Origin of the sequence: Aureibacillus halotolerans, assembly GCF_004363045.1 — a bacterium.
GTDB classification, from domain to species: Bacteria; Bacillota; Bacilli; order Bacillales; family DSM-28697; genus Aureibacillus; species Aureibacillus halotolerans.
On the sequence record NZ_SNYJ01000002.1, the window covers coordinates 399,691 to 457,361 of the forward strand.

Genomic DNA, 57,671 nt, shown 5'->3' on the forward strand with positions numbered 1-57,671 from the left:
TCACAGAAGGTGTCTAGAACAATGATGGCCGATGAGACAATAACCCAACGCTTCGTTCTTGAAGGAGGTGTGTGAAGTGGGCTTTAAAGACAAATGGAAGCAGTTCATCGGGCTAGATGATGAAGAATATGAAGTGTATGAAAACGAAGGATACGCGCAAGAAGAAGAGCATACGGCAACAAAAGGCAAATCAAAACAAAATGTGGTCTCGTTGCAAAGTGTGCAGCAAAGCTCAAAAATGGTTCTCGTGGAGCCACGAATGTACGATGAGGCGCAGGACATTGCCGATCATCTGAAAAATCGACGTACGGTTGTTATCAACCTGCAACGTATTTCTTCAGACCAGGCAAAACGAATCGTAGACTTTCTGAGCGGGACAGTTTATGCCCTTGGCGGCGATATACAAAAGCTCGGTCCAAATACGTTTTTGTGCACACCAGATAATGTCGATGTGTCAGGGGCCATTACTGAAATGCTTCAAACGGATACAGATCGAAGAAATAACGGATGGTGACGAAAGATGATGACAAATATTGTTTTAGTAATATCTCAACTATTAGAAATCTATTCCTTAGTGGTCATTGTTTACGTGCTCATGTCCTGGTTCCCTAATGCACGGGAGTCATCTTTTGGCCGTATTATCGGGAGCATTGTCCGACCGTACCTTGAACCATTTCAAAAATTCATTCCTTCGCTAGGCATGATTGACATTTCGCCGATTGTTGCTCTTCTTGTACTGCGATTTGCATCGGAAGGCGCTTATAGACTTGCGTTTATGCTGTAACGATGACTGATATTTACCAGCACTACCGACCGGAAGAACGCGCGTTTGTTGACCAGGTGCACGATTGGGTTTCGCAGGTGGAGAGGCAATACGCGCCCAAACTGACGGACTTTCTTGATCCAAGACAACAAGCGATAGCGAAAGAACTCGTCGGGACAAATGGCGACGTAAAATGGCATCTTAGTGGAGGTACTGATGAAGCGGAGCGACAACGCCTTTTGCTCGCACCTGATTATTTGACGCCTTCTGAAGAGGACTATCAGCTTGTGCTGCTTGAGATTGTCTATCCAGAGAAGTTTGTGTCGCTCGAGCACTCACATGTCCTCGGGGCGTTAATGAACATCGGCCTTGAACGAGCAAAATTTGGTGATATTTTAATTCGTGATCGTGTGTTTCAACTCATTGTCTCAAAAGATGTGGCTTTGTATGTGCAGTCTGAGCTAACCTCGGTTGGACGAGCTACGGTCACTCTTGAGGAAAGACCGCTATCAAGTGCGCTTCAGATGGAGGATGACGCTGAACATCGACTACTGCTCGTCCCTTCCTTACGCCTTGATACGCTGTTGGCACAAAGCTTCAAGCTGCCAAGAACAAAGGCAACAGAGCTTATTAAAGCAAAAAAAGCTAAGGTCAATTTCCAGGTCATTGAGCAGGCGTCCTATCCCGTACGGCCAAGCGACGTTGTATCGTTAAGAGGCGCAGGGCGTATGAAGGTAGAGTCAATTGAAGGAACGACTAAAAAAGACAAGCTGCGGGTTAGCGTGAAAATAAAAAAAAGCTAGCCGCCTACAGCAGGAAAAAACGAGAACGCTGTCGAATAAATAGCTACTTCTGTTATTTGGTTCATGTAGTAGCAATACCTTTTATAAGCCCTTATTTTATGTATATAGTACTAGCGATCCTAAAAATACCGACAATTCGAAGGGAGTGTTTTTCTTGTCCTTAACCCCATTAGACATTCACAACAAAGTCTTCAGCCGACGCATGCGCGGTTTTCATGAGGATGAAGTCAATGAATACTTAGACCAAATCATTAAAGATTTTGAGCTTGTCATCCGAGAAAAGAAAACGCTAGAACAAAAGGTAGATGAGCTCACTGAACGCTTAAAGCACTTTTCCAACATTGAAGAGACGTTAAACAAATCAATTCTCATTGCCCAAGAAACGGCCGAAGAAGTGAAGCGCAATGCTGATAAAGAAAGCCGTCTGATCATTAAAGAGGCAGAAAAGAACGCAGATCGCATCATTAATGAAAGCCTTGCAAAGTCACGGAAGATCACAATTGACATTGAAGAGCTCAAAAAACAAGCAATGGTTTACCGCACCCGCTTCCGTATGCTGCTCGAGGCCCAAATGGATCTCATAAGCAATGAGGATTGGGATCGTCTTATGGAAACGACTGAGGAAGAGGAAGAATTGATTGCTCGTCGTTCCTAACGCCTTGCTTTTTCTCAAGGAATTACATATAATGACGACACAAGTTGATATATGAATCGTTGATAAGGACGCACTCCATTGGAAAAGTCGATTTACAGAGAGCTGGTCATTTCGCTGAGAGACTAGCATCGAATCGGATGGAGACATCACCTTTGAGGATTTTCTTTGATCATAGACACGACAGAGCCTATGCTAGAAGAAAACGTAGCGTCTGCGATAAGGGCATAGAGTGCTTTTGATGCGTTTGATCAAGGGTAACAGGGTGGTACCGCGGGAGTCTTCTCGTCCCTTTTAGGGATGAGGAGGCTTTTTTGTATGTCAAAGAAAACAGATCCAAACACCAGCAGATAAAACGAAAGGGCGCGATGGAATGAACTATAAAAAAACGTTATTGATGCCGAAAACCGATTTCGCGATGAAAGCCAATTTGCCAAATAAAGAACCAAATATCCAGAAGGATTGGGAAGAAAAGGCGATGTACGAGAAGGTGATGGAGCGGACAAAGGACCGTCCATTATTTGTCCTACACGATGGACCGCCTTATGCCAATGGCGATTTGCACCTTGGTCATGCCCTGAACAAAACATTAAAGGACTTTATCGTTCGCTACAAATCAATGACGGGTTATCATGCCCCCTATGTACCAGGATGGGATACGCACGGACTTCCAATTGAAGCGGCGCTCACGAAAAACAAGAAGGTCGACCGCAAAAAGATGTCGGTCGCTGAATTTCGTGCAAAATGTGAAGAGTATGCGCTTGGACAAGTGGATCGTCAGCGTGAGCAATTTAAACGCCTTGGCGGCTTAGCCGATTGGGATCATCCTTATATTACGCTGCACAAAGATTACGAGGCAGAACAAATCAAGCTTTTCGGTGAGATGGCGAAGAAGGGCTACATTTATAAAGACATGAAAGCCATTTACTGGTCGCCTTCGTCAGAATCAGCATTGGCTGAAGCAGAAATTGAGTACCACGACAAGCGCTCTGCCTCCATTTACGTAGCGTTAAAGGTAGAAGACGGGCGTGGCGTGCTTGCGTCGGATGTGGAATTTGTTATTTGGACAACAACACCTTGGACGATGCCAGCGAATTTAGGGATTGCTGTTCATCCAGACCTGTCGTATGTGGTTGTGAAGGAAGGCAATCGAAAGTTCTTAGTTGCGGAAGCCCTATTGGACAACCTCAAAGAAACGCTTGAGTGGGAAGACGCGGAGATTGTACAGACGATCAAAGGCCGTGAACTCGAGCATATTTTGGCACGCCATCCGTTTTATGAACGCACCTCGCTTGTGATGCTTGGGGACCACGTCACGACGGATGCTGGTACAGGCTGTGTGCACACAGCGCCTGGGCATGGGGAAGATGACTTTATCCTAGGGAAGCGTTATGGCCTAGATATTTTGTCGCCAGTCGATGAGCGTGGGCATTTTACAAATGATGCTCCAGGGTTCGAAGGGCAATATTACGATGCGGCCAATAAAGGCATCTCAGAGCTCCTTGAGGAAAAAGGCGCACTGTTAAAGCTATCGTTTTTTACACATTCCTATCCGCATGATTGGCGGACGAAAAAACCAATTATTTTCAGAGCCACACCGCAGTGGTTTGCCTCCATTAAAGACTTTCGCGATGAAATGATTCAGGCGATTAAAAAGGTGAACTGGTACCCAAGCTGGGGAGAGACACGGTTGCATAATATGGTCCGTGATCGTGAAGATTGGTGTATTTCACGCCAACGTGCATGGGGTGTACCAATTCCCGTGTTTTATGGCGAAAACCAAGAACCGATTATTACTGAAGAAACGATTCAGCATGTGGCTGAGTTGTTCCGTCAACATGGGTCAAACATCTGGTTTGAATGGGAAACGAAGGACTTGCTGCCGGCAGGCTTTGCGTCTGAGCATAGCCCTAACGGCACCTTTACGAGAGAAAAAGACATTATGGATGTTTGGTTTGATTCAGGCTCATCACACCAAGGCGTCCTCCAGCAGCGGGAAGAGCTACGTCGCCCAGCAGATGTTTACCTGGAAGGAAGCGACCAGTATCGTGGGTGGTTTAACAGCTCATTGTCAACAGCCGTTGCTGTGACAGGGGAAGCCCCTTACAAATCGGTCATTTCACACGGGTTTACTTTGGATGGCGAGGGCCGGAAAATGAGTAAATCGCTCGGCAATACCATTTCGCCTGACGATGTTTCTAAGCGTTTAGGAGCCGATATTTTACGCCTTTGGGTCGCATCATCGGATTACCAAGCAGACGTACGAGTGTCAGATGAAATTTTGAAACAGGTCGCAGAGGCGTACCGGAAAATCCGTAATACGATCCGTTTCCTCCTCGGCAACCTTGCTGATTTTAATCCTGAACAAGATCGTATTGACTTGAATGAACTCAAGAGCGTGGATCGCTATATTCATTCAAAACGCCAAAAGCTCATTGAAACTGTAAAAGCAGCGTATGATCGCTATGACTTCTCATCCGTGTACCAAGCGATCCATCACTTTTGTTCCATTGAGTTGAGTGCTTTTTATATGGATTTTGCGAAGGATGTATTGTACATTGAGGGGGCAAACCATCCGCGCCGCCGTGCAATTCAGACGGTAATGCATGATTCGGTTATTGATATTGTAAAGCTCTTGGCGCCAATCATCCCGCACACGATGGACGAGGCGTGGTCACATATGAGCTTTGTGAAAGAAGAAAGTGTTCATTTATCAGATATGCCAGAGGCGTTATTAAATGAAGTCAATGAAGACGATCTTGCCTATTGGGATCAATTTATGAACCTGCGGAATGATGTTTTAAAAGCACTAGAAAATGCCCGAAACGAGAAAGTAATTGGCAAGTCTTTGCAAGCGCAAGTCGACATTGCGCCTAAAACGAAGGAAGCAAGAGCGATTCTAGAGGCAGCCGATGACCTTGAGCAGTTGTTTATCGTCTCAGGCGTTACGTTGTTGCCTGCTTTAGAAGGAAACGGCGTGCACTCCTGTGAACTCGTTGATGTTCGTGTTACTGCTAAAGAAGGAAAGCGTTGTGAACGGTGCTGGACAGTGACAGATGCCATCGGATCGCACGCCACGTATCCTGATCTTTGCTCTCGATGTGCCGCTGTTGTTGAAACGCTCGATATTGACATCGAGGACTAGAACGAGTGCAGTGGATGGATGGTCCAGGCATTGAATAGGAGATGAAAACGATGTGGTATTACCTGCTTGCAGTGCTTATTATTGCCATTGATCAGGTCACAAAATGGTTTGTTGTTCGCTATATGGAAGTAACGGAAAGCATCCCCGTTCTCGGCGATTTTTTTCACATTACCTCTCATCGAAATCGAGGGGCGGCTTGGGGAATTCTTGAAGGGCATATGACATTTTTCTATATCGTCACAATTCTTGTCGTGATCGCTGTTGTGTATTATATGCAAACCTACGGCCGCCATCGTCCTCTTGCTGGATTGGCCCTCGGCTTCATCCTTGGAGGAGCGATTGGCAATTTCATTGATCGATTGTTTCGCAAAGAAGTCGTTGATTTTTTTGATTTCTTCATTCCAGTAATCGACTATAATTACCCGATTTTTAATATCGCAGACTCGGCTTTAGTGGTTGGTGTCATATTAATGATAATCCAATCATTTCGTGAAAAGCCGAAAGAGAGGACGGCATAATTGGTGAGTGAAGAAACCATTGAATTCATTGTGGAAGACAGTGCTAAGGGAGAGCGGCTTGATAAATGGCTGTCTGCTCAGTTGGCGGATGTCTCGCGGAGTCAAATCCAAGGCTGGATTGAAGGGGAGCATGTCGTCGTAAACGATGTTTTCCCAAAGGCAAAACAAAAAGTGATGCCGAACGATGCTATTGTCATCCGCGTTCCGGAGCCAGTTGTACTGGATGTCGTGCCAGAGGATATTCCAATTGAAATCACTTATGAGGATGAAGATGTTCTCGTCGTGAACAAGCCATCTGGGATGGTCATTCACCCAGCACCAGGTCACCCTAATGGAACGCTAGTGAATGCATTAATGTTTCATTGCACAAATCTATCGGGTATAAACGGTGTGCTTCGACCAGGTATAGTTCACCGTCTTGATAAAGACACATCTGGCCTTTTAATGGTCGCAAAAAATGACAAGGCACATGAGTTGCTCGTCCGACAGCTCCAAGACCGGAGTGTACAAAGACAATACCAAGCGATTGTACACGGCACTTTTTCTCATGATACAGGCACGATTAATGCGTCGATTGGCCGTGATGAAAAGGATCGACAAAAAATGGCTATCGTTAGTTCTGGAGGAAAGCAAGCAATCACTCATTTTGAAGTGATTGAAGCCCTTGGAGAGTATAGCCTTGTGACGTGTAAGCTTGAAACAGGTCGAACGCATCAAATCCGTGTACACATGAACTACATCGGCCACCCGGTCGCTGGAGATCCAAAGTATGGGAAGAAAAACACAATGGACTGTGATGGACAGGCGCTCCATGCAGGTGTGCTAGGGTTTACCCATCCAACAAGCAAAGAGTTTATTTCGTTCTCTGCTCCGCCACCCGCAGTGTTTGTACAGCTTGTCGAAAAGTTGCGAAGCATGTCTTGACGAGTCGTGGTGTGTCTACTATACTTAAGACATATACGAATAGGCCTTTAAACTCGTCCCGTGAGACGTAGAAAGGATCGGTTGTCAGAACAGCTTTTATTGTTCTGATCATTTGCAGCATGCAAAAACCCTTTTGATCTCACGCGGGATTAAAAGGGTTTTTTGTTTTGCATGACTGATCTATGCAATGACAATGAGGCGATGGCCCACAGTAGAAACGTATGATGTCGTGTGGAAATGGAGGGATGACATTGAAAAAAGCGATCGTATTGGATACACAAGCCATACAACGAGCGTTAACCCGAATCGCGCATGAAATCATTGAACGAAACAAGGGCATTGACTCTCTCGTACTCGTCGGTATAAAAACGCGAGGCATCTATTTAGCGAATCGGTTGGCAGCTCGAATTGAACAGATTGAAGGTTCCGCACCTCCAGTAGGTGAAGTGGATATCACGTTGTATCGAGATGATCTGACGATAAAAACCTCTGACCATGAGCCGCTGATTAAAGGCACTCGCATTGAGGCAGGCATTGAAGGCAAAAAGGTCGTCCTTATTGACGATGTGCTCTTCACAGGCAGAACAGTAAGAGCGGCGATGGACGCGCTTGTAGATGAAGGGCGCCCTCAGCAAATTCAATTGGCTGTATTAGTGGACCGCGGTCACCGTGAACTGCCAATTCGTCCAGATTACATTGGAAAAAATATCCCTACTTCTTCTTCAGAACAAATTGTTGTTGAGCTGAGCGAAGTTGACAATGAAGATCAAGTGAGTATTCATGAAAAAACATAAACGACCCTTTTAAGCGATGTCCCGTGAGGCGTCTAAGGGGTGAACTGCACAACTGTGAGTTGTGTAGTCCCCTCCTGCGCTCATTAAAATGCCAGGAGGTTTTTGTTTGTAAGAAGAGATATAAAAGGAGACCTGTTCACATGAAAGAACCAACATACGACATTCACGAACGCCCACCCCTTCACCGGTGGCTCATCTTTTCCTTTCAACATCTATTTGCAATGGTTGGGGCGACGGTTCTCGTTCCCTACTTAACAGGTCTTGATCCGGCGGTGGCTCTTGTTACAAGCGGTATTGGTACGCTGACATATATCCTGATTACTAAAGGTCAAATTCCAGCTTATCTTGGGTCATCCTTCGCATTTATACAACCAATTTCGGCGGCGATTGCCAATGTAGGCATTGATGCCGCAATGTTAGGCGCATTTTTGGCTGGTCTAGTGTACGGGATCGTATCGCTTTTTATTCTTTCGTTTGGTACAGAGTGGCTTCTTAAACTATTGCCACCCATTGTGGTCGGTCCGGTCATTATGGTCATTGGCCTCGGACTAGCCCCTACTGCCGTGAGTAATGCCATGAATGTAAACGGCGAATACAGTTTGCTCCATTTTTCAGTCGCTGCGGTGACGCTGCTTATTTGTATCATTGCTGCGATGTATTTTAAAGGCATTTTTGGACTTGTCCCCGTCCTTTTCGGAATGGTCGGTGGCTATCTTTATGCCGTAGCGATGGGCATCGTTGATTTTTCACCTGTCGCAGAGGCCGCATGGTTCTCTGTGCCGCAGTTTTCAATTCCGTTTGTAACTTATACGCCGACCTGGCAATGGGGTATCGCGATTGCTATGGTGCCGGTTGCTGTCGTCACCTTTGCTGAACACACAGGTCATCAGCTCGTTTTAAGCAAAGTCACCGGACGTAACACATTAAAGAAACCTGGCCTTCATCGTTCTATTGCCGGCGATGGCATTGCTGTCATGATCTCCTCCCTTTTAGGTGGACCGCCAAACACAACCTACGGTGAAAACATTGGTGTGTTGGCGATCACAAGGGTATTCAGCGTGTATGTGATTGGAGGAGCCGCTGTTATCGCCATTTTGTTTGGTTTTTCAGCGAAAGTATCCGCTTTAATCTCGTCGATTCCACCAGCAGTGATGGGCGGGGCATCCATTCTTTTATTTGGAATCATTGCCTCCTCAGGCTTGCGCATGCTGATAGACAATCGAATTGACTTCAATGAAAATCGAAACCTCGTCATTTCTTCTGTCATCCTCGTCATTGGAGTTGGCGGTGCTATGATTCGAATTGAAGGGTTCGAGCTTTCCGGAATGGCACTCGCAACGATTACTGGAATCGTGCTGAACCTTGTTTTGCCAGGGAGAGTCAGTGCGGGCTCAATGGCGCTCAATCAGCAACAAAGTGATGACGATTCTGCTGCATAAGTGATTTAGACGATAGTCGTAGGATAGGGAGGTTGTATGAATGAAGCATATGCTCACGTTGCAACATGTAAGGAATGAGGAACTTTGGGAGCTCATCTTACGTGCCGATGAATTTGCGAAAAACAAGCATCCATTACAAACACCACAGCACTTTGTGGCCAATCTCTTTTTTGAAGCGAGTACACGAACAAAATGTAGCTTTGAAGTCGCTGAGCGAAAGCTAGGGCTATCGATTATCCCTTTTGAAGCCTCGACCAGTTCTGTGGAAAAGGGGGAGTCACTGTATGATACAGTTAAAACCCTAGAAGCCATTGGCGTTGACCTTGTTGTGATTCGCCATCCTCGGGAGCAGTTTTATGCGCCGCTGATGGAACAAACCTCTTGTGCCCTCGTCAACGCTGGCGATGGCTGTGGAGACCATCCGACACAATCGCTGCTTGATCTATTGACTATCTATCAGGAGTTTGGTGGGTTTAAAGACCTCAACATTGTCATCGCTGGCGATATACGACATAGCCGCGTGGCACGATCGAATGTCCAAATGCTGCACCGCTTAGGGGCTAAGGTCATGCTTAGCGGGCCAGAACGATGGCGTGATACGATGTTAGAACAGTCCGCGCCTTATCGATCTTTTTCTCAGGCAGTCAGGGAAGCCGATGTTGTGATGATGCTCCGTGTACAAAAGGAACGTCATGACAATCAACTGCTTGAAACGAACTACTTAGAACAGCACGGGTTGTCAGAAGAGCGCGCTGCAACAATGAAGCCTACTGCCATTGTGATGCATCCAGCCCCAGTAAATCGTGGAATTGAGCTCGCTGATGCACTTGTCGAAGCGCCAAACTCACGCATTTTTAAACAAATGGAAAATGGTGTTTACGCGCGCATGGCTGTTATACGTTCAATACTTGAAACCAAAAGGAGAGAATTAACGCATGGGTATCGTATTCAAGCGAGTCAAACTGTATCAAGCATCTGAGCATTTGGTGGACGTGTTTATTTCCGAGGGACGAATTGAAAAGATTGCTGCGACTACACTATCGAGTAACGATGGTTATGAGATTATTGAAGGCAATGAACGTACACTCCTCCCAGGTCTAGTTGACGTCCATGTACATTTGCGCGAGCCCGGTGGCGAGAAAAAGGAAACGATTGAAACCGGCTCAAATGCGGCAGCCCGTGGCGGATTTACAACCATTTGTGCGATGCCTAATACGCGCCCTGTGCCAGATTCGTTAGACGCACTTGAGGGCATCCTAGGACGTATGCAGGAGAAAGGCGTTGTTCGGGTTCTACCTTATGCTGCGATCACAAGAAACCAAGCCGGAAAAGAGTTAGTAGATGTTGAAGGTCTAGCGAAGATGGGTGCCTTTGCTTTCACAGATGATGGCGTCGGGGTACAAAGTGCGGGTCAAATGCTAAAAGCAATGAAGGCAGCGTCTGCGGCAGGTAAGGCGATCGTTGCTCATTGTGAAGACAACACATTATTGAATGGCGGTTCCTTCCATGATGGAAAAAAAGCAGCCGAGCTAGGGTTGTCCGGAATTTCTTCCATTTCGGAGGCTGTGCATATTGCGCGCGACGTGCTGCTTGCTGAAGCAGCCAATTGTCATTATCATGTGTGCCATATTTCAACGAAGGAATCTGTCCGCGTCGTTCGTGATGCTAAAAAAGCGGGTATTCGTGTAACAGCTGAGGTCACGCCACACCATTTGCTGCTCTGTGAGGACGACATCCCTGGCGTGGATCCACAGTACAAAATGAATCCACCGTTACGTGCTAAGGCAGACCAAGACGCACTATGGGAAGGGCTACTGGATGGCACGATCGACATCATTGCTACAGATCACGCACCTCATACAGAGGAAGAAAAGGCGAATGATCTTCATCACGCACCGTTTGGCATCGTTGGTCTGGAGACAGCGTTCCCGCTGCTCTACACGCACCTTGTGAAAACAGGGAAGGCATCGCTCGCTCAACTCGTTCACTGGCTGTCTACGAAGCCAGCAGAGCTGTTCCAATTAGATGCTGGAACGATCAATGTTGGTGCTGTAGCTGATCTGACGCTCGTTGATGTCGAAAAGGTGACCGACATTGATACAACTGCTTTTGCTTCAAAAGGGAAAAACACACCATTTCAAGACTGGACATGTCAAGGCTGGCCAGTTGCCACGATGGTCAACGGACAAATCGTGTGGAGAGAGGACGATCAAAGATGAAGAAACAATTGTTGCTAGAAGATGGATCAGTGTTTATCGGTGAAGCGTTTGGCGATCAAAGGGATATTGTCGGCGAAGTCGTATTTAATACAGGAATGACAGGCTATCAGGAAATTCTGTCGGACCCATCCTATTGTGCACAGCTTGTAACACTCACCTACCCATTAATCGGAAATTACGGCATAAATCGTGATGATTTTGAATCCATTTCTCCGTCGGTCGGAGCGTTGATCGTAAAAGAGGCTGCGCTTCATCCGTCGAATTGGCGTAATGAGGAAACGTTAGATTCCTTTTTAAAAGCCAAAAGCATCCCGGGGTTAAGTGGTATTGATACCCGACGTCTTACACGTTTAATTCGCCAACATGGAACATTAAAAGGCATGATTTGTCCATTGGAGACATCCGTAGAGGATGGTATGGCTTTGCTTAAAGAGACGCCTCTACCGACAAAGCAAGTACGCGAAGTGTCAACACGTTCTTCCTATAGTGCACCAGGTCGTGGCGATCGGGTCGTTCTAATTGATTATGGAATGAAGCACGGCATTTTACGAGAACTTACTGCACGGGGCTGTGACGTTGTCGTCGTTCCTTTTAACGCGACGGTTGAGGAAGTGCTACGATTGCATCCTGATGGGGTGATGCTCTCCAACGGTCCAGGCAACCCGGAGGATGTGCCCGAAGCTGTTGAAACGGTTAAAGCTTTGATTGGCAAAGTCCCTCTCTTTGGAATTTGTTTAGGCCATCAATTGTTCGCTCTTGCCGCAGGTGCACGGACGACAAAAATGAAATTTGGTCATCGTGGATCAAATCATCCAGTCCAAGACTTAAAAACGGGCAAAGTTGACATTACATCGCAAAACCATGGCTATACCGTTGAAGAATCTTCACTCGATGGTCTAAATATTGAGGTTACCCATCGTGCTCTAAATGATGGAACGATTGAAGGGCTTCGTCACAAACACGAACGTGCCTTCTCTGTGCAGTACCATCCAGAAGCCTCACCTGGCCCAGAGGACGCCAACCATCTGTTTGAAACGTTTATGGAAATGATACAGACTCATAAGGAGGAGACATCTCATGTCAAAGCGTACTGACATTAAAAAAATTCTCGTTATCGGGTCAGGTCCAATCATTATTGGACAAGCGGCTGAATTTGATTATGCAGGCACACAGGCTTGCCAAGCACTAAAAGAGGAAGGCTATGAAGTCGTCCTAGTGAACTCAAATCCAGCAACAATTATGACAGATACAACAACGGCAGATGCGGTTTATATCGAACCATTAACGCTAGAGTTTGTTGCGAAGATTATTCGTAAGGAACGCCCTGATGCATTGCTTCCAACTTTAGGTGGACAGACTGGCTTGAATTTAGCGGTTGAGCTTTACAATGATGGGGTGCTTGAGGAGTGCGGTGTTGAAATCCTTGGAACAAAGCTATCAGCCATTCAAAAAGCTGAAGACCGGGACTTATTCCGTCAGCTCATGAATGAGTTGAACGAGCCTGTTCCTGAAAGTGACATCATTCATACACTCGAGGAAGCTCGTTCATTTGCCGCTAAAATTGGTTTTCCTGTCATCGTTCGTCCTGCCTACACACTTGGCGGAACAGGAGGAGGCATTTGTAAGGATGCAGAAGAGTTGGACGAAATCGTACAAAGCGGTTTAAAGTACAGCCCTGTCACACAATGTCTCATTGAAAAAAGCATTGCCGGATTAAAAGAAGTTGAATATGAAGTGATGAGAGATAGCGAAGGTCAGGCGATCGTCGTTTGTAACATGGAAAACTTTGATCCTGTGGGCGTGCACACAGGCGATTCAATCGTTGTTGCACCTAGCCAAACGCTAAGTGATAGAGAATACCAGTTGCTTCGAAATGTATCTTTGAACATTATTCGTGCCCTTGAAATTGAGGGAGGTTGTAACGTACAGCTTGCCCTTGATCCAGACAGCTTTCAATATTATGTCATTGAAGTAAATCCACGCGTCAGTCGTTCGTCTGCCTTAGCATCAAAAGCAACAGGCTATCCGATTGCGAAGCTTGCGGCGAAAATCGCTGTTGGGTTAAGCCTAGCAGAGATGAAAAATCCGGTAACGGGGAAGACGTTTGCTTGCTTTGAGCCTGCGCTTGATTATATCGTCACAAAAATTCCTCGCTGGCCATTTGATAAATTTGAATCGGCGAACCGCAAGCTTGGTACACAAATGAAAGCGACAGGGGAAGTTATGGCAATTGGCCGTAGCTTTGAGGAATCGTTGCAGAAGGCGATTCGCAGCCTTGAAACCGATGTCGACGAGCTTCTACACGATTCGTTCCGTGAGGTGGAGGATTCGGAAATTCGCAGGCGTATCGTTGAGGCAGACGATGAGCGTTTGTTCCTCTTTGCCGAGGCATTGCGACGCGATTGGTCGATCAATGACCTTCATCGGTTAACAAAGGTGGATTTTTTCTTCCTTCACAAGCTCGCTGGTTTGGTGTCGTTTGAAAAAGCCTTGTCAGGCGCTGTGAATGACATTGAAATGCTCCAATTGGCTAAAGAAAAAGGCTTCTCAGATAAAACCATTGCTCGTGCATGGAACATGTCAGAGGCGGAAGTCAATGACCTTCGTCAAGCGAACATCATCAAGCCAGTTTACAAAATGGTCGACACCTGTGCGGCAGAATTTGAATCAACAACACCATATTATTATGGGACATATGAGGAAGAAAACGAGTCCATTGTCACAGAGCGACCATCCATTATGGTGTTAGGCTCAGGACCGATTCGAATTGGTCAAGGAATTGAGTTTGACTACGCTACGGTTCACTGTGTCACGGCGATCAAGGAAGCCGGCTATGAATCCATTATTGTCAACAACAATCCTGAGACAGTGTCCACCGATTTCAGCATCTCGGACAAACTTTATTTTGAACCGTTGACCGTTGAAGATGTGATGCACATTGTCGATCTTGAAAAGCCACAAGGGGTCATCGTCCAGTTTGGTGGACAAACCGCCATTAATCTTGCTGAAGGTTTAGCCGAGCGAGGCGTAACGATTTTAGGAACGTCGTTGGATAATATGGACCGTGCGGAGGACAGAGATCGTTTCGAACAGGCGATGAAAGAACTACAGATTGCCCAGCCTGATGGAACAACGGTCACGTCTGTCGATGAAGCCATTGAAGCAGCTTCGGGCATCGGTTATCCTGTGCTCCTTCGTCCTTCCTATGTGCTTGGTGGACGTGCAATGGAGATTATCTACGAAGAATCTGAGTTGCTGCGCTATATGAAAAACGCTGTGCGTGTTAGCCGTGACCACCCTGTATTGATTGACCGCTATCTAACAGGGAAAGAAATCGAAGTGGATGCCATTTGTGACGGTGAAAATGTCGTCATTCCAGGTATTTTAGAACATATCGAGCGAGCGGGTGTCCACAGTGGGGATTCCATCGCGGTGTATCCACCTCAAAGCCTAAATGAAGTAGCCTTGAAAGAAATTGAGACGCAGACGATTGCCCTTGCAAAAGGCTTAGGGATCATTGGATTGTTAAACATTCAGTTTGTCATCCATAAGGATAAGGTGTTTGTGCTTGAGGTCAATCCGAGGTCTAGCCGCACGGTGCCGTTTTTGAGTAAGATTACAGGCGTGCCAATGGCCAATATAGCCACAAAGGTCATCCTTGGCCAAAAGCTGGCACAATGGGGCTACCAAACAGGGATTCAACCATTGGCGGAGGGGGTTTATGTGAAAGTTCCAGTATTCTCTTTCGCAAAACTTCGCCGGGTCGATATTACGTTAGGTCCAGAAATGAAATCAACAGGAGAAGTCATGGGGCATGATCAAACGCTTGAGAAAGCTCTTTACAAGGGCTTGATCGCTTCAGGCATGAATGTTCCAGCCTATGGAACGATCTTGTTTACGATTGCCGACAAGGACAAAGAAGAAGCTGTGCCGATCGTTCGACGCTTTCAACAAATTGGCTTCAATGTTCTTGCGACAGAAGGCACAGCCGGAGAGTTAAAAGAGCAGGGCATTCATGTTGGTGTGGTAGAAAAAATCGGCGGGAGCGGTGAAACACTAATTGATGTCATTCGCAGTGGCAAAACGCACTTTGTTGTTAATACGTTGACAAAAGGCAAGCAACCCGCGCGTGATGGTTTCAGAATTCGTCGTGAGGCAGTCGAAAACGGTGTCGCCTGTTTGACATCACTCGATACAACAACAGCCATTTTACGTGTCTTGGAATCGATGAGCTTCCAAGCGCAACCAATGCCATCGTTTGCTCAGCTGAAGGAGGCCAACCTTCTATGAGCATCCAAAAGCAGCTGCTTACCCTCGTTCAGCAAAATGAGATAGCTGCCAATGTGTATGAGGCCGTGCTTGAAGGTGAGCTTGTTTCGCAAATGACATCGCCAGGTCAATTTATTCATGTAAAGGTTCAGGAGGGCTCAGTGCCGCTCCTGCGCCGTCCTATCTCGCTCTGTGATGTTGACTTAGCATCACAGCGGCTAACGATTATTTATCGCGCACAAGGAGCGGGAACGAAGGCTCTTGCTGCCCTTCAGCCGGGGGCAAAGGTTGATGTACTAGGTCCGTTAGGGCAAGGGTTTGATCCAGAAATGAAGTCGAACGCATCCGCGCTTTTAATTGGCGGAGGCGTTGGCGTTCCACCAATGTATTATTTGTCCAAAGAGCTTACGAAACGTGGCGTTAAAGTGTCCCATATTCTCGGGTTTGACAGCGCTCGGTCGGTGTTTTACGAGGAGGCGTTTGCGACGCTTGGTCCGACAACGGTGACAACGGTGGACGGGTCCCGTGGGCAAAAAGGCTTTGTCACAGACGCGTTGAGTCATTATGGGAAGCCTGATCGTGTGTATGCCTGCGGACCTTTGCCGATGCTAAGAGCGTTGGAGGTGGCATGCCAAGACGACGAACTCTACGTGTCTTTAGAAGAACGAATGGGTTGTGGTGTCGGCGCATGTCTCGCCTGCGTATGCCGCACGAATGAGAGCGACACGGCGTATAAAAAAATCTGCACAGACGGCCCAGTTTTTCGTGCAGGAGAGGTGGTGCTTTAATGGATATTTCCGTAAGCCTGCCTGGGCTTGAACTGAAAAATCCGATCATGCCAGCATCTGGCTGCTTTGGGTTTGGGAAGGAATATTCTCGTTTCTATTCTTTGTCAGAGCTAGGTGCAATCATGATCAAGGCGACGACACCAGAGGCTAGATTTGGAAATGAAACACCCCGTGTTGCAGAAACGGCATCCGGCATGCTCAATGCGATCGGCCTGCAAAACCCAGGTTTAGACAAGGTGTTTAATGAAGAATTGCCATGGCTTTCACAATACGACGTTCCAATCATTGCCAATATTGCAGGGAAAACCGAAGAGGATTATGTAGAGGTTGCCAAAAAACTGTCAACGTCTCCTCATGTGGATGCCCTCGAGCTAAACATCTCCTGTCCAAATGTGAAAGAAGGGGGCATTGCGTTTGGTACGGTGCCAGAGCTTGCAGCATCGTTGACTTCTGCCGTCGTCAAAGCGTCAAACGTTCCTGTCTATGTAAAGCTCTCGCCAAACACCGCTGACGTCGTCGCCGTTGCCAAGGCCGTCGAAAACGCAGGGGCCGCAGGACTGACGTTAATCAATACACTCTTAGGCATGCGCCTTGATGAAAAAAGTGGTCGACCTGTACTTGCAAACCATACAGGAGGTTTATCCGGCCCGGCGATTAAGCCAGTTGCTCTCCGCATGGTGTATGAAGTGTCTCAGGCCGTGTCTATTCCGGTAATTGGCATGGGCGGTATCGAGACGGTACAGGATGTGATTGATTTTATTTCCGCAGGTGCCAGCGCAGTGGCGATAGGAACAGCGAATTTTGTGAACCCTTTCGTTTGCCCAGAGTTGATTGCAGCCCTCCCAGAAGCATTGACACAAGTTGGGGCTGAGCGTATTGAAGACATTCAAGGAAGGAGCTGGAAAAGCCTTGCTGAAGCCCGTCATCATCGCACTTGATTTCCCTGATAAAAAAGAAGTTCGCCAATTTTTACACCCTTTCGGTGATCAGCCGGTATGGCTTAAGGTTGGCATGGAATTGTTTTATAAAGAGGGGCCAGAGCTCGTTCGTGAGTTAAAGGCGGCAGGCCATTCGATCTTTTTGGATTTAAAGCTCCATGACATTCCAACAACCGTTCAGAGAGCGATGCGTCAAATTAGCGGACTTGACGTTGATCTTGTAACCATTCATACAGCTGGTGGAACAGAAATGATGAAGGCCGCCGTTGCTGGACTTGAGGAAGGGGCCAGCGGCGTTCGCCCACGTTGTGTTGGCGTGACAGTACTCACGAGTACAAATGAGCATATGCTGCAAACGCAGCTTGGCTGGCAAGGAACAGTAAAGGAAGCCGTTCATCACTTTGCTAAGTCCGCAAACGAAAGTGGACTTGATGGTATTGTGTGCTCGGCACATGAGGCAGCCGATATTCGCCAAACCTTTGGTCCTGATTTTTGGTCGGTTACTCCTGGCATTCGACTTGCCGGTGATGCGGCTAATGATCAAAAACGCGTGATGACACCAGCCGAAGCTAGAGAGGCAGGCAGCACGGCGATTGTGGTCGGTCGAAGCATTACCAAAAAGGCGCAGCCGTACGACGTTTATCAATCGATTGTAAGAGAATGGGAGAGTGCCTGACGATGACGTATGAAAAAGACGTAGCGAACGCATTACTCGATATCGGCGCCGTTGCGATCCAGCCGAAAGCCCCGTTTACGTGGTCATCAGGCTTGAAGTCGCCGATTTATTGTGACAACCGTTTGCTGATTAGTTACCCGACGATCCGTCGTTCGATTGCAAGTAAGCTAAAAGCGTCCATTGTCGAAGCTTTTGGCGACGTCGATGTCGTTGCAGGAACCGCAACAGCCGGGATTCCGCATGCCGCTTGGGTGAGTGAGCTGCTCGACTGCCCAATGGTGTATGTCCGTGGCAAAGCAAAAGCACACGGCACAGGTTCGCTTATTGAAGGCGTGATTCAAAAGGGTCAAAAAGTGGTGGTTATTGAGGATTTGCTTTCGACTGGACGCAGCGCGATAAGTGCCGTTGCCGCCTTGAGAGAAGAAGGCGCAGAAGTCGTTGGGATCGCCTCAATTTTCACATACCAGATGCAGGAATGTGAGCGCCAGCTACAAACAGCTAACACGAAAGCCATTTCCTTGTCCTCCATTTCGGCCTTGCTTGAATTGGCAAAGGAACGTGGACTTGAGGAGAAAGAAGCTGAGGCAGTGCTCGCCTGGGTGCAAAAACCCGAAAAAGAAGACTGGCAGCTGTAAAGCGACAATACGAAAAGGATGACCTGCGTAAAGGGACGCGGGTCATCCTTTTTGTCTACGTGACGTGCCTCATCAGTTTTCTTTTAAACTTTTGACTTCAGGCATTGGAGAGCCGAGTGTAAGGGAGAGGAAGTAGCTTCCTCCTTCTGAGTACTGGTCAACATTTACCACTAAAGTACTGGTATCCTCGGCCTCCCAGCGAATTTCAATGTGATTGTCTTTCATGGCTGTATGATGATTTAGAGGCTCGGATTCGGTAGATGTAGGCCCGGGTAATGCAGAGGAAAGGATTTGTTCAATGTATTCCGCGAGTTGGTCGAACGTATCTGGGTTGGCTGTTGAAAACACGTACCTACCAGACACAAGTTGGTGATCCTCGAAGGTGTAGATCATATTTTGCTTGATGTTCTCATACAAAGGAAATTCACCTTCAACAACATAACGGTCTGCATCATCAAGTGGGGTTCCTTGTAAATTTTCATGTTCAGCAATTTCATCGGAGGACGTTAACCAATCGAAGCCTTGAAAAACAAAGGAATTTTGCGTGTAGATGTTTTCTACAAGCGGCTCAAGATGTTCCGGTTGTGAACTGCTTTGGTTGGAGCCAGAGACTCCAGAACATGCGGACAGGATGAATAGTAAACTTAGTAAAACATGAAAGTTATTAATGAAAAACCTCATTTCGTATCACTCCTTTAAAATTAGTTTAATAAAAACTCAATTTTCGCACCTTACACGTACATTTAGCAGACACGCTTATAGTTGAGGCAAAACCTATAATTGTGTTGGGGTTGCTTTTTATACAAGCTGCCATACGCTCGCTTCCACCCTTAAGGGCACAAGTGCATTATCGATTCGATAAGACCTCGTCGTGATTTTTTTGCCGCTGGCGTCTCGCTAATGGCTGCTTTTCATGATACATTCATTTTTTTATGACATGAATTAAAAAGGGACTTATCTCGTTATCTGCTTAGTTACGAAAAGTCGATCTTTATATAAAACAGGATTGTGAGCATTGACACCTTTATAGTTACTGAATACATCAGGAGTTGTTCTCAAGATGTCAATCGATCTATCTCTCCTTGCTTCCGCTCGGGTACAGCAAGCGTTAATGTGATTTTTACTCTGCGAAAGGTGTCTAATTAAAAATATAATGCGTTTTTGAAATACATCGTTGTAGCCAAATTAAGATAGGCAATATCCTTCTCCATTCGTTTGTATCCACCGGCAGAGAACCATCTTCCCGGTTTAATTCCACTGTCATATTATTACTTGAATTCGATGACAGAATCGAGATTTACTCCTTAAATAATGTTTCTTGATATGATCGTTGAATTGATTGATAATAAACTAAATGAGAGGTGAATTAAATGAATGGTCATCAACTATTAAGCAATCATAGGCATGAAGTTTTATCGTTTGCTAAGGAGAATGGAATTGTAAATGTTCGTTTATTTGGTTCAACAGCCCGAGGGGAAGATCATAATGAAAGTGATATCGATTTATTAGTTGACATCGAAGACGGATGTACATTATTTGATGTTATTCGATTCAAACAATCCGTTGAAGATCTTTTAGGAAAAAGAATAGATGTTGTCTCTGAGCACGCTTTACACCAAACCATACGTGGTTCAGTATTGGATGAGGCTGTAGATTTATGAAAGACAACAAATTGTATGTGTCCCATATATTAGACAGCTTGAATCAGATTGAATCTTATTGTTCAGACGGAAAAAACAGCTTTTTTCAATCCAGATTGATTCAAGATGCTGTCATTCGAAATTTGGAAATTATCGGTGAGGCGACAAAGCAACTTTCAGGAGAGTTCAGAAAGAAGCATGATCATATTCCATGGCGAGAAATGGCAGGATTAAGGGATATTTTAATTCATGATTATTTTGGAGTTGATTTGCGAACGGTATGGGGAGTTATTGAAAAAGAATTGCCAAAACTTAAAAAACAGGTACAAAAGATAATAATTGAATGGTGATCATTGTTCGTTGAGTTTATTTCATGGGGTAAAGAAAGCAGGCTGATGACAACCTCTCGCTTTCGTTATTGCTGCGCATTGAAAGACAAACGTTTTCATTCAGCCTGAATCTAGTGTAGCATTTGTAGCCCGGGGTGAAAGCGAGCGTATGGCTCGCTTTCACTCAAGGATGTCAACCGTTCATTTCTTCATTTACCGTCTTAATCCCAGCACCGCTTCCTCATCAGGCGTCACATACACCGTCTGCTGTTCATCGTAAATGACAAAACCTGGCTTGGCTCCACGAGGCTTGCGCACATGCCGTATTTGCGTATAATCTACCGGCACAGACGACGATTGCCCTGCTTTGCTGTAAAAGGCGGCGATCATGGCTGCCTCCCGAATGGCTTGCTCTGATGGTTCATCTGAACGGATGACGACGTGAGAGCCAGGAATGTCCTTCGTATGAAACCACATATCACTTTTATGGGCAAAACGGTTTGTGAGGTATTCGTTTTGCGTATTGTTTTTGCCTACATATATCGGAAAGCCATCAGAGGATTCAAATTGAGAAAGCGTTGGTTTGTCTTTTGCTTTCTTTTTCGCTGGTGCTTTTCGCTGCTTGAGAAAGCCTTCTTGGATCAGCTCTTCGCGAATTTCGCCAATGTCTTCTGTTCCCGCCGTTAGCAGCTGACTGACAAGCGTATCAAGATAGACATTTTCCTCTTCTGTCTCTTTAATCTGTTCATGCACAAACGTTTTTGCTTTTTTTAGCTTCGTGTATTTTTGAAAGCTTTTCTGCGCATTTTCAGCGGCTGATTTATGTGGATCGAGTGTGATGGTCAATGTTGGCTGTGATTCTTCGTAATAGTCGAGCACATCGACGGTTTTATCGCCAGGTTTAATCAGATGCATATGGGCCGTTAGCAGCTCGCCTTTTTTCTTATAGCTGTCGGCTTTTTCAGCATCCTTTTCGGTCAGCTGAAGTTTTTTTATCTTTTTTTCATTCTTTTTCATTTCATTGCTTAGCAGCCTGCTAATGTCGTGGCTTTGCTGTCTCACACGGTCACGTTCGGCTTTTCCAGTGAAGAATCCGTCCAGCATGGCTGAAGCTGACTGGAAATGGATCGTCTCACCAGTAAATTGAGGTAAAGGGAGAACATAAAAAAACGGCTTGCTTTCTTTATAATGTAAAAAGTCGAATGTATTGCTACGAATCGTTTTCATCGTTTGAAGAAACGCAGTAATCAATCCATCCTTTTGACCAATTCCTGCCGACTTTACGATGGATTCGGCAAGCAATGGAGAAACACCCTCGAATGCATTGACGAGCTGTCCTGAGAGCTTACCCGCATTAAAGTCGAGTGTACGAAGCACATCCATCTCACTGGCTTCCAGAGGATTGTGTTTGCCTTTGCCAGGAGGTTGAACGTACGGTCTGCCTGGCAAGACAGTTCGATGGCGATTCACTGAAGGACCTAAATGCTTAATGCTATCGACAATGGTTTTCGTGCTGCTGTCAACAAGCAATAGATTGCTATGCTTGCCCATTAATTCAAACGTCAGCTCTTTAAAAGACGTATCGCCAATTTCCGTTTTTCCTCGCGCTTTTAGCGTGACAACACGTTCCAAGCCAAGCTGCTCAATATCCTCGATTATGCTGCCTTCAAGATGCTTCCGCAGCACCATACAAAACATTGGTGGTTCTTTCGGGTTCGTGCGCTTTTCAGTCGTCGTATGAAAGCGAGCATAGCTTGGATGCACGGAAAACAATAACGTTATGTTTTCTCGTTGAGCCCGTACCGTAAATAACACATCTGTGTCGGAAGGTTGATAAATTTTTGTAATCCTTCCACCCATCAGCTTCGACTTTAATTCTTCTACGACGGCTCTCGTTACAATTCCGTCAAAAGACATCATTATCACCTCATTATTCCACCTTTTAGTATAGCAAATTGAAGCGAAAACCTCCATGCTGAACACCTAAAACCTCCATCTATCGGTAGCATCTTTTTGTACAAGCTTGAATAAGATGAATACTGATAGAGGAGGTCGAAGAAAGTGCAGTGGTACAAAAAAACAACTGATGAGACAATGAACGCCTTTCAAACGAGTCAAACACATGGACTTACGGCAGTGGAGGCATCTGAGAAGCGACAAGCAGAAGGAGATAATGTCATTCATGAAGGAGAAGTGTCGTCGCGTCTTCAAACATTCCTCCTTCAATTCAAGGATTTTATGGTGCTTGTGCTTATTGCAGCTACCCTTGTATCAGGTTTGCTAGGAGAATACATTGACGCCCTAGCCATTTTGGCCATTATTCTTCTAAACGGTTGTTTGGGATACATTCAAGAAAGAAAGGCAGAAAAATCCCTCGCATCCTTAAAGGCGTTGTCTGCTCCACAGACGCTTGTGCTTCGGGATGGCGCATGGGAAAAGGTGCCTTCGCTTGAATTGGTCACTGGAGATATTATTCGGCTTCAAAGTGGTGATCGTGTAGGCGCGGATTGTCGACTACTTACAGCAGATCGGCTTCAAGTTGATGAATCGGCGCTAACGGGGGAATCGTTGCCAGTTGATAAAACGACTGCCGCCTTGCTAGCGGACGAGTTGTCGTTAGGTGATCAGGAAAATATGTCGTTTATGGGCACGTTGATTACGCGTGGCTCAGGGACGGCCGTCGTCACGGCGACGGGTATGCAGACGGCCATGGGAACGATTGCTGACTTAATTCAATCATCTGCTTCAATCACCACTCCTTTGCAGCGCAAGCTTGAGGAACTGGGGAAAATTCTAATTGTTGCTGCGCTTGGGTTAACCTTTATCGTCGTGTTGCTTGGTATATGGCAAGGTCATGAGCTTTATACGATGGTCCTTGCGGGCGTTTCACTTGCTGTCGCAGCCATTCCAGAAGGGCTGCCGGCCATTGTGACGGTTGCTTTGGCTTTAGGCGTTCAGCGAATGATACGGCGCAATGCGATTATTCGTAAGCTTCCCGCAGTGGAAACGCTTGGCTGCACATCGGTGATATGTTCCGACAAAACGGGGACGCTCACCAAAAACGAAATGACGGTGCAGCGTCTGTGGGCAGGAGGGGAAGAGTGGCAGGTGAGCGGATCGGGGTATGCTCCTAAAGGCAGCTTTCACATTCCTGGCTCGCCTGATACGGAGGTTGACGCTCGTCATGCTCCGCAGCTTCAGCAACTCCTAACCTTTGGTGCACTATGCAATCACGCGGACATCCAACTGGATGAGTCGGGGCAGTATAAGCTGCAAGGGGATCCGACAGATGGAGCGCTACTTGCGGTGGCTTCAAAAGCGGGCATTGATCGAAAAGGACTGCTTGACGATTTCACAGTCGTGCAGGAGTTTCCGTTTGATTCGCAGCGTAAAATGATGAGTGTGATTGTGCAGAACAAAAAGAATGAGCTCTTTGTCATAACGAAAGGAGCGCCAGATTTTATAAGTCAACGATGCAACCGGCGCATTCATAACGGGCGGATCCAGCGGATGGGGACGACGGAGACGAGACAAATGGCAGATGTCGTTGATCAAATGGCAGATGACGCTCTAAGAACACTCGCTGTTGCGTATAAAAAGCTCGTTTCGATTGACGAGGCAAAAGACATTGAACGTGTTGAAAGTGAGCTTGTCCTCGTTGGTGTTGCAGGTATGATTGATCCGCCTAGAGAAGGGGTAAGAGAGTCGATTGATGCCTGCCGCGATGCAGGCATCCGCACGGTGATGATCACGGGGGATCATGCGAAAACGGCTGCCGCTATTGCTGGGCAGCTTGGAATGAGACGAGCAAATGGGCGTATTTTAGAAGGACGGCAGCTTGATCAAATGTCGGCAGAAGAGCTGGCAACAGACATTGATCATATTGATGTGTTCGCTCGCGTGTCGCCTACTCATAAATTACGCATTGTGCAAGCGTATCAAAAAAGGGGTCATGTCTGTGCGATGACGGGCGATGGGGTCAATGATGCTCCTGCCATAAAAGCCGCCGATATTGGCATCTCTATGGGGAAAACAGGAACCGATGTGGCGCGCGAAGCCTCTGATTTGATTTTGACTGATGACCGTTTCGAAACGATTCAAGCCGCCGTGAAAGAAGGCCGCAACATTTACGAAAATGTCCGTAAGTTTATCCGTTATTTGCTTGCCTCCAATGTTGGAGAAATTTTAGTGATGTTGTTTGCGATGTTAGCTGGTCTTCCTTTGCCGTTGGTGCCCATCCAAATTCTTTGGGTGAATCTTGTGACGGATGGTTTGCCGGCACTCGCCTTAGGGATGGATCAACCTGAAGATGAAGTGATGCGACGTAAGCCCCGACCTTTAAAAGAGGGGATTTTCTCACGAGGACTCGCATGGAAAATTATCTCGCGAGGATTTTTGATCGGAGCTGCCTCCTTGCTAGCCTTTTGGCTGACGCTAAATGAATCCGGGGAACTCATTGAAGCACAAACGGTTGCTTTTTTGACGCTTGTGATGGCGCAGCTAATCCATGTGTTTGACTGTCGAAGTGATCATTCGATTTTTCATCGCAATCCATTTCAAAATATGTTCTTGGTTGCGGCAGTCCTGCTTTCTTTTCTCATGGTACTTGTTGTTGTCTACGTCCCAGGTCTTCAAACGATTTTTCACACCGTTCCAATTGGCTGGAGAGAATGGTTGCTCGTGCTCGGTATGGCTGCTATTCCAACGTTTTTGCTCTCCATATTCCATTTTCAGTCAGGTGCAAAGCAGCTTCAGCGAAGAAAACCAGGCGTCGCATTAAAATAATTCGAACCAAACTCAAGTGCCGTAGGTTACGCGGCACTTGTTCTTGTTCGTAAAATAAATTAGAATGAAAGGTGGATGTGATAGCGATGATAAATAGCATGACTGGATTTGGAACAGGGGCTTCGAAGGATGGACTTATCGTTGAAGTAAAGTCTGTCAATCACCGATTTAAGGAAATTTCCGTGAAGATGCCTCGAAATGTCTTACAGATCGAGGACCGAATCAAAGCAAGCATCGCAAGTGAGGTGGCACGGGGAAAAATAGAAGTGCATGTGACAGTAGACGATGCACGCGTATTACCTCAGCAAATGGATGTCAATTGGTTGCTCTTAGATCAACTCGTCGAACAGGTTGTAAGGGGCAAGGAACGGTACGGTTTGACAGAAGCCATTTCACTTCAAGCGCTGTTTCAGCATGATGGCGTCCTGGTCACAAATGATCGTAGCGACCGAGATAAAGAGCAGTTTGCCGAGTCTCTGTTTGCTGCATTAAAGGAAGCGATCGCGCACATGCTTTCAATGCGTCGTCTGGAAGGGTCGCGGCTTTCCAAAGATATCAACGAACGCATCGACGCGATCACTGTAGTGATTGAGCAGATGGAAACACTCGTCCCAGAAGCATCACGTACATATGAAGCCAAGCTACGTGCACGCTTGGTTGAATTGCTGGAAACAGAAGAAGGCAAGCGAGCAGAAGAACGGTTACAGATTGAAGTGTCGTTGCTCACAGAGAAACACGATGTGACAGAAGAGCTTGTCCGCATAAATAGCCATCTAGCGTTGTTTAAAGAAACACTTCTAAGTGAAGAGCCTGTGGGGCGTAAACTGGATTTTATTACACAGGAACTGCACAGAGAGGTGAATACGATCGGCTCAAAATCCCATCTCTTTTCAATAGCTGAAGCAGTGATCCTTATAAAGTCCGAGCTAGAAAAAATAAAAGAGCAGGTGCAAAACATTGAATAATAAAGACACCCTGCTTTTAAAATTCTGGACAAAAGGCTAAAATGGAAGAACTGAGAGGAGAATGGCATGAGCATAAAATTAATCAACATTGGCTTTGGGAATATCGTCTCAGCCAATCGAATTATTTCTATCGTAAGTCCTGAATCGGCTCCAATCAAACGTATCATTCAAGAAGCACGCGATCGGAATATGCTGATCGACGCAACATATGGAAGGCGCACTAGAGCTGTCATCATTGCAGACAGCGATCATGTAATATTGTCAGCTGTACAGCCAGAAACGGTTGCACAGCGTTTAGCCAATAAAGAAGAAATGTCGGAGGAAGGATAAGGTATGAACTTAAAAGAGAGAGGCCTTCTGCTTATTCTTTCAGGTCCCTCAGGTGTGGGGAAAGGCACAGTACGGAAGGCATTATTTGAGAAAAACACAAACTTAAGTTATTCGATTTCGATGACAACACGAGTGCCACGTCCAGGTGAAAAAGATGGTGTGGATTATTTCTTCAAATCTCGGGAAGAGTTTGAAGCTTTGATTGCGAAGGGCAGACTCTTAGAGTGGGCAGAGTACGCTGGGAATTATTATGGCACACCACTTGACTATGTGGAGGAAACACTTGAAAAAGGTAAAGACGTTTTCTTAGAAATAGAAGTCAAGGGGGCAATGCAGGTAAAGCAGGCGTTTGCCCATGGTGTCTTTCTCTTTTTAGCGCCTCCGTCCCTTGCAGAGCTGCGCACACGCATTTTAGGCAGAGGCACTGAGGACGAATCATCCATTCAAAGGCGGCTTGAAGCGGCACGTGAGGAAATCGAGCTAATGAATCACTATGACTATGTTGTCGTTAATGATGACATAGACGCTGCACGCGAACGAGTGGAAGCGATTGTTGTTGCTGAGCATTGCAAACGGAGCCGTGTGGCTTCTGTATACAAAAAAGCATTGGAGAGTGATTTTTGATGTTATATCCATCAATAGATTCATTAATGGAAACGATCGATTCCAAATACACGCTTGTTACTGTTTCAGCCAGACGAGCTAGACAGCTGCTTGAAGAAGAAAACTATTACATTGACCTTCCGAAATCACGCAAAAATGTAGGGGTCGCTCTTGAAGAAATTCAAGAAGGTCTTTTGACAGTTGATTATGTAGACATCGTTCCATTACGAGGTATCCAATCTCAAAAAGAGTAAACAACCTAAGTCTAGGTTGTTTCTTTTTTAGAGGCTGGGATATAACTATTTTATTAACATGAAAATCCGAACAATTATTTAAACTGTTCGGATTTATGTTTAGTTAAGTGGTTTTTCGATCGCTTCGGTAAAATACTTTGCTTTCCGCGGGCACGGCTTCAGCTTCCTCGGAAAGCAAAAACCGCTTTCCTGTGGGATCTTCAGCTCGTGCTGTTACACCCTACGGGTACAAGTGCAACATCGACTTGAGAAGAACTCGTCGTGTTTTCTTTGCCGCAGGAGTCTCCGTATTTTGCCTACGCTATCAACCTATGTCTATTCATTATCCTTTCATTGTTCGGTTTTTGTGTAGTGTGTTTTTATTTTGTCCAAACTGGTCTTTTTTAGTGTCAAAAAACGCTAACTGTGCTTGAGTGTAGGCAATATGGAATAAGTCTATTGAAATAACGAGAAAAACACCTGCTTTATATAGTATAGAGAAGATCCAATGTTCACTAGTAATAATTAATCAAAAGCTGCCACTAGCGAGACCCCGCAGATTGCGGACGCGATCGAGGAGGCGCAGCAGAAGCCCGGCGGCTAAGAAATCACGACGAAGTTTTTTTGTTCAATGTTGCGCTTGTACCCTTTAGGGTGAAAGCGAGAGTATGACAGCTTGTACAAAAAGCAACCACATAAATGAACTTCAAGTAAACCCAGTTATATCTAGGTGTATCTCCCAAATTCAATGTGCGAAGCTTGAGTTCTATTCAATAAAGGTAGGTGTGCGTTTATGAAAGGAAAAAAGATTGTCCTTGGTGTGACAGGGGGCATAGCCGCTTATAAAGCATGTGCATTGGCTAGCAAGCTTTCGCAAAAGGGTGCATTGGTCAGAGTTGTGATGACGGAGTCGGCCATGGAGTTCGTTCAGCCAATCACCTTTCAAGCCCTTACGAGACAACCTGTGTACACAAACACATTCAAAGAAAACGACCCTTCTGTGGTCGCTCATATTGATGTCGCTGATTGGGCAGACCTCGTTCTTGTCGCACCAGCAACCGCAAACGTATTAGCAAAAATGGCCCACGGGCTAGCCGATGACATGCTCACGACCATATTGCTAGCGACAACTGCTCCGGTTTGGGCAGCACCTGCAATGAATGTTCACATGTATGATCATCCAGCTGTCAAAACCAATATTCAAACGCTGCATGAACGTGGCGTCCAGTTCATTGAGCCAGAGGAAGGGTATCTTGCCTGCGGGTATGTAGGCAAAGGGCGTTTAGAAGAGCCTGAAAAGATTGCCGAGACCATTCAAGCCTTTTTTACAGACCCTCCAAAAAAAGGTCGTTTTGCTGGGAAGAAAGTATTAATTACTGCAGGTCCAACGCAGGAACGAATTGACCCTGTGCGTTATTTGACGAATCGATCCTCAGGAAAAATGGGATTTGCCCTTGCGGCAGAAGCGTTTCAGGATGGTGCGCAGGTCACGATTGTGTCAGGCCCTGTTCAGCTTGAAGCTCCACGTGGCGTAGAATGGATTCGTGTCGTATCGGCAGCGGAAATGTTTGATGCGGTTATGAGCCGATACGATCAATTCGATGTTGCGATCATGACAGCAGCAGTGGCCGATTACACACCTAAAAAGATCCAAGAACAAAAAATCAAGAAAACAGGCGATGAGCACATGGCGTTAGAACTCGTGCAAACAGAAGATATTCTTCGTCATCTTGGACATTTAGAACACCGCCCCTTATTAATCGGTTTTGCTGCGGAATCTGAACGTGTTGTGGAGTACGCTGAAAAAAAACGCGTGTCTAAGCAAGCAGACATGATAGTGGCAAATTCCATTGCAGGTGAAAAGGGTGCCTTTGACTCTGATGAAAATGAAGTGACACTTGTCACCGCCTCTAGTCAAATAGCGCTCAAACGCGCAAGCAAACAGCATATCGCGCAAGCCATTCTAGATGCTGTCCATGACATGTTGAAAGGGTGAGTTGTATGTTTGCCTCCGTTGTTGTTGATGTACCCACCCAGCAAACGGACAGACTCTATGATTATGAAGTTCCTGAAAGCTGGGAGGCGCTTGTGCAGCCTGGAATGAGAGTTCTTGTGCCATTCGGTCCACGGAAAATTCAAGGTATGGTGCTTGCCATAAAGGCGAGCACCGATGTTTTGAAAACAAAACCGCTCATTGCTTTGCTGGATTTGACCCCTGTCTTGACAGAGGAGCTTCTGGCCATAGGGAAGTGGCTTTCTAACGAAACGATGTGCTTTTTAATTACCGCCTATCAAGCGATGTTGCCATCGGCTTTGAAATCAACGTATTCGAAAAAGCTTGTTCTTGCGGATGGACGATTACCTTCCGACTTGCCTGAAGAGCTTCAGGTCTTTTACAAAAACCAACGAGCGGTCTTGTGGGATGACGTGGAAAGCAACCTGCAAACAATGAAATCCGTGAAACTTGCGCTTGAAGAAGGCTGGATAGATGTTCTTTATGAAGCAAAAGATCAAACGTCTATAAAGCATGTGAAATGGGTAACGCTTAAGCAATCGTTGACCGAGGCTCTTGCTTCACTTGCGGCGAATGCCGTGCGTCAGCGGGAAGCCATTCAATTGCTTGCGAGTCATAAAGATGGCCTTGCTTTGAGTGTGCTGTCACAGAGATCAAATGCAGGATATTCAAGTCTGAATAAGTTAGTGGAGAAGGGGATATTCCATTTGGAAGAGCGCGAGCTTTACCGCGAGCCATACGAGCTTATGGAATCGACCTCGACCCCACTCGATCTAACTGAAGAACAAGCCGCTGTGCTGGAATCAATCGTTTCAGCGACAGATCAGTCGAGTGCTACCACATTTCTCCTTCATGGCATCACGGGCAGTGGGAAGACAGAAGTGTATTTACAGGCAATCGATAATGCACTAAAACAAGACAAACAAGCGATTGTCCTTGTGCCAGAAATTTCGCTAACGCCGATGATGGTCGATCGCTTTAAGAAACGATTCGGCTCAAAGGTAGCTGTGCTTCATAGTGCCTTGTCTAAAGGGGAGCGGTACGACGAATGGCGTAAAATTCATCGTAAAGAAGTGACTGTGGCTGTAGGGGCACGATCAGCTATATTTGCTCCGTTTGACCGTCTTGGCATTGTCATTATTGATGAAGAGCATGAAACGAGCTACAAGCAAGAAGAGCATCCGCGCTATCATGCACGCGATGTCGCTATTAAGCGTGCTGCCTTCCACAAGTGTCCCGTTGTCCTTGGCAGTGCGACGCCATCACTTGAATCAAGAGCTCGAGCCCAAAAAAAACGCTATCACTATGTTCAATTGGAAAAACGCATTGGAAAGCAATCTTACCCTGAAGTGACGATTGCGGATATGCGTGATGAGCTTAAGGCTGGCAACCGCTCGATGTTTTCCAGACAACTTATGGATGCATTGACAGAGACGATATCCCGAGGTGAACAAGCCGTATTGTTTCTAAACCGACGGGGGTTTTCCACCTTTGTCATGTGCAGAGACTGTGGGTATGTGCTTCAATGTCCACATTGCGATATTTCGTTAACCTATCACAAGCATCACCATGCAATGAAATGTCATTATTGCGGTCATCAAGAGCCTTTGCCCCGGGCATGCCCGAAGTGTGAAAGCGAGCATATTCGCTTTTTTGGCACTGGCACGCAAAAGGTGGAGGAGGAGCTTCTAAAACTATTGCCGGACATACGGATTTTGCGAATGGACGTTGATACGACAAAACGAAAAGGGTCACATGCAAAGCTATTGGACGCTTTTGAAGCCCATGAAGCAGATGTCCTGCTTGGCACACAAATGATTGCCAAAGGTCTTGATTTTCGCAAAGTTACTTTTGTTGGTGTCCTTGCCGCAGAAACGATGTTGCATTTGCCTGATTTTCGAGCAGCAGAAAAAACCTTTCAGCTCCTTACACAAGTCAGCGGTCGAGCAGGACGTCATGAGTTGCCTGGGCAGGTTGTCATCCAAACGTATACACCAGAGCACTACAGCATCATGCTGTCTGCTAGCCATGACTACGCAGGCTTTTATAAACAGGAAATGCAGTTTCGCAAGCTAAGCCAATACCCGCCATTTTATTATCTTGCACTCGTCACGATTACACATGAAGACTTGATGGAATGTGCGAAGGAAGCAGAAAAAATTGCTCGGCATCTCTCACAAGAGCTGTCAGATGAGGCAATCCTTCTTGGACCAGTGGCCTCCCCGATTCCAAAGATCAAAGATAGATTCCGCTATCAATGCATGATAAAATATAAGGATGAACCTAAGCTTCAGCCTGCCTTAAAGCAGATCATGGCGCTTTATGCAGAACGAATTCAAAAAAAAGAGTTGCAAGTGTTAATTGACATGCAGCCTTATTCGATGCTCTAATGTGAGTTTGTTTACATGACATCGTTTACGCTCTTAGAAACATGCGAGCAGCCTTCAGCCATGTTTCAGCGCCTCACTCTAAGGTGCAGGGAATGATGGATGGTCGTATAGTATGGTGAACATCGATGTGAAAATGAGGACAATATCCGTAAAATAGGTGATAGAATGAAACGAATCGTATTTATGGGGACGCCAGCCTTCTCCGTACCGATCTTGCAGAGATTGCTTCAGTTCCAGGAGATTACTGTTGTTGGCGTAGTCACGCAGCCTGATCGGCCAAAGGGCAGAAAACGCGTGCTCACCCCATCGCCTGTAAAGGAAGAAGCCGAGAAGCATGCCCTTCCTGTGCTTCAGCCTGAACGGTTAAATACCGCAGAAGGAATTCAACAAGTGTTGGATCTCAGACCGGATTTGATTGTGACGGCTGCGTATGGACAGCTTGTGCCAAAGGCGATTTTGGATGCCCCGCCAGCGAAATGTGTCAACGTGCATGCCTCATTACTTCCAGAGCTTCGAGGTGGTGCACCGATCCATTACGCCATCATGCAAGAAAAAAAAGAAACAGGAATATCGATCATGTATATGGCGGAAAAACTAGATGCTGGACCGGTCATTGCACAATCAGCTCTGCCGATTACGACAGAGGATCATGTAGGGTCACTTCATGAAAAGCTAAGTGTGCTTGGAGCGGATTTACTGCTGCGTGTGCTTCCGGATCTATTGGAAAACAAAGTGGTAGCGACGCCTCAAGACAGTACGAAGGCGACATTTGCTTCTAACATTACACGCGACCAAGAAATCATTGATTGGTCACAGCCTAACCACAAAGTAGCAGCACATATACGAGGACTCCATCCATGGCCAGTCGCTTTTACGGAAATAAAAGACCAAGTGATGAAAATTTGGTGGGGCGAATCAATTGAAATGACAACCGATCAACCGCCCGGTACGATCCTTTCCGTAGATAAGCATGGTGTGTCTGTGGCGTGTGGTCAGCAAAGTGTACTTGTCGTCACAGACATTCAACCTGCGGGGAAAAAGCGGATGCCCGCGGCTGATTTTGCCCGTGGCCAAGCCAGCCCTTTGACTCCAGGCGTTGTATTAGGAGGTTCTCATTGAAGCAATTAAGCGTACGTGAGCTGAGCATTCAGCTCTTAGAAGATATTGATAAATCAAAGTCGTATAGTAATCTAGCGTTGCACAACGCGATTGAAAAGGCACGGTTGCCTGAGCGTGATTCGGGGTTGTTAACTGAACTAGTGTATGGCACTGTGCAAAATGAGCTACTGCTGGATTATAGTCTTGCTCCTTTCATTAAAAAGAAGAAGTTGATGCCATGGGTGCGTCACCTTTTGAGGGTGTCAGCTTATCAGATGATTCTACTTGATCGTATTCCAGACCATGCGATTCTAAATGAAGCCGTCACGATTGCTAAGAAGCGAGGTCATAAAGGCATTTCAGGTTTTGTCAATGCGGTCCTGCGTTCAGCACAGCGCGAAGGTTGGCCAGATCCGAGTCGTATAGAAGACCTTGGCGAGCGCTTGTCCGTGCAGTACAGTCATCCGCGTTGGCTTGTCAACCGATGGCTCAAACAGTTCGGTTTAGAAGCGACGGAGCGTATGTTAGAAATTAATATGACACCACCGCCGTCAGTAGGTAGAGTGAACACGAATAAGTGGACGAGAGATGAATTTTTACTTGCGTCCGAAGAAGAGGCTTTTGAAAAAGGAACTCTCGCTCCTGAAGCTGTGTTCTATAAAGGCAATATCGCGAGGCTGCCCGCTTATCATGAAGGGGACGTGACGGTACAGGATGAGAGCTCTATGCTCGTTGGCCATGCAGTAGGGGCGACATCCAACCAGCAAATCCTTGATGCATGCGCAGCGCCAGGAGGAAAAACGACGCATTTGGCAGAATTGATGAAGGACTCGGGTCGAATTGATGCTCTTGATCTGCATGCCCATAAAACAAAGCTCATTGAACAACAGGCAAAGCGGCTTGACCTTGCATCTATCCATACACAGACGCTTGATGTTCGGAAGGCAAGCGAAGTGTTTGCTCCTGAAAGTTTTGATCATATTCTTGTCGATGCGCCGTGTAGTGGACTTGGTGTTATACGCCGTAAGCCAGATATTAAATGGGCAAAGCAGGAAGAAGACATTACGCGCTTAGCCACAGTTCAACAGGACATTTTACGAGCTGTTGCTCCGCTATTAAAACCTGGTGGACGGCTTGTGTATTCCACTTGTACAATTGATGCGGCTGAAAACGCGGATGTCATCACGTTGTTTCTCTCAGAGCAAAATGATTTTGAACGTGATCCATCCCTGAAGGAGCGTATGCCCAAAACGATCCCAGCAGAGGCGTGGACGGAAAACGGTGACGTGCAACTTTTGCCACATATGGCGAATTCAGATGGATTTTATGTGACAGCATTACAAAAAAAGAAGGTGCATTAAAATGACAGTGCAGCAACAAAAGCAAAAACCTTATATGAAACCTATTGATCAGCTTCCTTCCATCTATAGTCTTCAGCACGATGATATGAAGCAGTGGTTGAAAGACAATGGAGAACCTGCCTTTCGTGCTGATCAAATTTTTGAATGGCTCTATGTAAAGCGAGTATTCGCTTTTGAAGACATGACAAATTTACCTAAGTCGTTGCGGTCCTTGCTAGAGTCGTCTTTCGACTTTACAACGTTAAACACGATTGTGCAGCAAAAAGCGAAAGATGGCACGATGAAATTCTTGTTTGAGCTTACGGACGGGTATTCCATTGAAACCGTGCTAATGAAACATGATTATGGCTACTCTGTTTGTGTGACGACCCAGGTCGGTTGTCGCATCGGCTGTTCTTTTTGTGCGTCAACGTTAGGTGGTTTAAAACGCCATTTAGAAGCAGGTGAAATTGTCGCTCAGGTCGTAAAAGTACAGCAAGTTCTGGATGACATTGAGGCGCGTGTTGGCCATGTCGTTATTATGGGCATTGGCGAACCGTTTGATAATTACGATGAGATGATGGCATTCTTGAAAATCATTAATCACGAAAAAGCGCTGCATATTGGAGCAAGACATATTACCGTGTCAACTAGTGGAATTGTACCGAAAATCTATAAATTTGCAGATGAAGCTTTGCAAATTAATTTTGCGCTATCTTTGCACTCACCGACACAGGAATTGCGTGAGCAGTTAATGCCGATTGCAAAGGCGTATCCTCTCGATAGGTTGATGGAGTCCATTGAGTACTATACAACCAAAACGGGTCGTCGAATTACCTTTGAGTATGGACTATTCGGAGGTGTTAACGATTCCGTTGACCACGCGTTGAAGCTCGCGAAACTGATCCGTTCATTAAAATGCCATGTGAACCTCATTCCGGTCAATCATGTGCCTGAACGTGATTATGTCAGAACACCACCGGAAAAAATTCAAGCATTTGTAGCTACCTTAAAGAAAAAAGGGGTAAATGTGACGGTCCGACGTGAACAAGGACACGATATTGAAGCTGCTTGTGGCCAGTTAAGGGCGAAGGAGCGGAAAGAAGAGACGAGGTGAAGACGGTCATGAAAACATTCTACAGTACAAATGTAGGGATTGTCCGCGAGCACAACGAGGACAGTGTGGCCATTGAAGGCAACGACACTGAATGTTTCGCGATTGTTGCTGATGGTATGGGCGGTCATCGTGCAGGAGATGTGGCCAGCGCCATGGCAGTTGAAGAGCTTATGCTGCAATGGCAGGAACGTCCCGTTTTCGGGAGTCCTACAGTAACAGAAGCGTGGATTCAAGAAACGGTACAAAAGGTGAACGTGAAAATGCATGCCTATGCGCAAACCCATAAGGAATGCAATGGCATGGGGACCACATTGATAAGCGCCATTTGTACCCCGACCTATGTGACGTTAGCCCATATAGGGGACAGTCGTGGTTACGTGAAGCGGCAGTCGTTATTCAGGCAAGTTACTGACGATCATACGCTCGTCAATGAACTTGTGCGTTCTGGTGAATTATCGAAGGAAGCCGCAGAGTATCACCCTCGAAAAAATATAATTTTAAGAGCATTGGGGACGGATGAAAACGTCTTACCTGATGTGCAATCGTTTGAATGGGAGCAAGGGGAGTATGTCTTGCTTTGTTCAGATGGTTTATCAAATAAAGTGACGGATCAGGAGCTGGATTCGCTTCTTTCAGAGGAAAAGGGCTTAGACCAAAAAGCAGAAGCCATGATCGCAGCAGCAAACCTTGCTGGTGGCGAGGACAATATATCCGTAGCTCTCGTTTACAACGAACCGTGTGAAGAAGGCAGGCGAGTCATGGGATGATAGGTGATCATTTAGACGGCCGCTATCAGATTCTTGATTATATTGGTGGCGGAGGGATGGCGAACGTCTACCTCGCAAAGGACATGATTTTAGATCGTGAAGTGGCTGTGAAAGTCTTAAAGCCTGAATTCTCTAAGGATGACGAGTTTATTAAACGGTTCCGACGTGAAGCAAGAGCAGCCACAAGCCTTTCCCATCCAAACATCGTCGACATCTATGATATTGGTGAACAGGAAGACACGTATTACATGGTGATGGAATATGTGAAAGGGCAGACGTTAAAGCAATATATTCAACACAATGAAACACTCTCTGTCGATGTCGTTGTCGATATTATGCTTCAACTGACATCAGCGATTACGCAAGCGCACGAAAACCAAATTATTCATCGTGACATTAAGCCACAAAATGTGCTTATCGATGAACAGGGAGACGCGAAAGTGACGGACTTTGGCATTGCCGTTGCCTTAAGCTCAACGACAATGACACAAACGAACTCGTTGCTTGGTTCCGTCCATTATTTATCGCCCGAGCAGGCACGTGGGGGCATGGCAAATAAAAAATCGGATATTTATTCACTTGGCATTGTGATGTATGAAATGATCAGCGGCAAGGCTCCTTACACAGGCGAAACAGCCGTATCGATTGCCTTAAAGCATCTACAAAATGAACTGCCACCGATTCAACAATTGAAACCGGACCTTCCGCAAAGCGTCGAAAACGTACTCTTAAAATCATGTGCAAAAGACCCACTGCACCGCTACACGTCTGTTGAAGCAATGCACACGGACTTAATGTCGGTGCTTGATGCGGATCGTCTGCATGAAGACAAGTATATACCGCCAAATGACGAGGATGAGAAAACGAAAGCTGTTCCTGTCCTTCCTAAATCTTTTCATGAAACCGTGGCAGATACGAAAACACACCCTGCTTTGAATAGCAGTGAGAATGAGTCGAAAAAACCAAAGTCGTCTGAGCAAAACAATGCCAAGGTCGATAAAAAGAAAAAAAAGAATTGGTCAAAGATCCTTCTCTGGGGACTGCTTATCTTTGTGTTTCTAGGTGGCGTTTTTGCCGCTGCTCTCCTATGGCTCCCTTCGTTAATGATGCCTGATGAGGTGGAGGTGCCAGAAGTCGCTGGCCTTTCTCAAGTTGAAGCGCAAGTGACGTTAGCCAAAGAGAATTTTCAAGTGACGATTAAAGAGACGTCGAGCAACGATGTTGACGAAGGGCATGCAATTGGAACACAGCCTGAAGCAGGAGATATGGTAAAGGACGGTTCTGAAATTACACTTGAGGTGAGCACAGGTCAGGAAAGGGTTGCTTTTGACAACTACGTACAACGCTCAGGTGACGATGCGAAGAGAGAGTTGGAGCTAAAAGGCTACACTGTAAAAATGTATGAGGTTGATTCTGAGCAACCGCAAGGACTCGTTGTTGAACAGTTTCCAGCTGTGGATACGATGGTTGTTCCAGAAGAGACAACCGTCACTTTAGAAGTGAGTCGTGGACCAGAGTTATTGCTGCAGGATATGAGAGGGATGTCTGAGGAAGAAGTTAAAGCCTACGCAGAAGAACACAACTTAAAACTTTCGATTGCAAATGAACAAGAATTCGATCAGGAGATTCCAGCAGGTCATGTGAAAAGTCAAAACCCACCAGCAAACACGACAATGCAAAATGGTGATCCGATCTCAGTCACATTGTCAAAAGGACCGCCACCAGTGACTGGAACTAAAACCGTCACTGTTGTATTTGAACCTGACAATGGTCCAGGGAACCGTGGCAACAACGGAAACGGAAACGGTAATGGCAACAACGGAAACAACGGAAACAATGGAAATAACGGAAACGGATTTTTTGACAGTCAAAATGAGACCGCCGTCGTGCGAGTCTATGTCAATGATCTGAGCAACAATCTTACGCAAGCGATCGTCGAACAAGAAATTACAGAAACAACGGATATCCAGTTTGAGGTGACGCTAGCCTACAACGAGAGCGCAGAGTACAGAATAACGCTCGATGGCGAAGCGGTCGATACTGGAACGGTTACTTATGATGAGTTAACCAATTAGGAGGCTTTCATGACAACGGAAGGAAAAATAATTAAAGCATTGAGTGGGTTTTACTACGTGCAAACAGATACGCAGGTTTATCAATGTAAAGCCAGAGGGTTGTTTCGAAAGACCGGAGAATCTCCCCTCGTTGGCGATCAAGTTGTTTTTGCGCCTGTCGACGAAATGGTTCTTGAGATTAAACCGAGGAAAAATGCTCTTGTTCGTCCGCCAATCGCTAACATTGACCAAGCCCTGCTTGTGTTTTCAGCACGTCAGCCCGATTTTCAAACTACTTTGCTTGATCGATTTTTAGTTGTTATTGAGGCCTATGATATTGAACCAATCATTTGTGTAAGTAAAACAGATTTGCCAAATGAAGAAGATATTGCCCCGCTAAAGAATCAAGTTAACGTCTATGAACAAATGGGGTACCAGGTGATGTGGACATCCGCGGAAACGAAAAACGGACTTGACCATTTCCTTCCACTTATTCAAGACAAGATCAGTGTTGTTGCGGGGCAATCAGGCGTTGGGAAGTCTTCATTATTGAATGCAGTTGCCCCAGAGCTTTCTTTGAAAACCGACGAAATTTCCCGCTCCTTAGGACGAGGAAAGCATACGACACGTCATGTGGAGTTGTTGCCAGTTGGTGGTGGTTGGATTGCAGACACCCCTGGGTTTAGTTCCTTGGATTTTGATGCGATCGCCTCCGCGGAGGAGCTTAGTCAATACTTTATTGATTTTCATCCTATCATGGCGGATTGCCGATTTAGAGGCTGCACACATATGAAAGAACCAAAATGTGCTGTGAAAGCCGCAGTGGAACATGGAGACATTGCTGACTTTCGCTACAAGCACTACCAGCAATTTTTTGAAGAGATTAAGGATCGTAAAGAGAGGTATTAACAAACCTATGAACAAAATTGCCCCATCCATTTTAGCAGCCGACTTTGGCCAGTTGAAAAACGAGTTGAAGGACGTCGAAGCAGCAGGTGCCGACTACATCCATTTTGATGTGATGGATGGCGCATTTGTACCAAACATTTCGTTTGGTCTGCCTGTCCTACAATCCATCGCACCAAGCATCTCTATTCCAATTGATGTCCATTTAATGATTGATGCCCCTGAAAGATATATTGATGCGTATGCGACCGCAGGCGCCGATATCATTACGATCCACCAAGAGGCAACGAACCATTTACATTCAGCGCTACAGCAAATCAAGAACGCTGGCTGCAAAGCTGGTGTTGCGATTAATCCAGCAACGCCAGTGCATACACTTGATGCCATTATTCAGGATATTGATTTGCTCTTAATTATGACGATCAACCCAGGGTTTGGCGGGCAGTCGTTAATTCGAGAAACCGTGAAAAAAATTGCACAAGCCAATGACTTAGCCACACGTGCAAATCGCCAAATCGAAATTGAGGTCGACGGCGGTATTACAAAAGAAACCATTGCAGACTGTGCGGCAGCAGGTGCCAATGTCTTTGTTGCAGGCTCAGCGATCTTTCAAAGCAGCGATCGAAAAAAAGCGGTGGAGGAATTGCGCCTCGCTGCAGGTAGTAAGTAGAGGTTCTATTCAGCGTTCAAAAACAGGTAAGGGACCAGGTTATCAAGCTAGGCAATCCTTATTGTCAAATGAGTACTTATTTAACGTTAGTTCAATTGCTTAAAGCTCCTATTTGGAGCTTTTTTTTTTGCGAAAAAAAAGAAGATGATCTTGCAAAAAATAGAAAAAATGCGTATAATCAAAATTTACCAAAATAAAACAAAGGAGAATCAAAAATAAACAGACATAATAATTGTAGGTGAATCGTTTGGTGACTTCAAATCCTTTGCATTTTTTTCTTTCATGGCCCATTCGAAAAAAGCTCTTGTTTTTATTTGTCATGCTTTTGCTCATCGTTGCATGGTCAACGTGGAGTTTACAAAATTTCGTATTTAAGGAATACGATGAAAAAATGCACCAAGAATCCTCCAAGGTGCTACGAATGATGACGCTTCAAATTGAAAATGAATTAAGGTCATTAGATGATCTCTCCTTTAATTTGATTACAGATCCGTATATTCAGGAATTGCTGTTTGAGGTCGAGGAGGGGGAATCACGCTATGAGCAGTACGTTATGGCTGAACAACTTCGAGTCCGTATGTTAGACCTTGGAGACTATCGTCAGTACAGTCCGTATATTTATGTCTATGATCGTTTTGGAACCGAATACAGCGTCGGAATGAATCCTATCTCACTCACTCCTCTTGAGTATTCCATTGTCGCAGCAAAGGCTGAACAGGCTGGAGGAAGCAGTGTATGGTTGCCACTACTCAATGATCATGATGGCATTACACTCGCCAGACAAATTCGCTCGTATCGCCATTTGTCTTTATCTCCACTTGGCACACTAGCGATGCATGTGAATTTAGATCAGATGGTTCAGGAGGCAAAGTTAATTTTAGGTAGCCAAGAAACGAATTTTTATATTCGAGGACAGAATACTCTTTATTCAGATGTTTCACAGGAGCTTGAGCACGAAATTGAAGAGGCACTTCTTGCTACAAAAGGGTACGCCATAGTAAAGCGTGAGGAAGAGAAGTACTTTGTTACGAAATACACCTCAAAGGATTTTGGCTGGCATTATTATATTTTGACATCCTACGATTCCATCTTCGAACGTATTCAGCAGGTGAAAAATCTCGTCTTTTTCTTATTTGTACTGCTTTTTTTGCTTATGCTTTCGATTCTACATTGGTTTTCAAATAAAATGACAAATCCTATCGAGCAACTGCTATCGCAAATGAAGCATCTACAGCAAGGTTCATTTAAGGGCGATGTTCATATTTACCCGAACGATGAAATTGGTCAATTGCACAAAGAATTTCAGGTGATGGGAATGAAAATAAAAACCTTACTCGCCGACAACTATTCAAAACAACTTTCAATCAAAGAAAGTCAATACAAAGCCTTGCAAGCACAGATTAACCCACACTTTATGAACAATACACTGCAGGCAATTAATTGGTCGGCAAAGCTCTCTGGACAAAAGCAAATATCAAGTATGGTTGAATCGTTGGGGTTTCTTCTTCGCAATGCGATGCAGATGGATGAAGCGCTTGTGTCGCTTCGGGATGAAATGGAAACGGTTTCGCACTATATGAATATTCAATCCATGCGCTTTGAGGAACGTTTGTCCTTTTATTTCGAGATAGATGACCGCTGTTTGAACGCCTTTGTGCCAAAGCTTTCTATTCAGCCTCTCGTTGAAAATGCTGTGATTCATGTGTTGGAGCAGTCGATGGCGGAGTGTACGATTCAAGTGAGAGCCGAAGAACGAAATGACTCAATTTTCATTTCCGTTATTGATAATGGTCCGGGTGTGCCTATCAATTTAATGGAGGCCATTCAACGAGGCGAAGTGACACCTAAAGGGACGGGGATTGGACTCGCCAATATCGATGAAAGAATTCAATTGTTGTTTGGCCCTGAGTACGGTATACGAATAGGAAAGCGAGTGGAAGGCGCGGAAATAAAAATAATTCTTCCGATGAGGAGGCTTGAAGATGAGGTCAATGTGTAAAGTCATGCTCGTTGATGATGAACGAATCATTCTTGAAGGCATCGCTAAGTTGGTCAAATGGAACGAAGCAGGTACAAGCTTAGTTGCGACGGCAAGACATGGGGCAGAGGCCATTGAAAAAATTCCTGACGTTGAGCCGGAAATTATTGTTGCGGATATTCGCATGCCTGTCATGGATGGTCTAGAACTAGTAAAAAGCGTCAAGCAGCAATGGCCAGCGATCGATTTCGTCTTATTGTCTGGCTTTCGAGATTTTGACTATGCGAGACAGGCAATGACTTACGGTATACGACACTATCTTCTAAAACCTTGCAATGAAACGACCATTCTGAAAGCGCTAAGTGAGCTTACAAAATCGAGAGAGGAGCAAGAGCTTTCAAAGCCAATTAGATCTGAAACGCAGTGTCCTGTGAAAAAGATAGAGCAACTTGTTCATGCGCATTTCGGAAACCCTGAATTAACACTGCAATGGATTGCCACGCATCATTTGCATATGAATGCAGACTACCTCGGAAAATTGTTTAAACAAAAGAAAGCGGAGCGGTTTTCAGCTTATGTCACCCGCGTTCGTATTGAAAAGGTGAAAGTGTCATTAGCCACGGATGCGCACGCCCGTATCACAGAGCTTGCCGATGCATGTGGTTTTGGTGACAACCCCCATTACCTCAGTCAAGTGTTCAAAAGAGAAACAGGTTATACACCGACAGAGTATAAAAAAACGCATGCTCATTCGTAAACAACACTGATATTTGATGGAAAATCACGGATTTTTTAATTCCGAACGTAAGCGCATACATGTACACTTGGTTTGTTAGGAAAGCTAAAAACATAAAGAAAAGGGGATGCGTATGAAGCATAAGTGGATGGGTGCCGCACTTTCCTTAGGTCTGTTGTTCTTGACTGCATGTGGGGACTCAGGTGCACCTTCGGGAGGCTCAAATGGTGAAAATGAAAGCGCTGACAGTAATGGGGAGCAGGTAGAACTCCGATTTGCGTGGTGGGGTGAACAAACTCGTCATGACTATACACTAGAAGTCATTGAAATGTATGAAAAAGAAAACCCAAATGTAAAAATCAATCCTGAGTATGCAAACTTTGATGACTACTGGAAAAAAATCGCGCCACAAGCAGCGGCCAATGAACTTCCTGATATTATTCAAATGGATATATCGTACTTAGCCCAATATGGAGAAAAAGGCCAGCTTGCTGATTTAACCGCTTATACAGGAGACATCATTGATACATCAGCGATGAATGAAAATTCAATTTCAGGTGGTAAGGTTGGCGATAAACTGTATGGGTTTAACCTTGGAGAGAATGTAGTGAATTTTCAGTACAATCCTGCGACGTTAAAGAAAATAGGCGTGGAGGAGCTTCCAGAGGATTGGACGTGGGACGACTACGAGGAAATTGCCCTCAAGGCCGCCGAACACGACTTGTTCTTTGACGGCGGGATGAGACCAGAAGTGTTTTTTGGGTATTATCTAAGAACAAAAGGGGAGTCATTGTTTAATGAAGACGGTACGGCCCTAGGCTATGACGATGATCAGCATTTCATTGACTTTTTCTCCATGCTTCAAAATTTAGTGCTTGAGGGTGCTGCGCCTGCACCGGATTTTAAAGCACAACTGAAGGGATATGGAGATAATCCTGTCGTCAAAGGCGAGGGGATTGGCATTTGGCAATGGTCGAATCAGTTTATCGCTCTTTCTGAGGTGTCTGATGAGCCACTCGCCATGCAGCATATGCCTGGACCTAATCGTGAAGATGGCTTGTATTTAAAGCCAAGTATGTATTTCTCAATTGCAGAGAGCTCAGCACACAAAGAGGAAGCCGCCAAGTTTATCGATTTTTGGGTCAACAATATCGAAGCCAATAAAATCATCTTAGGGGATCGTGGAGTGCCTGTTTCAACAGAAGTGCTTGAAGCGATCAAACCTGAGCTACCTGAAGTAAAACAAAAAGTATTTGACTATGTGGCATGGGCGAAAGACAACAGTTCTCCGATGGACCCGCCTGATCCGCCCGGGGCTGCTGAGTTGTATGCATCACTTGCAGATGTAACTGAACAAATGGAATTTGGGCGTATGAGTGCTGAGGATGCCGCGAAGCAGTTCAGGTCTCAAGCGGAAGGTATCTTAAAGTAAGGGTTGCCAGAGCCATAGCTGATGAAGTTGTTCAGCTATGGCTTTTCAAGTAATGCTTGTCCATCAAAATGCACCGGAGTGATCAGTTCGTCACTCGCTGAAAGAAAGGAAGTTCATTGATGAAACCATCACTTTCACAAAATCTTACAGGGTATGCGTTTATTTCACCCTTTGTTTTTGGCTTTTTAGCGTTTACTTTTATTCCAATCCTTGCGTCTTTGTATTTATCTTTTACAGATTATGACCTTTTATCGACCCCTTCATGGGTAGGTATCGATAATTACGTCGAAATGTTCACGAATGACCCTAAATACTGGAAGTCGATCGAAGTGACCTTTTTATATGTCTTTTTAGGTGTTCCTTTACGGCTCGCTTTTGCTCTTGCAGTGGCGATGCTTTTGAATACAACCTCAAGAGCGATAGGCGTTTATCGTACGCTTTTTTATTTGCCTTCGATTATCGGTGGTAGCGTTGCTGTATCCATTATGTGGCGGAATTTGTTTGGCGATGATGGTGTAGTGAATTCATGGTTGGTCTTTTTGGGGATTCCGTCCGTCTCCTGGTTTGGCGATCCAGATGCAGCTTTAAGCATGCTCATTAGCTTGTCTGTGTGGCAATTCGGCTCTTCAATGCTCATTTTCCTTGCGGGTTTAAAGGGCATCCCAGTGGCATTGTATGAAGCAGCAGATGTTGATGGAGCCAATCCCTTTCAACGTTTTTTCAAGATCACCATGCCAATGCTGACGCCGGTCATTCTGTTTAATATGATCATGCAAACCATCGGCGCTTTTATGACGTTTGTTCCCGCGTACATTATTTCTAAAGGAGAAGGCGGCCCAATGGACGGAACGCTTTTGTATTCCCTTTATCTATTTAGGCAAGGCTTTGTTTTTTTTAATATGGGATATGCTTCAGCAATGGCCTGGGTCATGCTCGTCATCATAGGCATTTTTACAGCGATTCTATTTATGTCCTCCAAATTTTGGGTTCATTATGAAACAAAGGGGGGCAAATGATATGAAAACAAAACTCACAAGAAAATGGATGTATCATCTGGTCGCTGCTGCCGGCGCTTTTCTGATGCTGTATCCTGTGTTGTGGCTTGTCATGAGTTCCTTTAAACCAAGCACTGATATTTTTGTGACGGCAGAGTCGCTTATCCCAGATCCATGGATTTGGAGCAATTACGCAGATGGGTGGCAAGGCATAGGCGATTTTACCTTTGCAACGTTTATTAAAAATTCACTCATCATCGTTATCATTTCAACGATAGGCTCCACGTTTTCCTCTGCTCTCGTCGCCTTTGGGTTTGCTCGCTTGAAATTTAAAGGAAGAGGCTTTTGGTTTATCGTGATGATGTTTACTTTGATGCTTCCGAACGATGTTGTCCTTGTCCCGCAGTATATTCTCTTTGCAAAGCTTGGTTGGTTAAATTCAATGTACCCGATTATTGTCCCAAGCTTTTTTGGTCACCCATTTTTTATCTTTTTAATCATTCAGTTCATCCGAACGATTCCAGGAGAGTTGGATGAAGCGGCAGTGATGGATGGATGTGGTAAATTCAAGCTGTTTGTGCGTATTATTATGCCACTCGTGACACCTGCCATGGCTACGGCAGCTATCTTTTCATTCTATTGGCGTTGGGAGGACTTGCTTGGGCCGTTGTTGTATTTAAATAAGCCTTCTCTATACACAGTCTCAATGGCATTGAAAATGTTCTTAGACAATGAGTCGCTTTCAAATTGGGGGGCAATGTTTGCAATGTCCGTAGTCAGCTTGATTCCGGTCATTCTGATCTTCTTCCTTTTTCAACGCTATATCGTTGAGGGCATTAGCACGAGCGGGTTAAAGTAATGAATTGCTGCTTTTTCCGCCTGCCGGCTGTATAATTTGTTCCTCTTGTTGGATGGAGAAAAATTAGCGATAATACCAACAGAGGTGATAAGAATGAGTGTATGGCGTATCATGGCAGGCGGACCAATGGAAAATGTACCTATCGACGAATGCGTGAAGAACCGGAACTATTGGATTGGCGTAGATCGTGGTGCAGCTGTTCTTCAAGACGAGGGCATTGATCCAATTGCAGTGTTTGGCGATTTTGACTCGCCAGAAGGGAAAGCCTGGTTAAACAGTTCAAGCGATGCAGGCGCAAAACATCTTTATCCAGAAGAAAAAAATGATACCGATTTAGCCCTCTGTGTGACATGGGCACTCGCGCAAAAACCAGCACGATTGGAGATCTATGGGGCGACAGGTGGAAGGCTTGATCATTTTATAGGCAGCATCGGTATGCTTGAAGGCGCTATTGATTCAGGGGTCAATGTCGTTATAATTGATCGCTGGAATGAGCTTTCAATGTATACGAGCGGTTCGTACACCCTTCAAAACAATTCTTTGTACACGTACCTATCGTTTCACGCCGTTACAGCGTCTGTAGAAGGTCTCACGCTTAAGGGAGTAAAATATCCATTGCAAAGCTTTACCTTGGAGAGAAACAGCACGCGCTGCGTGAGCAATGAATTTTCAGCACAACAGGCACAGCTTGATTTTTGTACAGGGCGGCTACTTATGATACGAAGTCGAGACAGAAATGAAAAAGAATAGGTACTATTTTTGAGATGCTGAATATACTGTAGTAGAAGAGGAGCCAAGCGGTTTCTTGCATTGGCAAGCCAAGTGAGTACGAGGAGGGAATCCTATGAAATTTTATACGATTAAGCTCCCTAGATTCCTAGGAGGTTTTGTACGAGTTATTCTAGCCTCAATAAAAAAAGAGTAAGACAAGACCAGCGCCCTTGGAGGTGCTTTCTTTTTTTGAAGAGGGTCCGAAAAAAACAAGACTTGTAAACGTCGGGATATGAATCCGTCGCATGACGACCGCACGTTTTGTTTTACCGGTGTTCAATGCTTCAAAAAAAGCCGCTTTTCGACTGCATTTTTAAAAGCTGAGGTTTCGTTGTTGTCTTCATTGTTCATTTTCGATATAAAAAACCGCCCTTCGAGAGGACGGTTTTTTACACATGTACAAATGCTTACTCAGTTGTTACACACGTTCAACTTTGCCTGATTTGAGCGCACGCGCTGATACATAGACTCTCTTTGGCTTGCCATTGACGAGAATACGTACCTTTTGCACATTTGCTCCCCAAGTACGTTTATTCGAATTCAAAGCGTGAGAACGACTGTTTCCAGTACGTGTACGTCTCCCTGTAATAACACATTTACGAGCCATAATGCGGTCCCTCCTTCTTTCAATACACTTTCCAAGTATATTATTTCATGCATACTATACAAATGTACCATACTCAGTTGTTCGTTTCAACTGGTCGTATACAGGACTTTTTGGGATATGCAAACTTTTTGGCTGAGCTTTGATGAAGAGAGATTTTGAGTGTCTTCTATAGGAAAGCTGTCATTCGCTTGCTTTTACTCTAGATGAGTCCCTTTTTAATTATGTCACATCATAATAAATGATTGCATCATCAAAAGCAGCCACTAGCGAGACTTTAGCGGCAAAGAAATCATGACGAAGCGTACTTCTGAGTCGATGTTGCGCTTATGTCCTTAAGGGTGAAAAGAAAATACTGTCGCTTCGTCAAAATACTTCGCGTTCCGCGGGCACGGCTTCAGCTTCCTCGGAGTCTTGCTTTCCTCCGGGATCTTCAGCTCGCGCTGTTCCACCCTAAAGGGTACAAGTGCAACATCGACTCAAAATGACTTCGTCGTGTTTGCTTTGCCGCTGGAGTCTACGTATTTTGACTACGCTGATGTTTGTTTCTGCGTAAATTGTTTTTTTAAAGGCAAGTTAGTGCATCGTTTCATGCAAAGTTATATCACCTAATTCAGTATTGATGCAGCGGTGGGCTTACGGTTTGTTTATAATTTTGACACCTTGGTCAGTGCGAAATCAACTTCAACGCTGGCTGTGCTTGAGTGTACACGAGGTGACATAGGTCAATGGAACTCTCCAAAACATGACCTGCTGTATAAAATAAATATAAAAGTATCGGTGCTCACAACCTTGTATTTCTAAAAGGTCGTCTCTCAGTAATGAAACTGACTTCTACCCCCACATCACTATAAGAGTCTTTCTTAATTGTGATTAAATCATAAATGCGGATCATTAAAAGCAGCCACTAGCGAGACTCCAGCGGCAAAGAAAACACGATGAGGTCTTCTCGAATCGATGTTGCACTTGTACCCTTTAGGGTGAAAGCGAGCGTATGGCAGTTTGTATAAGAAGAAACCCCAACAATGAATTTCAGGTTTACCTAGTTATGTCTAAGCGTGTCTACCAAATGTAAGGTGCGAAAGTTGAGTAAAGATAAATCGGCTATGCTATGCCATGGTCACTTTTTCCTTGAATTGTGTGATGGTCTTACATTCTTTTTCAATAAGCCGTGATCATGGAAGAAAAAAGCCATGATCTACGAGAACTTATCGTCACAAAGAAGATATCTGAGATGGTATTGGCACCTTTGTACCGTAACAATGATGAAACTCTCCGAAATGGCAAGACCTTTCTTTTAAAAAAGGGAAGGATATAGTAAGATGTGGGTAACTATAAAAGGGGGATCGACCCAATGTCCATTGAAATGAGCTCAACGTTTGGCCGAATCCATATTGATACGGGCGTCATTGCTACTATTGCTGGTGGTGCTGCTGTCGAGTGTTATGGCATTGTTGGCATGGCTTCGAAAAATCAAATTAAGGATGGCATTGCGGAGCTATTAAAAAAAGACAACTTTACAAAAGGCATCGTTGTACGCCAAGGAGAAGAAGTGCATATTGACATGTACATTGTTGTCAGCTACGGCACTAAAATATCAGAGATCGCTTACAATGTTCAACAAAAGGTTCGATACACTTTAAATAAAACACTCGGCTTGCAAGTTGATTCTGTGAACATCTTCGTGCAAGGTGTCCGAGTGACGAACGTATAGCTAGGGGGAGCCAATGTGACAAAAAACACAATCGATGTAAATACATTTCAAGACATGCTGATCCATGGAGGAAGTCACCTCGCAAACAATGCTGATACCGTGGACGCGCTGAACGTATTTCCTGTACCAGATGGTGATACAGGAACGAATATGAATCTCACAATGTCCTCTGGTGTTCAGGAGGCGAAACGACAGGATGCAGCTCATGCGGGTAAGGTAGCCACATCGTTTGCTCGCGGACTGTTAATGGGTGCTAGAGGAAACTCTGGTGTCATACTGTCTCAGCTTTTTCGTGGGTTTGCGAAGCAGCTGGAAAAAAAAGAATCGTTTCATTCTGAGGATGTGGCGGCAGCCTTACAAGCTGGTGTGGATGCGGCTTATAAAGCAGTAATGAAGCCGGTTGAAGGGACTATCCTTACAGTGGCAAAGGATGCAGCAAAACATGCGATGAATGAAAAAGACAAGCACAGCGATGTGGCGACCTTTTTTGCCTCCGTTGTTGATGCTGCGCAAGCCTCGCTCGAACGAACACCTTCTTTATTGCCTGTATTGAAAGAGGTTGGTGTCGTTGATAGCGGCGGACAGGGCTTGGTTATCATTTACGAAGGTTTTTTGGCTGCCTTAAAAGGTGAAGCACTCCCAGAAAATGCGTATACGAAGCCGACAATGAAAGATTTGATTAAAGCAGAGCATCACAAAAGTCACCAAGGCTTTATGCGTACAGAGGACATTACGTATGGCTACTGCACCGAGTTTATGGTTAAATTTGAAGAAGACAAACTTAAAAAAACGCCGTTCGATGAAGAACAATACCGAGATGCACTTGCCGACTATGGGGATTCTCTTCTTGTTGTTTCGGATGAGGACCTTGTCAAGGTGCATGTCCACACCGAAACGCCTGGCGATGTATTGTCTCTGTCTCAGAAATACGGCAATTTAATAAATATGAAAATCGAAAATATGCGCGAACAGCATCGTGAAGCCATTAAAAACGATGCCCCTGAAACAAATGCTTCTACTGAAAGCGAAACGAAAGAAGAAAAGCCGTTTGGATTTGTTACGGTAGCCATGGGGGATGGTATCGCAGAATTGTTTACATCCATTGGGGCTGACGTTGTTATCCAAGGTGGACAAACCATGAACCCGAGCACAGAGGCACTCGTCGAAGCCATTGCACAGGTTCCATCAGAGACGGTGTTTGTCGTACCAAACAATTCAAATATCATGATGACAGCTAAACAAGCTGCTGAGCTTTCTAAAAAGGCGGTTTATGTCATTCCTACCAAAACAGTTCCACAAGGACTTAGCGCCATCATGGCGTTTATGCCTGATAAAACGGTAGAACAAAACGAGAAGCATATGACTGAAGCCATAAAGCATGTAAAATCAGGACAGCTTACCTATGCCGTACGTGATACGTCGATTGACGGAAAGGCGATCCAAAAAGGCGATTTTATGGGAATTCTTGAAAGCGACATTGTGATTGTGAATAGCGATAAGCAGCAGGCGATACAAGAGCTGATCAAGGAAATGGTAAAGGAAGACGACGAATTGTTGACACTCCTCATTGGTGAGGATGTCTCCGATGAAGAGAAACAAAAGGTAACTGAATTTATCCAGAACGAGTTTGAACATGTAGAGCTCGAAATTCATCGTGGGGGACAACCGCTTTATCCGTTTTTGTTAGCAGTTGAATAAAAGCAGGAAAACGCCCGTTGCTTGTACAGCGGGCGTTTCAATGTTTTTCAGATGAGACGCGTTGTTCTAATTGCGGATGTGAGAAGGGGACAGTCATGAACCTATCGGAACGACCAGTAGACGACATATATGGTGTTGGACCAACGCAGGCAGAGCTTTTGCACCAGCATCAGCTTCATACAGTAGAGGATGTATTGCTTTATTTTCCTTTTCGCTACGAAGACTATTCCATTCGTGACATTCGCGAAGCGGTCGATGGCGAAGCAGTCACTGTCGTAGGAACGGTGCAAACACAGCCTCTTGTCAAATTTTTCGGTAAGAAAAAAAGCAAAATGACCGTCAAGCTTCTGTCGGGAGGACAGCTCATTGCGTTGCTGTTTTTTAACCAAGCGTTCCACAAAGCAAAGCTGCAAATAGGAGCTACGGTAACGGCAAACGGAAAGTGGAACCGGGCGAGGGCAGAATTGACGGTCACAAAGCTCACTGTTGGTGATACGGCAGAGAAGAGCGCGCGGGTGCCAGTATACCCGGCCAAAGGCGAATTAACCTCTGCTAAATTTAAGCGCATTATAGACACTGCGCTTCAATCGTTCGGTGATGACGTGGAAGAATTTTTACCAGAAGAAATGCTCCACGCGTATAAACTACCTGTTCGTAAACATGCTTTGCAAGAACTGCATCTTTTTACTTCGGCGTCACAATTAAAGCATGCTCGCAGACGATTTGTATATGAAGAGTTTCTGTTGTTTCAATTAAAAATGCAACTCTTTAAGCATCACGAGCGCCAAGCGTCTGTCGGAGTTGCGACGACCATTGATAATGAAGCTATAGAAGGCTTCATGGCAACATTGCCCTTTTCATTAACAAAAGCACAGGAGAGAGTATTGAACGAGATTTTCACTGATCTTAAAGCACCCTATCGAATGAACCGGCTTCTGCAAGGGGATGTAGGGTCAGGGAAAACGATCATCGCAGCGATTGCTTTATTGAGCGTTGTTTTGAGTGGCAAGCAGGGGGCCATGATGGTGCCAACAGAAATTCTTGCTGAGCAGCATTGGCAATCGTTAACGGCATTGCTTGATGCAACCGGAGTGACTGTTGGTTTGTTAACGAGCTCACTAAAAGCTGCTGCAAAGCGAGATATGTTGCACGCTTTAAAGGAAGGGTATATTGACATTATTGTAGGTACCCATGCACTCATTCAGGAGCAAGTGGAATTTAAAGATCTTGGGCTTGTCATTACAGATGAACAACATCGGTTTGGTGTTCGTCAGCGTCGTGTGTTGCGCGATAAAGGGGCAGTGACAGATGTTCTCTATATGACGGCCACCCCTATCCCTAGAACTCTTGCCATTTCAGTTTTTGGTGAAATGGATGTGTCGACCATAGATGAGCTACCTAAAGGACGGAAACCGATAGAAACCTATTGGGTGAAGCCCGATATGATGGAACGCGTGCTGAGTTTGATTTCTAAGGAACTAAACGCGGGAAGACAGGCGTACGTCGTTTGTCCGTTAATTGAAGAGTCTGAGCAGCTGGATGTCCAAAATGCAATTGATGTCCATCAGCAGCTACATACGTATTTTCAAGACCAATTCAACGTTGGTTTGATGCATGGCAGATTAGATGCTAAGGAAAAAGAGGCTGTGATGAAGCAATTTACAGCGGGCGAGGTAGATTTGCTTGTGTCAACCACTGTCGTAGAAGTTGGGGTGAATGTGCCAAACGCGACATTAATGGTCATCTATGATGCAGAGCGCTTCGGGTTGTCCCAGCTGCATCAGCTTCGAGGACGAGTCGGGAGAGGCGAACATCAGTCATATTGCATCTTGCTTGGCGATCCGAAATCAGATACCGGCAAAGAGCGGTTGCAAATCATGACTGAAACAGAAGACGGCTTTGCTTTGTCTGAGCGTGATCTTGAGTTACGAGGACCAGGAGATTTCTTTGGAGACAAGCAAAGTGGCTTACCAGAATTTCGTCTAGGCGATATGGTACATGATTACAGAGCGTTAGAGGTCGCACGGAAGGATGCGACGGAGCTAGTCGCCTCCGCAGCCTTTTGGGAAGATGATTTGTATGGGCCGCTTCGCGAAAAGCTGCGGCGTGAAGACGCCTTCTTCTCCACAAAATTAGACTAATTTGTTGGATTGGCTCTTGAAATCAGTAAGGCGAACGCATATACTGACTTTAGTACCTAGTCTTAAAACTGAGGTGGCGTATATCGTGAGATTGTCAAAAAAAGAGAGGCAAGCCCAGCTTTTGGAGACGATCCAATCGTTTCCATTTATTACTGATGAGGAACTTGCTGCGAAATTCCTGGTCAGCATACAGACAATCCGTCTTGATCGAATGGAGCTATCGATACCAGAGCTGCGAGCGAGAATAAAATCGGTCGCTAAAAAGCAATGGGATGAGACGCTGAAATCGCTGCCCCAAGAAGATGTGATCGGAGAAGTCATTGATTTAGAGCTTGATCAACAAGCCATATCAATTTTAGATATTACACAGGAGCATTTGTTTACACATAAGGATATTGCACGCGGCCATTATTTGTTCGCTCAAGCAAACTCTCTTGCTGTCGCAGTCATCAATGACGAACTTGCTTTAACAGCTAAGGCGGATATTCGATTCATTCGCCAGGTGACGGTAAATGAACGTGTCGTTTGCAAAGCAACAGTGAAAGGCACAGATGAGAGAGGGCTCACCATCGTTCACGTCCTATCCACGGTAAGTGGGGAAACGGTGATAAAGGGGACGATTGAAATGTATCGTGAAAGCACGCATGCAAAGGGGGACGTAGCGAATGAAGGTGGCCATTGATGTCATGGGAGGAGACCATGCCCCAAAAAGTGTACTTGATGGGGTAGAGCTTGCGCTTCAGCAGCATCCTACAGTCAGTTTTACGCTTGTAGGAGATGAGAATGTCATTTCAGCATCTCTGTCCTCTCATGAGCGCGTCCAGATAATACATACGACTGAAACCATTTTATCCACAGATGAGCCTGTCAGAGCGGTGAGGCGAAAGAAGCAAGCCTCTATGGTTCTGATGGCAAATGAGGTGAAAGAACAACAGGCGGATGTGTGCATTTCGGCAGGAAATACAGGGGCTTTAATGGCAGCAGGACTTTTCGTTGTTGGCCGTATCCCAGGGGTGGAACGTCCTGCCCTAGCGCCTACACTTCCGACCGTCGATCAAAAAGGCGTCGTCCTTCTTGATGCTGGAGCGAATGTGGATGCAACAGCAGAACAGCTTTTTCAATTTGCAACCATGGGGAGCATCTATGCCGAAAAAGTAAGAGGTCGCACGCAACCGCGGATCGGACTTTTAAACATAGGATCTGAAGAGAACAAAGGCAGTGCTTTGTATAAGGACGCCTATGCACTATTAAAGCAGTCCGATCTTCATTTTGTTGGCAATATCGAGGCAAGGGATGTATTGACTGGGACAGCCGACGTGATCGTGTGTGACGGTTTTACAGGCAATATTGCCCTTAAATCAGTAGAAGGAACGGCAATGACGGTGTTTTCCATGCTAAAAACAGCACTGACCTCATCTGTCAGCGCCAAGCTTGCTGCTGGTGTATTAAAACCGAAGCTAAAAGCATTAAAGGACCAAATGGATTATTCAGAGTATGGCGGGGCAGCTTTGTTCGGTTTAAAAGCGCCTGTGATAAAGGCACACGGCTCCTCAGATGCCACGGCGATTGCCAGTGCCATTACTCAAGGTGTACAAATGGCAGAGCAACGTGTCATTGCACAAATACACGAGCAGATGAAGGACGAAAAGTCATCCTCATAGACAAAGAAAGGACGCATAGGTAAAATCGTTTATCTATGTCCAAAAGGAGGATCAGTATGAAAAAAATCGCTTTTATTTTTCCAGGACAAGGCTCACAGGAAGTGGGTATGGGGAGTGACATCCAAGAGTTCTCACCAGAAGCAAAGAAAGTATTTACGACGGCAGATGATTGCTTGAAATTCGGTCTTTCAGAGCTAATTGCGAAAGGACCAAAAGAAGTATTAACCGAAACTAAAAATACACAGCCTGCACTTTTAACAACGAGTGTTGCGTACCTTCGATTGCTCGAGAAGGAGGGCATTTCTCCGACCTTTACGGCAGGACACTCCCTTGGTGAGTACTCGGCCCTCGTCGCATCAGGTGTGCTATCCTTTGAGGACGCAGTAACACTTGTCCGTAAACGAGGAGAGCTTATGGAAGAGGCCGTGCCCAATGGAGAAGGGGCAATGGCGGCAGTGCTTGGCCTTGCTCAAGAACTTCTTGAGCAAGCGGCGAAAGAAGTAAGAGAAGCTGGAGACATCGTTCAACTGGCAAACTTAAATTGTCCAGGTCAAATTGTTGTATCAGGCAGTGTGCAAGGGGTTGCAGTGCTGTCGGAAAAAGCAAAAGAACTTGGAGCTCGACGCGTGCTTTCGCTGGAGGTCAGTGGCCCTTTCCATTCAGAATTAATGAAACCTGCTGCCGAGCAATTCCAAGCAGAACTTGCTAACAAAGAGTTTCGTAATGCCGCCATACCTGTTGTGTCAAATGTAACCGCACAGGCAGTGACAGAAGGAAAACAGGTCGCCAACCTCCTTATTGAGCAGTTGTATTCTCCTGTCCATTGGGAAGCTTCTGTACGGTATATGATCGAGCAAGGTGTTGATACATTTGTCGAAATCGGACCAGGCAAAGTGCTTGGTGGTCTTGTCAAAAAAACAGAGCGCTCCGCAACGGTATGTTTTGTGAATTCGGTTGAAAGTTTCCAAGAGACGGTCCAATTTTTAAAAGAAGGTGACCAGAAATGAATGGAAAAAGTGCAATTGTAACAGGTGGTTCCAGAGGAATTGGCGCAGCTATTGCTCTTCAATTGGCAAAGGCAGGCGCAAATGTGGTTGTGAATTATGCGGGTAGTAAAGAAAAAGCAGAAGCGATTGCAGCCCAATGCAAAGAACTTGGTGTCGACGCATTTGCTTATAAAGCCAATGTGGCAGACAGTGACGAAGTAGCTGCTATGATTAAGGAGACGGTTGCAACTTTTGGGTCTGTCGACGTGTTAGTAAACAATGCTGGCATTACAAGGGACAACCTCCTTATGCGCATGAAAGAAGACGAATGGGATGATGTCATCACCATTAATCTTAAAGGTGTCTTTGTTTGTATGAAGGCTGTCACGCGCCAAATGATGAAGCAACGTTCAGGGCGCATTATTAATGTGTCTTCCATCGTTGGCGTAACGGGCAATCCTGGACAAGTCAATTATACGGCCAGTAAATCAGGTGTCATTGGCATGACGAAAACAGTGGCCAAAGAGCTAGCGAGCCGCAACATTACCGTCAATGCCATTGCTCCCGGATTCATTGAAACAGAAATGACGGAATCGCTAGGGGAAGAGGTTTCACAGGCGCTGTTGGCGCAAATTCCTCTCGCTCGTTTTGGGCAACCAGAAGACGTAGCTAAAGCTATTCTTTACCTTGCTTCAGAGGATGCAGCGTACATTACCGGCCAAGTCCTTCATGTCGATGGCGGTATGGCAATGTAACGATGCAATAAATAGACAATTTGAGAGGAGGTGACGAATGTGTCAAATGAAGATATTTTGAACCGCGTAACAAAAATTATTGTCGATCGTCTAGGAGTAGACGAAGCGAAAATTAAAACTGAGGCGTCTTTTAAAGACGATCTAGGTGCCGATTCATTGGATGTTGTTGAATTGGTTATGGAGCTTGAGGACGAGTTCGATATGGAAATTTCTGATGAGGATGCAGAGAAAATTGCAACCGTCGGCGATGCCGTCGATTACATTGTAAATAGCCAATCGTAACCTACGCCAGCTACCTTCCCCTCCTTTCTTTTCATAGATAGGAGGCGGAAAGGTATAGGTGGAACGTTTTTCGCCGGGATTTTGGGAACCCGTCAAGGAGATCAAGCGAAGCTGGCGAATAAGTAGAACAGACATTAATGTATGTCAAAAACGATTGGGTGTGTCTGTACAGCTTTTGATGGGGGGAACACAATGAGCAAGAAGTCAGACTATCGAGCAAAACATATGACTGCTGAGCAAAAACGCAAAATTGCCCAGTTCATGGAAAGTATTAGCTTGTCATTTTTAAATCAAGAATTGCTTTTTCAAGCGTTTACGCATTCATCGTATGTGAATGAGCATCGCTCCAAAACGTATGAAGATAATGAACGACTTGAATTTTTAGGGGACGCTGTATTGGAGCTCATGATTTCACAGTTCCTTTTTCGAAAGTACCCTGAAATGTCTGAAGGTGAACTCACGAAGCTGCGCGCAGCCATTGTTTGTGAGCCATCGCTCGTTCGATTCGCAGAAACACTGCACTTCGGAGAGCTAGTCTTGCTCGGTAAAGGAGAAGAATTAACCGGCGGACGGAAAAGACCTGCATTGCTTGCAGATGCATTTGAGTCATTTATAGGTGCGTTGTATTTGGACCAAGGGGTGGAGGCAGTGAATCAATTTCTAGAAATCTGCGTATATCCATCCGTTTCAGAAGGTGCTTTTTCTCATGTGATGGATTACAAGAGCCAATTGCAGGAAATTGTACAACAACGTGGGGCAGGCGGACTTGAATATGCCATTTTGGAGGAGAAAGGCCCTGCGCATAACCGTGAGTTCATTGCTACAGTTAATTTAAATGGAAATTCTATTGGGCAAGGCAGCGGAAGGTCGAAAAAAGAAGCAGAGCAACAAGCAGCCAGAAAAGCAATTGAAGCGGTCGAAAAAATGTCATGAGCACTCGTTTAAACGTGCAGAAGAGGGCTGGCATTTTTCAAGGCGGCTCTTTTTGCTCTTCTGGGCATAAAATTAATTTGATTTGCTAGACGTCAAGTTTGCTTTCTGCAGGCGCGCAATGCTTCCAAAATCGCCTCTCGTTCCGATAATGAAACGTTTGCATTGCGGTTTAGCATATCGTAAACGTCTTTCACATTTTCATAATGCGTTAGGTCATAATACGTAGGTTCGAAAACGCGTCGGTTTACGACCTGTAATTTGTTTGCAATGCTGTCTAACATATAGCTAAGATGCTCCTCTGTTGGATTGGAAAGATCCATCC

The 57,671-nt window shown here is 45.4% G+C and carries 54 protein-coding genes (1 of these 54 running past the window's edge); 50 read left to right on the top strand and 4 right to left on the bottom strand.

The window, feature by feature from the left end:
* From EV213_RS04085 to pyrE, 18 genes are all read left to right on the top strand, one after another.
* On the top strand, positions 1-17 hold the 3' end of the coding sequence (locus tag EV213_RS04085) for a YggS family pyridoxal phosphate-dependent enzyme (protein ID WP_133579214.1). Its footprint begins 664 nt before the window's first position; the window shows 17 of its 681 coding nt (coding positions 665-681); its start codon lies off the left edge, out of view; the stop codon is at positions 15-17.
* A 59-nt stretch (positions 18-76) separates the two neighbouring features.
* Positions 77-514 (top strand): cell division protein SepF, encoded by a 438-nt coding sequence (locus EV213_RS04090; protein WP_133579215.1) that lies wholly within the window; start codon positions 77-79, stop codon positions 512-514.
* A gap of 9 nt (positions 515-523) precedes the next feature.
* The gene (locus tag EV213_RS04095; RefSeq protein ID WP_133579297.1) at positions 524-784 is read left to right on the top strand and encodes a YggT family protein; all 261 of its coding nucleotides are present in this window, start codon (positions 524-526) and stop codon (positions 782-784) included.
* A gap of 2 nt (positions 785-786) precedes the next feature.
* Entirely contained in the window at positions 787-1,566 is a 780-nt protein-coding gene (locus EV213_RS04100; protein ID WP_133579216.1) for a YlmH family RNA-binding protein, read from the top strand.
* A gap of 154 nt (positions 1,567-1,720) precedes the next feature.
* Positions 1,721-2,221: a DivIVA domain-containing protein gene (locus EV213_RS04105; RefSeq protein WP_133579217.1), complete on the top strand. Its 501-nt coding sequence runs from the start codon at positions 1,721-1,723 to the stop codon at positions 2,219-2,221.
* A 370-nt stretch (positions 2,222-2,591) separates the two neighbouring features.
* The gene (gene ileS / locus EV213_RS04110; RefSeq protein ID WP_133579218.1) at positions 2,592-5,363 is read left to right on the top strand and encodes an isoleucine--tRNA ligase; all 2,772 of its coding nucleotides are present in this window, start codon (positions 2,592-2,594) and stop codon (positions 5,361-5,363) included.
* Positions 5,364-5,413: 50 nt separating this feature from the next.
* Positions 5,414-5,881 carry a signal peptidase II gene (gene lspA, locus EV213_RS04115; protein ID WP_133579219.1) on the top strand — a complete coding sequence of 156 codons (468 nt, stop codon included), beginning with the start codon at positions 5,414-5,416 and terminating at the stop codon, positions 5,879-5,881.
* 3 nt (positions 5,882-5,884) lie between these two features.
* Complete coding sequence (locus EV213_RS04120; protein ID WP_243739982.1) at positions 5,885-6,805, top strand: RluA family pseudouridine synthase; 921 nt, start codon at positions 5,885-5,887, stop codon at positions 6,803-6,805.
* A gap of 251 nt (positions 6,806-7,056) precedes the next feature.
* Positions 7,057-7,599: a bifunctional pyr operon transcriptional regulator/uracil phosphoribosyltransferase PyrR gene (gene pyrR / locus EV213_RS04125; RefSeq protein ID WP_133579220.1), complete on the top strand. Its 543-nt coding sequence runs from the start codon at positions 7,057-7,059 to the stop codon at positions 7,597-7,599.
* 140 nt (positions 7,600-7,739) lie between these two features.
* Complete coding sequence (locus tag EV213_RS04130) at positions 7,740-9,038, top strand: uracil-xanthine permease family protein (protein ID WP_133579221.1); 1,299 nt, start codon at positions 7,740-7,742, stop codon at positions 9,036-9,038.
* 40 nt (positions 9,039-9,078) lie between these two features.
* Positions 9,079-10,017 (top strand): aspartate carbamoyltransferase catalytic subunit, encoded by a 939-nt coding sequence (locus EV213_RS04135; protein ID WP_133579222.1) that lies wholly within the window; start codon positions 9,079-9,081, stop codon positions 10,015-10,017.
* On the top strand, positions 9,974-11,257 hold the full coding sequence (locus EV213_RS04140) for a dihydroorotase (RefSeq protein ID WP_133579223.1): 1,284 nt from the start codon (positions 9,974-9,976) through the stop codon (positions 11,255-11,257). The genes EV213_RS04135 and EV213_RS04140 overlap by 44 nt, the downstream gene beginning before the upstream one ends.
* Entirely contained in the window at positions 11,254-12,351 is a 1,098-nt protein-coding gene (locus EV213_RS04145; protein WP_133579224.1) for a carbamoyl phosphate synthase small subunit, read from the top strand. The genes EV213_RS04140 and EV213_RS04145 overlap by 4 nt, the downstream gene beginning before the upstream one ends.
* The gene (carB, locus tag EV213_RS04150; protein WP_133579225.1) at positions 12,335-15,547 is read left to right on the top strand and encodes a carbamoyl-phosphate synthase large subunit; all 3,213 of its coding nucleotides are present in this window, start codon (positions 12,335-12,337) and stop codon (positions 15,545-15,547) included. The genes EV213_RS04145 and carB overlap by 17 nt, the downstream gene beginning before the upstream one ends.
* On the top strand, positions 15,544-16,314 hold the full coding sequence (locus EV213_RS04155) for a dihydroorotate dehydrogenase electron transfer subunit (RefSeq protein WP_133579226.1): 771 nt from the start codon (positions 15,544-15,546) through the stop codon (positions 16,312-16,314). Before carB ends, EV213_RS04155 begins: the two co-directional genes overlap by 4 nt.
* A complete protein-coding gene (locus tag EV213_RS04160) occupies positions 16,314-17,252 on the top strand; it encodes a dihydroorotate dehydrogenase (protein WP_133579227.1) in 939 nt (312 codons plus the stop codon). The genes EV213_RS04155 and EV213_RS04160 overlap by 1 nt, the downstream gene beginning before the upstream one ends.
* Positions 17,224-17,928, top strand: a complete 705-nt coding sequence (pyrF, locus tag EV213_RS04165) for an orotidine-5'-phosphate decarboxylase (RefSeq protein WP_133579299.1) — start codon at positions 17,224-17,226, stop codon at positions 17,926-17,928. The genes EV213_RS04160 and pyrF overlap by 29 nt, the downstream gene beginning before the upstream one ends.
* A 2-nt stretch (positions 17,929-17,930) precedes the next feature.
* Positions 17,931-18,563 carry an orotate phosphoribosyltransferase gene (gene pyrE / locus EV213_RS04170; RefSeq protein ID WP_133579228.1) on the top strand — a complete coding sequence of 211 codons (633 nt, stop codon included), beginning with the start codon at positions 17,931-17,933 and terminating at the stop codon, positions 18,561-18,563.
* A 72-nt stretch (positions 18,564-18,635) separates the two neighbouring features.
* Here pyrE and EV213_RS04175 read toward each other — a convergent pair whose 3' ends face one another.
* On the bottom strand, positions 18,636-19,244 hold the full coding sequence (locus EV213_RS04175; protein WP_133579229.1) for a hypothetical protein: 609 nt from the start codon (positions 19,242-19,244) through the stop codon (positions 18,636-18,638).
* Positions 19,245-19,933: 689 nt separating this feature from the next.
* Here EV213_RS04175 and EV213_RS04180 point away from each other — a divergent pair.
* Complete coding sequence (locus EV213_RS04180; protein WP_133579230.1) at positions 19,934-20,224, top strand: nucleotidyltransferase family protein; 291 nt, start codon at positions 19,934-19,936, stop codon at positions 20,222-20,224.
* Positions 20,221-20,553: a HepT-like ribonuclease domain-containing protein gene (locus tag EV213_RS04185; RefSeq protein ID WP_133579231.1), complete on the top strand. Its 333-nt coding sequence runs from the start codon at positions 20,221-20,223 to the stop codon at positions 20,551-20,553. Before EV213_RS04180 ends, EV213_RS04185 begins: the two co-directional genes overlap by 4 nt.
* A 192-nt stretch (positions 20,554-20,745) precedes the next feature.
* Here EV213_RS04185 and EV213_RS04190 read toward each other — a convergent pair whose 3' ends face one another.
* Positions 20,746-22,449: an Rqc2 family fibronectin-binding protein gene (locus tag EV213_RS04190; RefSeq protein WP_133579300.1), complete on the bottom strand. Its 1,704-nt coding sequence runs from the start codon at positions 22,447-22,449 to the stop codon at positions 20,746-20,748.
* 144 nt (positions 22,450-22,593) lie between these two features.
* On the opposite strand from EV213_RS04190, the gene EV213_RS04195 reads away from it, so the two are divergent.
* The 21 genes from EV213_RS04195 (at position 22,594) to spoVM (ending at position 46,729) form a co-directional block, all read left to right on the top strand.
* A complete protein-coding gene (locus EV213_RS04195; RefSeq protein WP_133579232.1) occupies positions 22,594-25,317 on the top strand; it encodes a cation-translocating P-type ATPase in 2,724 nt (907 codons plus the stop codon).
* Positions 25,318-25,403: 86 nt separating this feature from the next.
* Complete coding sequence (locus tag EV213_RS04200) at positions 25,404-26,282, top strand: YicC/YloC family endoribonuclease (protein ID WP_133579233.1); 879 nt, start codon at positions 25,404-25,406, stop codon at positions 26,280-26,282.
* A 66-nt stretch (positions 26,283-26,348) separates the two neighbouring features.
* Complete coding sequence (gene remA, locus EV213_RS04205) at positions 26,349-26,612, top strand: extracellular matrix/biofilm regulator RemA (protein WP_133579234.1); 264 nt, start codon at positions 26,349-26,351, stop codon at positions 26,610-26,612.
* Between the two features lie 3 nt (positions 26,613-26,615).
* Positions 26,616-27,236 (top strand): guanylate kinase, encoded by a 621-nt coding sequence (gene gmk, locus EV213_RS04210; RefSeq protein WP_133579235.1) that lies wholly within the window; start codon positions 26,616-26,618, stop codon positions 27,234-27,236.
* Entirely contained in the window at positions 27,236-27,469 is a 234-nt protein-coding gene (gene rpoZ, locus EV213_RS04215) for a DNA-directed RNA polymerase subunit omega (RefSeq protein WP_133579301.1), read from the top strand. The genes gmk and rpoZ overlap by 1 nt, the downstream gene beginning before the upstream one ends.
* A 772-nt stretch (positions 27,470-28,241) precedes the next feature.
* On the top strand, positions 28,242-29,444 hold the full coding sequence (gene coaBC / locus EV213_RS04220) for a bifunctional phosphopantothenoylcysteine decarboxylase/phosphopantothenate--cysteine ligase CoaBC (protein ID WP_133579236.1): 1,203 nt from the start codon (positions 28,242-28,244) through the stop codon (positions 29,442-29,444).
* A 5-nt stretch (positions 29,445-29,449) separates the two neighbouring features.
* Entirely contained in the window at positions 29,450-31,852 is a 2,403-nt protein-coding gene (gene priA, locus EV213_RS04225; RefSeq protein WP_133579237.1) for a primosomal protein N', read from the top strand.
* A gap of 165 nt (positions 31,853-32,017) precedes the next feature.
* Entirely contained in the window at positions 32,018-32,971 is a 954-nt protein-coding gene (gene fmt / locus EV213_RS04230; RefSeq protein WP_133579238.1) for a methionyl-tRNA formyltransferase, read from the top strand.
* Entirely contained in the window at positions 32,968-34,311 is a 1,344-nt protein-coding gene (gene rsmB / locus EV213_RS04235) for a 16S rRNA (cytosine(967)-C(5))-methyltransferase RsmB (RefSeq protein WP_133579239.1), read from the top strand. The genes fmt and rsmB overlap by 4 nt, the downstream gene beginning before the upstream one ends.
* Positions 34,307-35,407: a dual-specificity RNA methyltransferase RlmN gene (gene rlmN / locus EV213_RS04240; protein ID WP_133579240.1), complete on the top strand. Its 1,101-nt coding sequence runs from the start codon at positions 34,307-34,309 to the stop codon at positions 35,405-35,407. Before rsmB ends, rlmN begins: the two co-directional genes overlap by 5 nt.
* An 8-nt stretch (positions 35,408-35,415) precedes the next feature.
* A complete protein-coding gene (locus EV213_RS04245; RefSeq protein ID WP_133579241.1) occupies positions 35,416-36,174 on the top strand; it encodes a Stp1/IreP family PP2C-type Ser/Thr phosphatase in 759 nt (252 codons plus the stop codon).
* Complete coding sequence (gene pknB, locus EV213_RS04250; protein ID WP_133579242.1) at positions 36,171-38,249, top strand: Stk1 family PASTA domain-containing Ser/Thr kinase; 2,079 nt, start codon at positions 36,171-36,173, stop codon at positions 38,247-38,249. The genes EV213_RS04245 and pknB overlap by 4 nt, the downstream gene beginning before the upstream one ends.
* Before the next feature lie 9 nt (positions 38,250-38,258).
* Positions 38,259-39,137: a ribosome small subunit-dependent GTPase A gene (gene rsgA, locus EV213_RS04255; protein ID WP_133579243.1), complete on the top strand. Its 879-nt coding sequence runs from the start codon at positions 38,259-38,261 to the stop codon at positions 39,135-39,137.
* Positions 39,138-39,144: 7 nt separating this feature from the next.
* On the top strand, positions 39,145-39,804 hold the full coding sequence (rpe, locus tag EV213_RS04260; protein WP_133579244.1) for a ribulose-phosphate 3-epimerase: 660 nt from the start codon (positions 39,145-39,147) through the stop codon (positions 39,802-39,804).
* A gap of 250 nt (positions 39,805-40,054) precedes the next feature.
* Positions 40,055-41,803, top strand: coding sequence for a sensor histidine kinase (locus tag EV213_RS04265; protein ID WP_133579245.1), 1,749 nt, complete (start codon positions 40,055-40,057; stop codon positions 41,801-41,803).
* Positions 41,787-42,539 (top strand): response regulator transcription factor, encoded by a 753-nt coding sequence (locus EV213_RS04270; RefSeq protein ID WP_243739983.1) that lies wholly within the window; start codon positions 41,787-41,789, stop codon positions 42,537-42,539. Before EV213_RS04265 ends, EV213_RS04270 begins: the two co-directional genes overlap by 17 nt.
* A gap of 112 nt (positions 42,540-42,651) precedes the next feature.
* Positions 42,652-43,950, top strand: coding sequence for an ABC transporter substrate-binding protein (locus EV213_RS04275; RefSeq protein WP_133579246.1), 1,299 nt, complete (start codon positions 42,652-42,654; stop codon positions 43,948-43,950).
* Positions 43,951-44,069: 119 nt separating this feature from the next.
* Positions 44,070-44,966, top strand: a complete 897-nt coding sequence (locus tag EV213_RS04280) for a carbohydrate ABC transporter permease (RefSeq protein WP_133579247.1) — start codon at positions 44,070-44,072, stop codon at positions 44,964-44,966.
* Between the two features lies 1 nt (position 44,967).
* Positions 44,968-45,804: a carbohydrate ABC transporter permease gene (locus tag EV213_RS04285; RefSeq protein ID WP_133579248.1), complete on the top strand. Its 837-nt coding sequence runs from the start codon at positions 44,968-44,970 to the stop codon at positions 45,802-45,804.
* Positions 45,805-45,897: 93 nt separating this feature from the next.
* A complete protein-coding gene (locus EV213_RS04290) occupies positions 45,898-46,554 on the top strand; it encodes a thiamine diphosphokinase (RefSeq protein ID WP_133579249.1) in 657 nt (218 codons plus the stop codon).
* A 94-nt stretch (positions 46,555-46,648) separates the two neighbouring features.
* Positions 46,649-46,729 carry a stage V sporulation protein SpoVM gene (gene spoVM, locus EV213_RS04295; RefSeq protein ID WP_133579303.1) on the top strand — a complete coding sequence of 27 codons (81 nt, stop codon included), beginning with the start codon at positions 46,649-46,651 and terminating at the stop codon, positions 46,727-46,729.
* Between the two features lie 264 nt (positions 46,730-46,993).
* Here spoVM and rpmB read toward each other — a convergent pair whose 3' ends face one another.
* Positions 46,994-47,182 carry a 50S ribosomal protein L28 gene (gene rpmB / locus EV213_RS04300; RefSeq protein ID WP_133579250.1) on the bottom strand — a complete coding sequence of 63 codons (189 nt, stop codon included), beginning with the start codon at positions 47,180-47,182 and terminating at the stop codon, positions 46,994-46,996.
* 1,351 nt (positions 47,183-48,533) lie between these two features.
* Between rpmB and EV213_RS04305 the strand changes: the two genes are divergently transcribed.
* The 9 genes from EV213_RS04305 (at position 48,534) to rnc (ending at position 57,349) form a co-directional block, all read left to right on the top strand.
* Positions 48,534-48,893: an Asp23/Gls24 family envelope stress response protein gene (locus EV213_RS04305; protein WP_133579251.1), complete on the top strand. Its 360-nt coding sequence runs from the start codon at positions 48,534-48,536 to the stop codon at positions 48,891-48,893.
* Positions 48,894-48,908: 15 nt separating this feature from the next.
* Complete coding sequence (locus EV213_RS04310; protein WP_133579252.1) at positions 48,909-50,591, top strand: DAK2 domain-containing protein; 1,683 nt, start codon at positions 48,909-48,911, stop codon at positions 50,589-50,591.
* Between the two features lie 95 nt (positions 50,592-50,686).
* A complete protein-coding gene (recG, locus tag EV213_RS04315; protein WP_133579253.1) occupies positions 50,687-52,732 on the top strand; it encodes an ATP-dependent DNA helicase RecG in 2,046 nt (681 codons plus the stop codon).
* A gap of 85 nt (positions 52,733-52,817) precedes the next feature.
* Positions 52,818-53,414: a transcription factor FapR gene (gene fapR, locus EV213_RS04320; protein WP_133579254.1), complete on the top strand. Its 597-nt coding sequence runs from the start codon at positions 52,818-52,820 to the stop codon at positions 53,412-53,414.
* Positions 53,398-54,393 carry a phosphate acyltransferase PlsX gene (gene plsX, locus EV213_RS04325; protein ID WP_133579255.1) on the top strand — a complete coding sequence of 332 codons (996 nt, stop codon included), beginning with the start codon at positions 53,398-53,400 and terminating at the stop codon, positions 54,391-54,393. Before fapR ends, plsX begins: the two co-directional genes overlap by 17 nt.
* Before the next feature lie 56 nt (positions 54,394-54,449).
* The gene (fabD, locus tag EV213_RS04330) at positions 54,450-55,400 is read left to right on the top strand and encodes an ACP S-malonyltransferase (protein ID WP_133579256.1); all 951 of its coding nucleotides are present in this window, start codon (positions 54,450-54,452) and stop codon (positions 55,398-55,400) included.
* On the top strand, positions 55,397-56,134 hold the full coding sequence (gene fabG, locus EV213_RS04335) for a 3-oxoacyl-[acyl-carrier-protein] reductase (protein ID WP_133579257.1): 738 nt from the start codon (positions 55,397-55,399) through the stop codon (positions 56,132-56,134). The genes fabD and fabG overlap by 4 nt, the downstream gene beginning before the upstream one ends.
* A gap of 39 nt (positions 56,135-56,173) precedes the next feature.
* Positions 56,174-56,416: an acyl carrier protein gene (gene acpP, locus EV213_RS04340; protein ID WP_133579258.1), complete on the top strand. Its 243-nt coding sequence runs from the start codon at positions 56,174-56,176 to the stop codon at positions 56,414-56,416.
* A gap of 192 nt (positions 56,417-56,608) precedes the next feature.
* Positions 56,609-57,349, top strand: a complete 741-nt coding sequence (gene rnc / locus EV213_RS04345) for a ribonuclease III (protein ID WP_133579259.1) — start codon at positions 56,609-56,611, stop codon at positions 57,347-57,349.
* 92 nt (positions 57,350-57,441) lie between these two features.
* On the opposite strand, the gene EV213_RS04350 is transcribed toward rnc, so the two are convergent.
* Positions 57,442-57,669, bottom strand: coding sequence for a DUF1128 family protein (locus EV213_RS04350; protein WP_133579260.1), 228 nt, complete (start codon positions 57,667-57,669; stop codon positions 57,442-57,444).
* Between the last annotated feature and the right edge of the window lie 2 nt (positions 57,670-57,671).

What these genes read in the sequence shown, in the direction of transcription:
- EV213_RS04095 (WP_133579297.1), top strand. Translation starts at nt 524, where the DNA reads ATGACAAATATTGTTTTAGTAATATCTCAACTATTAGAAATCTATTCC.
- EV213_RS04100 (WP_133579216.1), top strand. Translation starts at nt 787, where the DNA reads ATGACTGATATTTACCAGCACTACCGACCGGAAGAACGCGCGTTTGTT.
- ileS (WP_133579218.1), top strand. Translation starts at nt 2,592, where the DNA reads ATGAACTATAAAAAAACGTTATTGATGCCGAAAACCGATTTCGCGATG.
- lspA (WP_133579219.1), top strand. Translation starts at nt 5,414, where the DNA reads ATGTGGTATTACCTGCTTGCAGTGCTTATTATTGCCATTGATCAGGTC.
- EV213_RS04130 (WP_133579221.1), top strand. Translation starts at nt 7,740, where the DNA reads ATGAAAGAACCAACATACGACATTCACGAACGCCCACCCCTTCACCGG.
- EV213_RS04135 (WP_133579222.1), top strand. Translation starts at nt 9,079, where the DNA reads ATGAAGCATATGCTCACGTTGCAACATGTAAGGAATGAGGAACTTTGG.
- EV213_RS04140 (WP_133579223.1), top strand. Translation starts at nt 9,974, where the DNA reads ATGGGTATCGTATTCAAGCGAGTCAAACTGTATCAAGCATCTGAGCAT.
- EV213_RS04145 (WP_133579224.1), top strand. Translation starts at nt 11,254, where the DNA reads ATGAAGAAACAATTGTTGCTAGAAGATGGATCAGTGTTTATCGGTGAA.
- carB (WP_133579225.1), top strand. Translation starts at nt 12,335, where the DNA reads ATGTCAAAGCGTACTGACATTAAAAAAATTCTCGTTATCGGGTCAGGT.
- EV213_RS04155 (WP_133579226.1), top strand. Translation starts at nt 15,544, where the DNA reads ATGAGCATCCAAAAGCAGCTGCTTACCCTCGTTCAGCAAAATGAGATA.
- EV213_RS04160 (WP_133579227.1), top strand. Translation starts at nt 16,314, where the DNA reads ATGGATATTTCCGTAAGCCTGCCTGGGCTTGAACTGAAAAATCCGATC.
- pyrE (WP_133579228.1), top strand. Translation starts at nt 17,931, where the DNA reads ATGACGTATGAAAAAGACGTAGCGAACGCATTACTCGATATCGGCGCC.
- EV213_RS04175 (WP_133579229.1), bottom strand. Translation starts at nt 19,244, where the DNA reads ATGAGGTTTTTCATTAATAACTTTCATGTTTTACTAAGTTTACTATTC.
- EV213_RS04180 (WP_133579230.1), top strand. Translation starts at nt 19,934, where the DNA reads ATGAATGGTCATCAACTATTAAGCAATCATAGGCATGAAGTTTTATCG.
- EV213_RS04185 (WP_133579231.1), top strand. Translation starts at nt 20,221, where the DNA reads ATGAAAGACAACAAATTGTATGTGTCCCATATATTAGACAGCTTGAAT.
- EV213_RS04190 (WP_133579300.1), bottom strand. Translation starts at nt 22,449, where the DNA reads ATGTCTTTTGACGGAATTGTAACGAGAGCCGTCGTAGAAGAATTAAAG.
- EV213_RS04200 (WP_133579233.1), top strand. Translation starts at nt 25,404, where the DNA reads ATGATAAATAGCATGACTGGATTTGGAACAGGGGCTTCGAAGGATGGA.
- remA (WP_133579234.1), top strand. Translation starts at nt 26,349, where the DNA reads ATGAGCATAAAATTAATCAACATTGGCTTTGGGAATATCGTCTCAGCC.
- gmk (WP_133579235.1), top strand. Translation starts at nt 26,616, where the DNA reads ATGAACTTAAAAGAGAGAGGCCTTCTGCTTATTCTTTCAGGTCCCTCA.
- rpoZ (WP_133579301.1), top strand. Translation starts at nt 27,236, where the DNA reads ATGTTATATCCATCAATAGATTCATTAATGGAAACGATCGATTCCAAA.
- coaBC (WP_133579236.1), top strand. Translation starts at nt 28,242, where the DNA reads ATGAAAGGAAAAAAGATTGTCCTTGGTGTGACAGGGGGCATAGCCGCT.
- priA (WP_133579237.1), top strand. Translation starts at nt 29,450, where the DNA reads ATGTTTGCCTCCGTTGTTGTTGATGTACCCACCCAGCAAACGGACAGA.
- fmt (WP_133579238.1), top strand. Translation starts at nt 32,018, where the DNA reads ATGAAACGAATCGTATTTATGGGGACGCCAGCCTTCTCCGTACCGATC.
- EV213_RS04245 (WP_133579241.1), top strand. Translation starts at nt 35,416, where the DNA reads ATGAAAACATTCTACAGTACAAATGTAGGGATTGTCCGCGAGCACAAC.
- pknB (WP_133579242.1), top strand. Translation starts at nt 36,171, where the DNA reads ATGATAGGTGATCATTTAGACGGCCGCTATCAGATTCTTGATTATATT.
- rsgA (WP_133579243.1), top strand. Translation starts at nt 38,259, where the DNA reads ATGACAACGGAAGGAAAAATAATTAAAGCATTGAGTGGGTTTTACTAC.
- rpe (WP_133579244.1), top strand. Translation starts at nt 39,145, where the DNA reads ATGAACAAAATTGCCCCATCCATTTTAGCAGCCGACTTTGGCCAGTTG.
- EV213_RS04270 (WP_243739983.1), top strand. Translation starts at nt 41,787, where the DNA reads ATGAGGTCAATGTGTAAAGTCATGCTCGTTGATGATGAACGAATCATT.
- EV213_RS04275 (WP_133579246.1), top strand. Translation starts at nt 42,652, where the DNA reads ATGAAGCATAAGTGGATGGGTGCCGCACTTTCCTTAGGTCTGTTGTTC.
- EV213_RS04280 (WP_133579247.1), top strand. Translation starts at nt 44,070, where the DNA reads ATGAAACCATCACTTTCACAAAATCTTACAGGGTATGCGTTTATTTCA.
- EV213_RS04285 (WP_133579248.1), top strand. Translation starts at nt 44,968, where the DNA reads ATGAAAACAAAACTCACAAGAAAATGGATGTATCATCTGGTCGCTGCT.
- EV213_RS04290 (WP_133579249.1), top strand. Translation starts at nt 45,898, where the DNA reads ATGAGTGTATGGCGTATCATGGCAGGCGGACCAATGGAAAATGTACCT.
- spoVM (WP_133579303.1), top strand. Translation starts at nt 46,649, where the DNA reads ATGAAATTTTATACGATTAAGCTCCCTAGATTCCTAGGAGGTTTTGTA.
- rpmB (WP_133579250.1), bottom strand. Translation starts at nt 47,182, where the DNA reads ATGGCTCGTAAATGTGTTATTACAGGGAGACGTACACGTACTGGAAAC.
- EV213_RS04305 (WP_133579251.1), top strand. Translation starts at nt 48,534, where the DNA reads ATGTCCATTGAAATGAGCTCAACGTTTGGCCGAATCCATATTGATACG.
- recG (WP_133579253.1), top strand. Translation starts at nt 50,687, where the DNA reads ATGAACCTATCGGAACGACCAGTAGACGACATATATGGTGTTGGACCA.
- plsX (WP_133579255.1), top strand. Translation starts at nt 53,398, where the DNA reads ATGAAGGTGGCCATTGATGTCATGGGAGGAGACCATGCCCCAAAAAGT.
- fabD (WP_133579256.1), top strand. Translation starts at nt 54,450, where the DNA reads ATGAAAAAAATCGCTTTTATTTTTCCAGGACAAGGCTCACAGGAAGTG.
- fabG (WP_133579257.1), top strand. Translation starts at nt 55,397, where the DNA reads ATGAATGGAAAAAGTGCAATTGTAACAGGTGGTTCCAGAGGAATTGGC.
- rnc (WP_133579259.1), top strand. Translation starts at nt 56,609, where the DNA reads ATGAGCAAGAAGTCAGACTATCGAGCAAAACATATGACTGCTGAGCAA.
- EV213_RS04350 (WP_133579260.1), bottom strand. Translation starts at nt 57,669, where the DNA reads ATGGATCTTTCCAATCCAACAGAGGAGCATCTTAGCTATATGTTAGAC.